A 57,671-nucleotide genomic window follows, 5' to 3' on the forward strand; every position below is an offset into this window, starting at 1 on the left:
AGGTGATGAATAAAATCACACCGGCTGATATTTCTGATCCCCAGGAAGTGATCGCACGTGCCAAAGCACTTACCGAGGAACTTGATACACCGATTGCACCAGGCTTTGAAGCGCTGGTGTTTAAGGCGTCGCGCGGTATCGAAGATATTTATGAACTGACTTATATCCGTAAGGATGGCAGCCGTTTTCCGGCTATCATGTCGATTACTGCACTACGCGATGATCAAGAGGCGATTATTGGTTATCTGCTGATCGGCACCGATAATACTGCACGTAAGCAGGCGGATGAGGTTATCAAAAAACTTACTTTAGCTACTGTAATGCAGGCTGAAGGGCTTGCCAAATCGAAAGCGCAATTTCTGGCTAATATGTCACATGAAATTCGCACGCCAATGAATGGAATCATTGGTTTCTCTGAACTGGCGTTGCTCAGAGAGATGCCTTTTGATATACGGGATTATCTAACCAAGATTAATACCTCTTCCATAGGGCTGCTGGGGATATTGAATGATATTCTGGATTTATCCAAACTGGATGCAGGAGGTATCAGTCTTAGTCTTGGCTTGTTTGCTGTTGATGATCTAAGGAACATGCTAAATACCTTGTTTATTGATAGTGCCGAAAAAAAAGGGCTGGCATTTACTATAGACATCGGGCCAGAGATGCCATGTAACCTAATTGGTGATGAGCTCCGTTTGCAACAGGTACTGGTTAATCTGCTGGGTAATGCGCTCAAGTTTACCTCGAGCGGTTCTGTCAGTCTTGGTATTACCCTGCTGGAAAGTGATTCCTTACAAGCCCGGATATTGTGTTGTGTTAAAGATACCGGTATCGGTATGTCCACCAAGGAACAGGGAAAATTATTCCAGCCTTTCAGTCAGGCCGATGACTCTATCACACGTAGGTTTGGGGGAACCGGCCTCGGACTGGCACTTAGCCATAATCTCGTAAAATTAATGGGTGGCAATCTTATAGTAGAAAGTATGCCCGAAGTGGGTAGCAGTTTTAGTTTTGAATTGGTTTTTGGCTTGTCGTCTGAGTCTTTCCGCGAAAAAATCAAGCAACCATCAGGAACCCTCAGTTCAGCATTGCAAGAGTTTGGCCAGCAACTTGTCGGCATCCGAATTCTGGTGGCAGAAGATAATCTTTTTAATCAGCAAATTATCCGGGAGTTTCTTGTCTTATCCGGCATTAGTGTTGAGATTGCCAATAACGGCAAAGAAGCGCTGACTTTTCTTGAGCAAGGCTCATTTGATGCGGTGTTGATGGATATTCACATGCCCATCATGGATGGATTTGCTGCAACCCAAGAGATACGTAACCAGCCATGCTTTGCAAATCTGCCGGTAATTGCACTTACGGCCGGTGTAACCGAAGAGGAACGTGGCCAATGCCTGGAAGCAGGTATGAATGATTTTATCAGTAAACCTATTAATCCATCGTTACTCTTATCAACGTTGGTACAATGGGTAAAACCTCCTTCCGTGACAATAATGGCTATTGATACTGTCAAATTACCGGTAAGAGAATGTGAAGATGATTTCTTGATATCAGATAGCATCGATAACGTCTTAAACATGCAGTCTTTATTGGTTGATACTGCTGATATTAATAATTTGTTGAAACCCATTCTGGACCGGGATATGTGCGTCTTAAAAGAGTTGGTTGGCGATGATCCAGAGACTATTTCCGAGTTTCTGAGTTATTTTACTGTTATTGCCATTGAGATAAGTGCAGAAATAATTGCGGCTATTAATAACCGACAGGTTATTGTAGCAGGTAGCGCCGCTCATAAACTAAAAGGTTCAGCATTCAGCGTTGGAGCAATCAGGTTGGGTGAGTTATGTGCTCAACTTGAGAGTGCAGGAAAATCCGGTAATGAGGCTATACTTAAGAGCTTATTACCTGGCTTTGAAAGAGAGTGGGAGTTATTGCAACAATCTCTGCTTGCCTGGCCCGATGAGCCAACGCAGGAATTAATATGAAATTATTATTTTAAAAACCTTATTCACCATAAAGGCACGAAGTACACTGAGAAAAAATTTGTTTTTATTCAGCGCATTAAAAACTTCGTGTACTTCGTAGTGAGTTTTTTATTTTTGTACCAAAAATGAATACTTTCATAGCTTCTTAGAGTGGTCTTATTCCGGTCTACGTCTAATGCTTGTTATTACTAACTCCACTGACATAATGAATAAAGTTCTAGTTGATACTTTAAGCAATGCTGAGGCCCAAGAGCTACTCAAAGGCATTATTATTCCACCTCAGCCTGTTATTTTAGCTGCTGTTATGCAGGAGCAAAGCAAAAATGACGGCGGTTGTCCGCGTGAGATAGCGCGATTGATCAAAACTGACGTAGGTCTTTCCGCAGCGGTATTAAAAACTATCAATTCAGCATATTACGGCTTGCGTAATGAAGTGGACAGCATTGAGCGGGCCATAATGCTGTTGGGTATTAAAAATATTGCTACTTTAGTGACGGCTTTTTCCTTGCGTAATATTGCGCCTGCCCTTGGTATGGAACATTATTGGAATCACAATACCCGTACGGCAATGGTATCAAATTATTTGGCCAAACGTCTTGACGGTATTGATAAGGATGAGGTCCATTTATATAGTTTATTCCACGACTCTGGCGAGATTCTGATGATGCAGCGATTTTCCGATTATCACGAAACATTGCAATTCGCCGCTGCACCTGATGAAAATTTAATCTTGATTGAAACGTCCCGCTACTTAACTGATCACATGCTGACAGGCTCACTGTTGGCAAGAGCATGGGGTCTTCCAAAGAGCATACGTAATGCCATAGGCAGGCATCATGATTTGGATATATTTTCGTCAAAACAATTATCTACGGCAGAATTAAATATGATTGCTATTACTCAACTGGCAGAATATATTATTGCGAACGGTGATACTTATTTCACAAGTTATGAGTGGACAACTTTTAAATCAGAATTACTCGCTTATCTTTATTTATCCAAAGATCAATTGGATGATTTGTTATGGGATGTGAACGATATTCTTTTAAAAAGTGAATAAAATAAACTGAATCGCATTATTAGTAGTTATTTTCAGTGCTTAATGTGATGCTCGTTAATGCTGTTCTGACTTTTTCCAGAAATGCAGTCCGTGTGAAAGGTTTAATAATGTAATTAGTAGCCCCTTTTTTTATGCATTCTATAATGGTTTCTCTATTATGATCGCTCGTTACCATGATGATGGGTACTCCGGAAAGATGTTTGTAGCTTTTTATCCGTTGTAATATCTCTATTCCGGAAAAGTCGGGCATATTAATATCTAATAAAATAAGATCCGGTCTATTCATTAGTAAGTAAGACAGGGCAGTTTCACCACGTAGTAATGAAATTATTTTATAGGGTTCATCCTTAAGGCAATTATTGATGATTTTGTGCTGGAGCAAATCATCATCAATAACCACTACATTGGTTTTTTTTATATCCATCAACATACTGTTCTTATGCCAGAATTTATACCCTGATGTTTTACAACAGGATTGATTATATTTTGTAGGCGATTGCCGGATTTTTTTAACATAGATGATAGTGTATGTTTAATGATTTCTGGTGTTGTCTATCGGGGATGTTTAATTAATAATTAGCATAAAATTTCTTAAGAAAAACTATTTATTTAATATTATAATTGAAAATAATGTTTTTTATTTAGGTATTTTACTGATTTTAATATAGAACATGAATAACTTATCAGAACTTATGTTAAAGTCAACTGAATCAGAATTGACTTATCTTGCTTTAGTCAAATAACTTCCGGCTTCGATGATTTGCCCAAAACTGATACCGGCATCATTGCCGGGCAGTTGCTTGGGCAAACAGACAGTAAAGCCTTCTGCCTGCAATAAAAGTGTGACATAGTCGGTTAATAAACGATTTTGAAAAACGCCACCGGTTAAACCCACGTTAATAAACTGATGTTCGGTTTGTATTTGCTTGGCCTGTTTAACTAATGCCATTGCCAGACTGGCATGAAAACAACTACTGCGTTTTGAGAGGGTTAAGTGTTGATTTTGTAGCATCGAGAGCAGCGGCGCCCAATCGCTTAACCATAAGCCGTCTCTATTGCAAGTCAGCGGCAAATCAATACCCGCAGATGCTATGCCGGAGCCTGCAGCTTCCAGCCACATCGGCGCATGGCCGTCAAAATCCGCCTGTTGCACAATGCCGGTTAGTGCCGCAGCGGCATCAAACAAGCGGCCAACTGAACTGGATAACGGGCAGTTAATTTGTTTTTGCCAGGTTTGTTTAAGTAAACCGGTTTCGACCGGGCATTCAGGCCATTCATCGCCTTGCTGCCAACATAAAGCCAATGCGCTACGCCAAGGTTCGCGTCCGGCTTTTTCACCGCCGGGTAAGCGATAAGGCTTAAATGAACTTACCCGTCGCCAGTCTCCCGGTTTACCCAATAAACCTTCGCCGCCCCAGATGGTGCCATCTTCGCCGAAGCCTGTGCCATCCCAGGTAAAGACCAGCATGGTTTCTGCAATTTGATGTTCAGCGGCTAAAGCGGCTGCATGGGCATGATGATGAAATACTTTATGCACGCTAAAGCCTGAACGTTCAGCCCAGCGACTTGCGCTGTAATCCGGGTGCGCATCGCAAACACATTGCTTGACGGTAAGGCCATAAAGTCGGGTAAGGTCAGCGATGGTTTGTTCAAATACCTGTTGGCTTCTTGGTGAGCCAAGATCGCCTATATGGGGAGAAATAACGACGCGCTGGTCCCAAGCCAGAGCAATGGTGTTTTTCATTTGACCGCCCACCGCCAATAAGGGACAGGCTAAAGAAAATGGCAAAGTAAACTCTAGCGGTGCCATTCCGCGACCTACTCTTATGGCGCGTGCAGAACCCCCGATAACTTTGTAAACGCTGTCATCCGCCGGCCTTAATATCGGTCGATTATGATGTAAAAAAGCATCGGCGATAAGTCCCAGGCGACTTTCAACTTGCTCAGCTTCGGTTAATACCGGTTCGCCGCTGATGTTGGCAGAGGTGGCAATTAAGGGCGCGCCATAGTCTTGCAGTAATAAATGATGCAGAGGACTATAAGGCAGCATGATGCCTAATTCATGCATTTCAGGCGCTACTGATTCTGCTAAATCGGCATTCAGGCATTTTTTTATCAGCACGATGGGGCGGCTTTGATCAGTCAGTTGCGTCAGTTCAGTTGCCGATGTCTTAGTATAGTGTCGAACCTGATCAAGGCCATCATCACCAGACCAGGGCAACATGACTGCCAGGGGTTTAAAACGGCGCTGTTTACGAAGGCGCAGTGTTAAGACAACCGCTTCCGAGGTTGCCGAGCACAGTAAATGATAACCACCGATACCTTTAACAGCAACAATTAAGCCCGCTTGCAGTGCTGCGACTGTAGCCTTAATGGCCGCTTCGTTATCATTAATATCAGCGCTGCCTGGACGATGAAAGGCAAGCGTCGGGCCGCAAGCAGGGCAGGCCAGTGGTTGGGCATGAAAGCGTCGATCAAGCGGGTTCTCATAGTCTTTGCGGCACTCTGAACAAAGCGGAAAATCAGCCATGCTGGTGTTGGGGCGATCATAGGGCAGTTGTTTAATTAAGGTGTAGCGTGGCCCACATTGGGTGCAATTAATAAAAGGATAACGATAACGGCGCTGGGTTTTATCGCGCATCTCTGCCAAACAATCATCACAAGTAAAATAATCCGGTGGAATATGCGCCTGACTGACATCGCCGGCGACACTGGGCAGTATGATAAAAGTGTCAAAGTCAACACCAGTGACTATTTGCGTAACAGGGTGGTCAGGTTTTGCTAACGGCGGGGCATTGCTTATTAATTGTTGCTCAAATAGCGCCAGATTTTTAAGGGAGCCTTGTACCCATATTTCAACTTGTCCGGCACGGTTACGTACCCAGCCCGATAAATTATGTTGATGTGCCAGCCGGCTGACAAAAGGCCTGAAACCAACGCCTTGGACGCGGCCCGTTATAGTGATTTTTCTGGCTTGAAGCTGGTCAATAGTCAATAGACAAATTTCCTGTTAAAACATTTCAGTTGGGGTGGATAAGCTTCGGGATGAATACAGGTAAAGCTTAAAAAATTTTCACCACGAAGACACGAGAAAGATTTTCACCACGAAGACACGAAGGACACGAAGTTATTTTTTGTTCTTCTTCGTGTCTTCGTGGTGAATAATTAATATGTTTCATTTTCTAATGGTTGAGTATCAACCGGGTACTTTCATGCCTTTCGTAGACAAATTGCTTTTAATACCGGATGCCCACCAGATACGACAAGCGCCTTCATCGGATACCATACAAGGGCCTACAGGACTGCGGGGGATGCAGGATTCGCCATATAAACGACATTCATTCGGCTTGATTTTACCTAAAACAACTTTTGCACAATCACAACCCGGCGGCATGGCACCGGCTTTTTTTCGGGCTTCGTCAGCATAAACAGGAAAACGGTATCGGGCATTATGTGCGGTAAACTTTGCGGTTAACTCAAGACCGGATTGTGGAATAATACCAATGCCTCGCCAAGGCGCATCAATAATATCAAGGGTTGAATTTAACAATTTTTTAGCGGTATTATTGCCATTCGGTGTGACTACCTGAGTGTAACAATTATCAAGAAATAGCTTGTGTTCGATTAACTGGCGCAATACCGAATAAATGGCGGCCAGCAGACTTTCGGTGGTAAATCCTGATATTGCGGTTGGAATATGATGTTGATCAACAACAAAGCGCCATTCTTCCGAGCCCATAATGGTGGCGACATGGCCTGGTGCAATCAGGGCGTCAAAAACTGGCGTATCAGAGTCCAGTAACATGGCTACGGCAGGCCACGTTAAACGACCGCTCATTAATAGTAATAAATTATCAGGAATGCCTTCAGCGAGCATCGCAGCGACCGGAGCGCAGGTGGTTTCAAAACCGGCGACAAAAAAGACGACCGTTTTTTCAGGATTGGCCCTGGCAATTTTAACGGCTTCGGTTGGCGAGGCAATGGGCCGGATATCCGCACCCGCAGCTTTGGCCTGCTCCAGGGTACGAATAGCCGCTTTGGGTACATTAACCGGAACACGTAACATATCGCCGAAGGCCAATAATACGACCTCTTCATTAACCGCGATTTGTATGGCTTGATAAATATCTTCTTCCGGACAAATACAAACTGGACAGCCCGGCCCCGGAATCAATTCAATATTAGCGGGCAGCGCAGTACGTAAACCCGCCATGGAAATAGATCGCTCATGGCCGCCACAAACATTCATGATCCGAACTTTAGCGGGCAAGGGCAGTTCGCGAATTTTTTCCAGCAATTGTTTTGCGCCAGTCAGCATAGTATTTATTCCAGGAGATGTTAAGTGTCGTCGATGAAAAGCATTAAAAGAATTCACCACGAAGAGCACGAAGAAAAACAAAAAATATAACGATGCCGGTCGAGGTTTGCAACCCCGACAGTAATGTTTAAAAACTATAATAGCTTGCAAACCTCCATCACACTCTAACCCAAGCTTTTTTCTTCGTGTTCTTCGTGTCTTCGTGGTGCAAAGATCTATATTCGTGCCTTTGTGGTGCAAAGATTTAAATAAGATGTTATTTATGCACCTTGGCTTTATTGCTGACCGGATAAAACTTGCTGTTACCGGGTTGGGCATGAAGCAATTGCCCGTCCTGCTGTATTTTAGGGCGCTGGGTTTGTTGCTTAAGTAATAGTGCTTTATAAGCGGTTATTTCTGACTGTAACCAGGTTATCCAGGCATCCAGACCGTTACCGTCTTTTGCGCTAAATTCTATGACGGGCGCATCGTTGGCAAGATTATGCAGGTTTTGTTCGGCATTAATGGCTGAAAAGTCATCCAGGTAAGGCAACAAATCAGTCTTGCTGATCAACATCAAGTCGGCTGCACGAAACATAACCGGATATTTTGCCGGTTTATCATCGCCTTCGGTCACTGACAGTAACACGACATTACGATGATGACCCAGATCAAAACTGGCAGGGCAGACCAGATTACCCACATTTTCAATAAATAATAGATCCAGACCATCCAGCGCCAAATGATGCAAGGCATTATGCACCAAATGCGCGTCCAGATGACAAGCCGTCCCTGTCATTATTTGATAAGCGGGCACACCTTGTGCCTGTATCCGTTTGGTATCATTTTCAGTTTCAAGATCACCTTCGATAACGGCGATTTTTAGCGAGTCGCGCAGGCGTTTTATCGTTGCTTCAAGTAATGCGGTTTTACCTGAACCCGGTGAAGACATTAAATTAATCACCAGTACTTTTTGAGCGTCAAAATGTGCACGATTGTGCTCGGCTTGATGATTGTTTTTTGACAACAAGTTTTGTAGTACCGAAACTGTCGTTACGCCATTTTTAGGTTTTTCTGCCATAACCAACGGGCGATTACCCGGTGTAATGTTACAACCACAGGTATTACACATAATTCACTCCAATTAATTAACTTGCCTTAGTCTGCATTTTCTAATTCAACACGTGCCAGAATTAACTCGTCACCACTTAGTAGTTTGGTATTATAACCGCCGCAATTTTGGCATAAAAGATTATTAATGGCGGCTTCAGATTCGACCCCACAATTGTTGCACAATACACGAATCGGCAGAGTTTCCGTTAGAAACTCCGCCTCTTCAGCTATTGTTCCGGCGCAACTAATGCTGAAAGCGCTTTCCAGTAGTAACGGTTCGATACCTGAAAGGGGGCCTATTCTGACAATGATTCGAACGACTTTTTCTGCGTGATGTGTCTTTGCAATTGTCATTACCTGATCCATCAAGTCCTCGCAAAGCGAAAGCTCATGCACCGGCATCTTCCTCAATCAGCATCTGATCAAGTAATTCCCATGTCGACTGAGCTTCTTCTGCGGAAATTTTCTGGATGGCATAACCAACATGAATCAGCAGATAATCTCCCTCTTGTAATGTTTCATCCTGCAACAAAAACAGACTGACATCGCGCTTTACGCCCTTGGCATCACAATGAGCATTAAAGCCGTCAATATGGGTAATTTGCATGGGAATCGCAAGGCACATGGCAGTTATTCCGTCTAAGTAAAAGTAATAAAGCGACTATGCTGCTGCCAGCAGTAAACTGCCAGCAACAATGAGTGAGCCGCCAGCGATGTGTTGCATAATTTTGTAATGGCGAGAGTTTAGCGCAAAGCCGATACCCAAGCCATGCAGTAAAGTGGTCGCCAAAACAAATCCGAATCCATAGAGAGCAGGTGAAGTAGCTTGTGGTAATTCCAGCCCATGCGCATAGCCATGAAACAATGCGAATAGCCCCACAAGGCTGGCACCTGCTATCGTTGGCAAGCGAATCGATCCGGCGATAAGCAGGCCCAAGACTAAAACCGAGCAGGCAATCGCCGGTTCCACCAAGGGTAGGGCGAAACCAAGCGGCCCTAAACCGGCAGCGGCTGCCAAAACGCTCACGAAGATGAGCGGGATGATCCAGACGGCCCTGCCACCGAGTTGCCCAGCCCAAATACCGACCGCGATCATGGCAAGTAAATGATCCAGGCCCATAAAGGGATGGGCCAAACCAGCGGTTAAACCTGCACTTTGGGCACCGAAGGTATGTGCCTCGGCAACCGGCAGAAGCAACGCACAGGCGCATAATCCCAACAAAGAGAGAGAAATTTTTATTTTCATGACTATTACCTTAAGGTAGTTGAAATATTGACCTTGATCAGCTCTTTGCCGTTCGGGTCGGTAACATGCACAGCGCAGCCAATGCAGGGATCGAAGCTGTGTATTGTACGCAAAATTTCCAGGGGCTGCGTCGGAATGGCCAAAATATGACCTTCCAGGGATTTTTCATAAGGACCCGGAATTCCCGCGCCGTCCACCCCGCCCGTACCGGCTCTCGGCCCGGCGTTCCATTGGCTGGCGACGATACATTGGTAGTTTTTGATTTTACCATTTTCGATCGACAACCAATGCCCCAGCGCTCCACGAGGCGCTTCGGTAAAGCCAACTCCGACTTGCAAAGGATTTCCGTTGTTCCACGTTGAGGTATCAGTCCATTTAAAGCCTTTTAAACTTGGATTTTGAGCAACAACATCCGCATCTGTTACAAACGTAGCCAACTTGCCCGCACTAATGTTGCTCAACAGTTTGATATGCCAGCGTGACATGGCATCCGTAATGACGCTGGTTTCGATGGTCCGGGCTGCGATTCTGCCGAGAGTCGAGTCAATATCATTAATCGAGAGTCCGAGCTTGCTTACCCATATGTTGTCTACCAAATCTTTTGCCCGCTTGTGAGCCTTTTCAGCCTCCGTTGTCGGGTTTGATTTTGCTTTGGCGTACATCATGACGATATGGGCCAGTGGACCTACCTCCATCGGCTTATCGTACCAACGTGGCGATTTTATCCACGAGTAACCGGTGCCTCTATTAAGCTTGTAATTAGCTCCCGGAGCGGGGCCGCCTCTGCCTGCATAATCTAAATTGGTTTGGCCTTCACTGGGATGAAGACCAACGCTGTTACCTACACCAAGATATTTATACCATGAATGGGTAACATACTCCTTAATCTCATCGCGGTGTTCCATATCCAAAGGTTTGATCGTCAGGTCGCCCTCCAGTACGCCTTGCGGTATCAGGAAATTATCCGGATCGCGGATACCATTTTCGGGAAACTCGCCGTAGCAGAGGAAATTCCAGCCGGTACCGCCGCGTGTCTCCCAACCGACATAGCCGTTTTGGGACTTATAGAAACCGGCAATCAGTATGGTATCAGGCACATAGACCTGATCTACAAAGGTTTTCATCTTGGCAATAAGTGTCGTCACCTTTGCCATATTAACTTTATTTAAGGACGTGCCACCCAAGTCTTCGCTAACTTTGTTGTTGTAATTACTACTGACAGCGCAAGGCACACCACCCACTACCAAGTTTGGATGCGGGTCTTTACCTCCGAAAATGGTGTGTAGTTTGACTACTTCACGAGCCCATCCCAGCGCATCCAGGTAATGGGCGACAGCAAGCAGGTTTCCCGCTGGTGGAAGTTTGTAATCCGGATGTCCCCAGTAGCCATTGGCAAACAAGCCAAGTTGCCCTCTATCAATAAGATTTTTCAGCTTGGCCTTTACCCCGTTAAAAGTGGTTGTCAGTGCCGCCAAAGTCTGATTTGCATAGTAGTCCGGATTATTTGACTTTGCCAAAGCCGCCGTTGCTGCAGCATCTGCACTCAGCGCTGAAACTACATCAACCCAATCCAGGGCATGCAGGTGATAAAAGTGCATAACATGATCATGGATATACTGCGCACCTATCATCAGATTGCGTATAAGTTCGGCGTTCTCGGGAACTTTAACACCGAGAGCATCTTCCACTGCCCTGACTGCGGTTAGTCCGTGAACCACCGTACAGACTCCACAGATACGCTGCGAGATATGAGCCGCATCACGTGGATCACGGCCTTGCATAATAACTTCAATGCCGCGCGCCATCGTACTGGAACTATAGGCTTTGGTGATGGTTTTTCCGTCAGCGCCAAGTTCCGCTTCGATGCGCAGGTGTCCTTCAATCCGGGTGACCGGATCAATTACAATAGTTGTAGCCATATAAATTCTCCCCAATGCCGTATCGCAAAGACACGGCAACAATAATAGTTAATCGTCGATGGTGTTTATATCCAGGGGTTTGTAAAAACCGATCCCCTGACCAGCAATAGCCTCTTTGTCCCAGAATCCTGGCTCAGAGCAGCCCAGACAGCCATGTCCCGCTTCCATTGGAAATCCGGTACCCTGATTCCATTTCAGCGTGGTGCAGGCATTGTGGGTAATAGGTCCTTTGCAACCCATATTAAGTAAACAATAGCCTTTGCGTGCGCCTGCGTCGTCAAAGCTTTCGACGAACTGGCCATGCTCAAAGAATTCTTTTCGGTAGCATTCCTCATGAACGGTCTCGCCATAGAACATCTTGGGGCGCAGGTTGGAGTCCAGTTCCGGGGCTTTTTTGTTGAGAATCCAGTAGACTAAAGTACCCGCAATCACCTCGGCAATCGGTGGACAACCCGACACGTTAATCACTTTTTTGGTGGCGTATATGCCGCCGAAGCTCGTTAACGCAGCTTTAATAGAGATTGCCCCAGTCGGACTTTTTCCATTTTGACCCTTGGCTGCAGGTAGTCCCCCAAAGCTCGCACAAGTCCCCACGGATACAACCACGGCTGCGTTGGTGGCGGCGGCCTTTAAGAGTTGCAGTCCGGTTTTACCGGACTGGATGAAGAACCCTGCTCCACCTTTATCATCCGGCATAGCGCCATCCACGACTAAAACATAATTTTTCTTGGCGATTGCATCTGTCCGTGACTTTTCGGCTTGGGTTCCGGATGGTGCCATCAATGTTTCGGAATAATCCAGTGAGAGAGCCGTCAACAGGATATTCTCAATAGAGTCTGTTTTGAACTGGGTGTTCGGGAAGACGTTGACCAATGATTCCAGACAGCCGGTGCATTCCTGGAAGGAAAGATAGACGACGGAAGTGAGAGGGCTTAATAAAGCGGCTTCAACCAGCTTTGGCATTAGCGAGATAGGTATTGCCATCATGGCCGATAATCCCATGCAATATTTCATGAAACTTCGGCGACTGACACCTGAGTTCGCTAGTCTGTCACCCAGAGTTTCAATATATGATATTTCATTTAAGGTTTCCAATTCCAGATGTTGGGATAGCCGCGAAGCAATACAGTTTCTTAATTCTTTCTTTGATAAGTTCGACATAACACACCTACTAACTTAGGATTAATGTTTGCGTAGGTAGTTGCCCGAGTTAAGTGGGTATTGTTACCGACGTTTTGCTTTAAGCGGCCGAATATAGCGGTTCGGAACCGCATAAATCTGTAGAAAAACTACTTTTTTATAGTTAATTCATGTAAAAGTTTGCTCAGATTGATCTGGCTAAACATGACATCATCTTTTGGACTTTTTAACAGCTCAGGTAAGAAATTGACTTCAACAAGTTCGGTTAGAATGCCATCATCCTGGTTGTAATGAACTATCCACCAAATACCGGAGTAGGCGGTTTCCTGTATCTCGGAATGGCCAAAACTTTGGATGCGGGCGCTAACTTCTCCTTGCCCCAGTTTTTCCTTCAGAAATTGATAGCCGTCTTCGCCCAATGCGGGTAATGCACGCAGATCAAGGATTCCATTTTGACCGGTGTCGAGTAATGTTTTCAGCATGGCTTGAATCTCATGCAAAAGAGTCATGGCTATGGTCAAACCACTTGATTGAGACGTGATAACAACGTTAATCGGAATATTGGCAAAAGTATTTACGTGCGCCATTTTTCGATGAGTTCCAGAACTATATTGCATACGTTGGGAATTGCTTTCTTGATAGTTGGAGTCAGTTCTGTACTCCAATCAATCACTCCAGGTTGAATGCCAATCAATGCACGCCTGACTGGTAATTGGTCAGACAGAAGAGCAATCGACATCAAGTCGACCAAGGTAACATCATGTACGCTCGAATTTTTTTGCCGGCCCAAGAAAAGATCCATTTCTTCGCCGAGAAAAATTCTAATTGAACCGGGTGTGTCGCTAAGTTGAGCGGCATCAATGACAATCAGGTTGGTAGCATCCTCAATGGCACCGATCAATGAAAAACCAAGTGTTCCACCATCCATGAATTCGACTTGCGGGAAATCAGGGTTATCAGCTTTTAGGTGCTGTACAACATGAACACCCACTCCATCGTCTTGCATCAGTGGATTGCCGATTCCGAGAACTAATGTTTTATTCAGCGCCATCCAATTAACCCCTAAATATTTAGGGTTACTTTAGCATGCAAATATTTAATTATCCTAATAAAAATATTCATATATTTTTATTAATATGAGTTTGTAAATATAAATATTCGTTCTGCTAATTTTTTTAATTTATTGATTGTTATAGATAAAAAATTATTCTATTTTGGTGGCAGACCTGTTTTTATGATTACAATCAGTTGAATATAATAGTGGTTTTTAAAAATCACAAATCCTGACTATAAATTTATCTGACTGTGCATTGTGTTGCGCTGCAACGGCAATGAGACCTTGCTTGGCAGGTCATCACACAAAGATAGCTTATGCACTGAGTTCATCCTCGGCGAATAATTGGTCAAGTAATTCCCATGTTGAGAACGCCTCTTCCGCACTTATTTTTTGAATGGCATAGCCGACATGAATTAACAGATAATCGCCGATCTTGATGATTTCATCCTGCAATAAAAACAGGCTGACGTCGCGTTCAATACCTTTGGCAACACAATGTGCATTAAAACCATCAATTTTAGTAATCTGCATGGGTACGGCAAGACACATTAATTTTTCTCCAAAATGAGGTTAGTCAGTAAACTACGCCAAGCCTGTTATAAAGGCCAGATATTTACACAAGTTGTAGCAAAAAGCCAAGCGGTTTAGTTTTTAATGGCTAAATGTTATTGGCCAGGCTGATTTATTTATTGCAAAATGGCACAAATAAAGATTTAATCAGTATTCTCAGTTCTTGATTTATTTTCAATAAACCAGCATTTGTGCTGTGTCGTTATTGAATTCACCGGTTAATGATGTCATAAAACGGGCTTAGGTAAGATATCTTGCCGACAGGCTTTTTGTTTAAGCCAGGATCTCATCAGTCATATGATCACGCCTTAGTCAATCCGGCAATGGAGCTGATTGTATCTGTTAGATGATATCCAGACAGATAATTATAGTTGTTCAGAAAAGTTTTTCTTTTCCCATTGCTCTCAAGCCAAGGATGTCAACTTACGCAGGGAGTTTAGGACAGGGTATATCCTGTATAAGCAGGAAATAACTTATCTGGTTCACTATGCCGCTCAGGAAATCGTTTAAGCGTTCATCATTGGCAAGTCGAATTTGGTCACTGAAAGATTCAAAAAAATAATCACCGATAACGGCTCGCTTCAATTTTAGTTTTATTGGGATCGGGAGCATCACATCATGGCAAAGCGGCGAGAAAAAAGGCAGTTTGTTAGGGTAGATCACCCGAGTAGCGAGGAAGCCCCCATTCGCTTTGAGTTGTTTAGTATTGAGCGACTTGAGCAGCATGCCGTCAGTTTGGCGCAGGCACAAAAAATCAGTAATAAGATAAAGGGTCAAAAATTAATCCCCAGGGTGCGAGATAATTGCCGGATTTTGCAAGATGCTTATAAAGCGGTCGCCAAGGCTGTCCATGAGCAACATGCCATTACGCCGGCAGCTGAATGGCTTTTGGATAATTTTCATGTACTTGAAGAGCAGGTCCATGATATTCAGATGGACTTGCCTGAAAGTTATTATCAAGCGCTACCCAAGTTAGCTGAAGGTGTACTGGCCGGTTATCCTCGTGTTTACGGTATTGCCTGGGCTTTGGTGGCTCACACTGATAGCCGTTTTGATGCTGACTTGTTGACGGTTTTTGTACGGGCTTATCAAAATGTCGATCCTCTTACTATCGGTGAACTATGGGCGATTTCGAGTACCTTACGGGTCTTGCTGGTAGAAAATCTTCGCCGCATTGCTGTCTGTATAATGCGCTCTCAATCCGGCCGTAAGTTGGCTGATGACTTTCTTGACCGGGTCGAACAAATTGCCGCTCAAACGGATAAGCCGGATTTGGTTTTCCCCAAAGGCATATTACCCTCGGAATCACAGCGTCAGGCTTATGCCGTGCAGATCTTGCAGCGTTTGCATGATCGGCATCCGGGAGCACTGCTTTCGCTTGATTTTTTGGATGATTGGCTCAAAGAACAAGGGCTTAATAGAGATGAAATCGTTGGCTATGATGAAATTGTGCATCGGGAGCATGCCGAGCAAGTCGCCAATAATTTGACAGTTCGCAATATTATTATGAGTATGCGGGCTATTTCCGCATTTGAATGGCCCCGGTTTGTTGAAGAAGTGAGTTTGATAGATAAATGTCTGCGCGTTCATCCGGGTTACCGTGCCATGGATTTTCAGACCCGCGATCGTTATCGCCATGCGATTGAGGATCTTGCCAAGCGTTCGCCGCATTCAGAAGTAAAGATAGCTCGTCTATTGATTGACAAGGTCCAGAGTATTGATGAACAACTGACTCCTGACCTTCGCAGGCAAGAGCCCGGGTATTACTTGATCGGTGGCGGTCGCTATACTTTTGAACACGAAATTAACTATCAGCCTTTAATTAAACAACGCTTATTGCGCGGTTATATCGCCCACGCCGGATGCGCTTATTTAAGCAGTCTGGTGTTGTTGACAGGATTACTGCTTTCACTGCCATTGACGGCCAGTGTTATGGTTGATCTAAGTTACTTTCAGTTGTGCCTGCTGGCAGTATTTGTTTTATTTCCGGCATCAGATATCGCTGTCGGTTTAGTCAATCGATTGATTATAGGTTCTTTGCCGCCGCGTTATTTACCACGTTTTGACTTAAACCGGCTGTCGCAATCTGATGCCGAGGATAGTATCTCACCAATGCCGGGTACCTTTGTTGTTATCCCCACTTTATTTTTTAACGAGCTGGAGGTAAAAGAGCAAATCAAGCAGATGGAGATTCGTTATTTGTCCAATCGGGAGAGCCGGTTATACTTTGCCCTGCTTTCTGATTGGACCGATGCCGATCAGGAAACCATGCCGGGGGATGACCAGCTACTCAGTATAGCGACTACCGGAGTAGCCGCTCTTAATGCCAAATATGGCGAACCACGGTTTTTTGTCTTTCACCGTAAACGTTTATGGAATCCGGGTGAAGGCAAGTGGATGGGATGGGAGCGCAAACGCGGAAAATTGCAGGAGTTCAACCATTTGTTGAGAGGAGCTACGGATACCTCTTTTTTGCCGATAGCCGGCAAAGCGGCTCAAATCGTTATTCCTCCGGGTATTTGTTATGTTATTACCCTGGATACCGATACCAAGTTACCCATGGGCGTTGTCTCTCAATTGGTGGGTGTCGCTGCCCATCCGTTAAATCAGCCGATATTTGATCCAAAGACCCGGTGTGTCATCGATGGCTACGCTATTTTTCAACCACGCGTTACCCCGACGCTACCACTGCGCCAGGAATATTCACTGTTTCACCGTATTTTTGCCGGCTCTTGCGGTACCGATACCTATTCCAGTTCAGTATCTGAACTTTATCAAGACTTGTTTGCCCTTGGTACTTATACTGGTAAGGGTTTGTATCACGTCGATGCTTTTGAAGCCGCTTTGGCGGGACGTGTACCGGATAATACCTTACTGAGTCATGATTTGTTCGAGAGTGTCTTTGCGCGCTGTGCATTAATAAACGATATCGAGTTTTTTGAGGAATTTCCTTCTCAAACAGAAGTTGCTGCATCACGTGAGCATCGTTGGACTCGCGGCGATTGGCAGTTATTACCCTGGATTTTTGGCGCTCGCGGCAAAGGGTTACCGATGATCGGGCGCTGGAAAATGCTCGATAATTTACGCAGGTCCCTTTCGGCACCAGGTACCTTATTTACGCTGTTCGCAACCTGGACTATCCCACATGCACCGCAGGCTGTCTTGATTGGGTTTGTGCTGACGGCATTGGCTTTGCCTGCGCTACTGACACTCATGAGTGGAAACAGGACTCAACATCGAGGTGTCTCGCCGGATATTTATATCCGGGTAATGGCGAAGAATATACTCTGGGCAATCGGCAACAGCTTGGTGACGTTGACGTTATTGGTGCAACATGCGTGGCTGATGATGGATGCCATTGTCCGTACGCTGGTACGGCTGTTTATTACTCATCGTCATTTGCTTAGCTGGGTGACCGCACAGCAGGCAAAAGTCGCCGTAGTGAACTCGCCACATAATCTCATTGCTGCGCTGGTTAATTCATCGGTTGTTGTCATGGCAATCAGTGGCATGATATTAATTTTTAATTCAGCAGCTATCAAGGTTGCCAGCCCTTTTTTACTGTTATGGTGGTTGGCACCGGTCATTGCCTGGCTATTGAGCCTGCCACCCGGACTTGATAAAGCTGAAGCTTTACAGTTAAAAGACAGCGAGCGACTGCGTTTGATCGGTAGACGTATTTGGTATTTTTTTACCAGCTTTGTCACAACCCAGGAGCATTATCTACCGCCGGATAATTTTCAGGAAGACCCCCAGCCTGTTATCGCCCACCGTAGTTCGCCTACCAATTTTGGTCTTTATCTGTTGTCTGTCGTGACGGCCCGCGATTTTGGCTGGCTTGGCTTGATGGACACGGTCGATCGACTGGATAACACGATAAAGACTCTGGCTGAGCTGCCGCGCTTACAGGGGCATTTTTTTAACTGGTACGATACCCTTGATTTACACGTACTGGAACCCCGCTATGTCTCAACTGTTGACAGTGGTAATCTGGCCGGACATTTACTGACTTTGGCTGAAGCTTGCCGGGAAATGCAGCATCGACCACCGGTATTTTTTGATGCCTTGACAGGTCTTATTGATACCCATCAGTTGCTGATGGATACGCTGGCTAAAATAACGGATGACCGGCGTACATTGACGGTTACCTTAAAAGAGCTGCGCCAAAAAGTCCTTGTGATCGGCGAACTTTTGGCAAGTCGGCCGGTTGATGGAAATGGCTGGAGTGATTTGTGGCGGCAGTTAACATTTTGCAGCGATACCTTACAGGATATGGCTCGCGCTTTTATTGCCGAACGCGGTGATAGCAGCGATAGCGAGTTGTTGATATGGGCTACCTTGCTACGCGATGATATTTACTCCCATGTCCGCGATATCGATAGTCTGGTTCCCTGGATTCATTTTACCGGTCATTTAAATAGTAGTGAAGAAGCGCCACTTATGCCTTCACAAACGGCAATATTTTGGCAGCAATTAACTCTGAATACGCCGCTTGTTGAGCTTCCCGGCAGTTATGCGCAGGGCTTGGCAGAGCTTGAAGCTTTGTCAGCAAGTGTTCCTGCGTCCACACAACCGGAAACCAGGATAGCCATAATACGGGAGGCCAAAGAGCAAGCAACAATACTTGTGGAGCGCCTGCAGAGTCTTGTTAAGCAGGTGGATACCTTGTTTTATGAAATGAATTTTGGTTTTCTTTATGATGAAAAATGTCATTTGTTCTCGCTAGGCTACCGTGTTCAGGAAGGTAGTCTTGATTCCAGTTATTACGACCTCTTTGCCTCTGAAGCTCGTCTGGCCAGTTTTGTCGCGATTGCCAAACGCGAGGTGCCGGGTACGCATTGGTTTCACTTGGGGAGACGCTTGATACGCGCGGCTCATGGCACGGTATTACTATCGTGGTCAGGATCAATGTTTGAATATTTGATGCCTTCTCTGGTCACCTATACGCCACGATACAGCTTGCTTGATCAGACTTGCCGTCTGGTTGTGCAACGGCAGATTAATTATGGTAAAGAGCGTGGCGTGCCATGGGGGGTATCGGAATCCGCTTTTAATAGCCGCGACCTTTTTTTTACTTATCAATATTCTGCTTTTGGCGTACCAGGACTGGGGATGAAACGCGGGCTTGGTGACGAGTTGGTCATTACCCCTTACGCTACTGCGCTTGCCGCCATGTATTTTCCTCATGCGGCCGTGGAAAACTTTGAGTATCTGGAAAGCGAGGGGGCTTTGGGTCAGTTTGGTTTCTATGAAGCACTTGATTTTACGCCAATCAGGCTTGCTGAAAAGGAGCGTGTGGCAATCGTGCGCTGTTATATGGCACACCATCAGGGTATGTCTCTGGTAGCGATTGCCAATGCAGTACACGACGGGATAATGCGCCATCGCTTTCATAGCGTGCCGTTGATTCAGTCGGTTCAACTATTATTGCAGGAGCGCATTCCGAATTGTCTGTATACCAACAGCATCCCGGTTCTTAATGATTTTTCTGAAGTAAAAGAATCGTTACAGCCGCCTGTTCGGCGCTTGCCATCACCGACCTCTTCGGTGCCTTCGGCACATTTGCTATCCAATTGCTACTATGCCGTGATGATCACGGCAGCGGGTTCGGGTTACAGTGCTTGGCGGAATTTGTCGATCACACGCTGGCGCGAAGATGTGACACGGGATACCTGGGGTAGTTATATCTATCTGCGTGATGTGGCGAGCGGGCAGGTCTGGTCTGCCGGGTATCAGCCGACGGTAAAGGCGCCCGATTACTATGACGTCGTTTTTGCTGAAGACCGTGCCCGTATTACCCGTACGGATGGCAATATCGTTAGCATTTTGGAAATTGTTGTGTCCCCTGAAGATAATGCGGAAATCCGTCGCCTGAGTTTGATTAATAATGGCTTACAGGTCCGGGAAATTGATATCACCTCCTACGCTGAGGTGGTACTTGCGCCTTTTGCTGCTGATATGGCACATCCTGCTTTTTCCAATCTGTTTGTACAGACCGAATTTTTACCCAAGCCCTGCACATTGATTGCGCAACGCCGGCCGCGTTTGGCCTCTGAACCGACCCTTTGGGCTGCTCATGTGCTGGCGGACGGCCAAACCGGCAACATGCGGCAATACGAAACCGAGCGTGTGCGTTTTGTCGGTCGTGGACAATCGCTACGGGAACCGGTTGCCGTGATGGATGGCCGTCCTCTGAGCAATACGGTCGGTGCTGTTCTTGATCCTATCTTTAGTTTACGTACCCGGGTTAGTATTGCACCCGGTACAACCGAGCACATTACATTTACCACGTTAGTCGCCGATTCGCATAAAATCATTGAAGATCTGGCGGATAAATATCATAACGTAGCTATGTTTGAGAGAGTGTCTTCTCTGGCATGGACTCATGCCCATGTGCAATTACACCATCTGCGTATCAAGCCGGATGAAGCTCAGTTATTCCAGGATTTGGCCAACCGGTTACTTTATGCCGATCCCTGGCTGAGACCATCCAGCAAGTTGCTGCAGATGAATGCCCTTAATGTTACCGGGTTATGGCGGCATGGCATATCGGGAGATCGGCCAATGGTGTTGCTGCGTGTAACGGAACCTGAAGATAATGCCATCGTTGAACAATTACTGCGTGCGCACGAGTACTGGCGTATGAAAGGTCTTGGTGTCGATCTTGTTATTATGAATGAAGATAAACTGTCTTATGCCAAGGCTTTACAGGACAGGCTGGAGGCCATGATCAAGGAAAGTCAGGCATTTTCAGCCGGGCAGCCCCATGAAAATCAGGGGGCAGTTTTTCTCATGCAGATCGATCAGGTTTCGGCAGAAGATCGACAGTTATTCCAAACCGTTGCTCGTACCGTACTGATCAGTAATCGGGGGACTTTGGCTGAGCAGCTACTGCGGCATCCAAGGCCACCGGCAGCGTGGGCTGCGCAAAAAGCCCCGGGTACAGCCACTGTTTATTGGCCAAGACTGTTGCCACCACCTCTTGAATTCTTTAACGGTCTTGGCGGCTTTGCCGATGACGGGCGCGAATATGTGATTGTGCTCGACAAGGGGCAGTGGACACCGGCACCCTGGATTAATGTGATTGCCAATGCCGGGTTTGGTTTTATGGTCTCGGAGTCGGGTAGTGGTTGTACCTGGAGTGGTAATAGCCGTGAAAACCAGTTGACGCCTTGGTCAAATGATCCGGTCAGCGATCCTTCCGGGGAAATAATCTATTTGCGTGATGACGAAACTAATGAGTTGTGGACGCCTACCGCACTACCCATTAGGGTCGACAATGCGAGTTATGTTATTCATCACGGGCAGGGCTATAGCCGTTTTGAGCATGCTTCTCATGGGCTTCATAGTGAACTTCTGCAATTTGTCAGTCCTGACGATCCGATCAAAATATCAGTGTTGACCTTAAAAAATGTTTCCGGACGCTCTCGTCGTCTGACGGTAGCCGCTTATATAGAATGGGTATTGGGCACTTCGCGTACGATCACTGCCCCACATATTATCACCGAACTGGATGCCAATACCGGTGCCTTGTTTGCTTATAACCCATGGGCTATGGAATTTGGTGAGCGTATTGCCTTTGCCGACCTTGCAGGCAAACAAACTGCGTATACAGGTAATCGGGCAGAGTTTATCGGCCGTAACGGCAGTTTGGATGCTCCGGCAGGTATGCAAGGTCTTAAAGCACTGAAAAATCGCGTTGGTGCAGGATTAGACCCGTGTGCCGCCTTGTCGACGGTTATCAACCTGGCACCTGGCGAAAATGTTGAGATCATTTTACTGCTTGGGCAAGGCAATAACCGCGCCCACGCCAGAGAATTGATTGAGCGTTATCGGGTAACTCCGGTAGCAACAACGTATACTCAAGTAACCCGGTCGTGGCAACAAATGCTCACTAAAGTTCAGGTGCAAACACCGAGTCGGGAACTCGATATTATGCTAAACCGCTGGCTGTTGTATCAAACCCTGAGTTGTCGATTATGGGCGAGGGCCGCTTTTTACCAAGCGGGTGGGGCCTTTGGCTTTCGCGATCAGCTACAGGACAGCATGGCTTTGGTCGTCTCACGGCCTGATTTGGTTCGCGCGCATCTTCTGTGTGCCGCAGCACGTCAGTTTGTTGAAGGTGATGTGCAGCATTGGTGGCATCTACCTACCGGTCGTGGTGTGCGTACCCGTTTTTCTGACGACCGTGTCTGGCTGCCTTATGTCGTAGCCCACTATATCAAGGTGACTGGCGATGTGGGGGTGCTTGATGAAGACATACCGTTTCTGGAAGGACCGGTGCTGGAGGCAGAACAAGATGACGCTTATTACGAGCCGACCCGTTCCATACAACAAGTGACTCTTTTTGAGCATTGTGCGCGAGCGCTGGACTTAAGTCTGGAAACCGGCGCGCACGGTCTGCCGTTGATGGGTAGCGGTGACTGGAATGACGGCATGAATAGGGTGGGTAATCAGGGTAAAGGTGAGAGTGTTTGGATGGCCTGGTTTTTGATTACCACACTGTCTGAATTGACAGGCATTGCAGAAATACGGGGAGACCATGAGCGGGTCATTCGCTGGCGCGAGCATATTGGGCAACTGAAGATTGCCGTCGAAGCGCAAGGCTGGGATGGGGCATGGTATCGCCGTGCCTATTTTGACGATGGTACCCCGCTGGGTTCTGCCCTTAATACCGAGTGCCGCATTGATTCAATAGCCCAGAGCTGGGCTGTTATTTCCGGTGCCGCAGAAACCGATCGGGCACAGCAGGCAATGAATTCAGTACGGGAAAATCTGCTTCGCTACGGTGATTTGGTTTTATTATTGACGCCACCTTTTGATAAAACCGGGCACGATCCGGGCTATATCAAAAGTTATCCGCCCGGTATACGCGAGAATGGCGGCCAGTATACGCATGCCGCAATTTGGTCAGTTATCGCTTACGCCATACTCGGTGACGGTGATCAAGCGATGGAGTTACTGAGCATGTTAAATCCGCTAAATCATACAACTACCCGTACCGGTGTTTATACTTATAAGGTCGAGCCGTATGTGCTGGCGGCTGATATCTACGCCGAACCAAGCCATGTACGACGTGGTGGCTGGACTTGGTATACGGGAGCTTCCGGGTGGTTTTACCGTGCCGGAACAGAATGGCTGCTGGGTTTGCAGATTCGCGGCGATAAAATGATTTTTGATCCTTGTATTCCCCAGGCATGGCGCAGTTACCGCATTTTTTATCAGCACCAAAATACCCGCTATGAAATTACGATTGAAAACCCGAATGGAGTAGAGCAGGGGATCGCCAGGATAAAATTGGATAATGAATATCTGTTAAAAGCTAACAGTATTACCTTACAGAATGATGGGTACCTGCATCAGGTGTTGGTGATACTTGGTTAATGGCAATTGATAATTTACAGACAACTTTGGGTATCGCTAATAATAGTTACGATTATTTAACCTAGTGTGTTGTACCATAACGGTTGAATAAACATAAAGTGCTTGAATAGCTGTTTTTTTAAATCCAAAGAAACAGAATTATATAAATATAGCGAATAAGCGGAGAGCTAAATGACTGTTAGTGTTGATGATTTTAAAAAGGCTTTGCAACTTTGGGCAAGTGGCGTCACGGTTGTGACTACCCATTCCGAAAAATTCGGCAATCAAGGTATGACAGTAACCGCATTTTCAAGTGTTTCAGTTAACCCACCGCAAGTATTGGTTTGTATTAATAACGCAGCGGATACGGGTGAAGGTATCCAGGAAAGCCAAAGTTTTGCCGTTAATATTTTAGGTTCAGATCAACAAGACCTTTCTAACCAATTTGCTGGCGGTGCCAATCAACAACAGCGCTTCGAAAACACTGATTGGATAGCCGGTATTACCGGCTCACCTTTGCTAAACCATAGTTTGATATCCCTGGATTGCAAAGTTGTTGATAAGGTGCTTGCCGGCACTCACTGGATAATTATTGGTGAAGTCCACGAGTGTATTTTTCGTACGGGAGAACCTCTTTTATATTATTCCGGTGCTTATCGGCAACTTGCTCATGATTAACTTTGCCGCCACTTTGTAGCTGCGACTAAAAAGACCACCAAAGCGATTATAAAACGACCAAGAAGAGAGAAAGCTGTCCGAAGTTTTATTTTTCAGCATATTCTTGGCGGTTTTTATTCGAATAAAGCCGGATTAAAACTGCTTTGAACCGGAGGTGAATTAGGTTCAACTGTTTTCTTGATTTCAGGATTTATTGTGCCGTATTCTTGTGGGACAGAACGAATATGGATATCCCGTTGCGGAAATGGAATTTCTATTTTATTTTCGCGCAAGCCTTTTTCAAGAAGAATATGTAACTCATGTGTCGCAGGTAACCGGTTTGCCAGCTCACTGACAAAAAATCGAATCGAAAAATTTAAGGAACTATCGCCAAAACTATCTATCAATACTGCCGGTGCCGGGTCTTTGAGAATAAGCGGCATTGATTGTACGGCATCAACCATCACTTTATGCGCCAGTTCAATGTCAGAACCGTAGGCAATGCCAATGGGAACCACGATACGGGTTACGGTGTCGCTTAATGTCCAATTATTCAACTGACTGGTGATAAAGGTTTTATTGGGAATAATCAGTTCTTTTGCATCAAAGTCGATTAGTGTGGTGGCACGCATTTTAATACGACAGACTTTACCGGTAACATTACCAATCGTTACCGTATCACCGACGCGTATTGGGCGCTCAAACAGCAGGATAATCCCTGATACCAGATTGGCAAAAATTTCCTGTAAACCAAAGCCCAGTCCGACACTGAGAGCGGCGACCAGCCATTGTACCTGAGACCAACTACCGCCAAGCTCATTAGCTATACTAACAAAACTTATAGTAATCAATACATAGGTTGCCAACTGGTTAACCGCATAACGCCCTCCTGTTTCTATAGCCAAGCGTCTAAATACCAATAATTCCATAACCCCGGGGAAATTTCGGACCGAAACTACCGCTAAAAAAAAGTATAATCCCGACCACATCAGATTGATTAAGGTTATCGGTTGATAACTTTGCTGATTATCAATTGTTACCACATGCTGCCAGAGTACAATACGTTCCAGAAAGGAAAATGCGGGTAAGATATTTTTCCAGATTATCCAAATACCGATAATCAAACTTAAGGTTATAAATACGTTAAGTAGTTTTATGGTTTGGGCATTGATTTTAGGAATGTCGATAAGTTGTTCATCAATAGGCAAAACAGGATCTTCTACCCCTGCTACAGGTTGTTTTTCGTTAAGTTCTGCCGCCTTGCGTTTTTGCATGACATTTTTTATGGCTAACTGCCGATTAATCACTGTTAACCAACGAATGACCATTTCATTAATAAGGACCATCACAAAAATCAGGCGCAGAGATAAAACCAATTGATCTTGTAGTTCCAGTGCGCTTAAATAATAGCCTGTAACAGCAAAACCAATAATGATTAGCGGTGTAAAAATAGCTGTTGGATACCAGATATAACGGAATTTGGTTAACCAACCATCAGGATTATTTTTGATGATGCCTTGTAATAAGCCATGAGCAGGATTGAGTAATCGACCCAAAAAAATCGTCAGTGCCAGCATATTAATGATAAATGCCAGACGCCCGAGGTTATCGCTATATATGGGTTCTTTCGAGGCAGCTGTAGTGTTGATAATAAATATCGCCAACACAACGAAAAAGCGTACCCAGCCAATTTGTTTACGCAATAAACTGGTGTTAGTTTTTTTCCAGCGAAAATGTTTACGTGCGATACCGTCATCGGCAAACAGGCGATAAAAAAATTGCAGAAAAAGTAGCGGTATTGCCGCACTTTTTAAGCCTTCGCCAATTGCCCGGGTAAAATCAATAATATGAATGTTATTGGTTAAGCACCAGCCTAAATAATAACTAAGCAGCGGTACCGGTAATACCACGATTAGCGTATACGCTAATGCTTGTAAGGTATAATTAAAAGTATCGGTATAAATTTTTTCAATTTTAACCGAGATAATCAGTAGCTGTTTTTTTGCCCAATTTTTGCCCAAGTATAGCAATACTAAACCCAGTATGCCGATGACCATAAAAAATGGCTGTTGTGTCGCTACCTTAAGTACATCTTTAGTCAATGCAAGCCAATTTAGCGGTGATAACAGCCATTTTGTTGAATTAAACAGCCCTACGGCATAATCAGTGTCAATGGCATTGGAGCTTTTTACCCACAATAAATTTTCATCCAGATAAGCGGCAAACTTGGTGGCCTGTTTAACCATTTGTTGTCTGGCAAAATCAAAGTCACCTAATGTGCGTAGATACGTGATGTAATCACTAGCCAATTTATTAAGCAATTCTTTCTGGTTGTTCAGTAATACCCGCAATTCAGCTTGTATCATCATGCGTTCCGCTACAGGAAGGTTATGATCAACCTGATTCTCCATGATCTCCTGCAAATCTGCATCAATATCTGCGAGTTGTTTTAGCTTATATTCATCCTTATATTGTTCAAGGCTGGTTGCTGCTGTTTCATCCTGAATACTTTCTGACTGTATGGTGGCTTGATCTTGGGTCGTTAAATTACGTCTTTGTTCACGCAAGATTTTGCCGAGTACCGGACTTAAACCAGCCAAGCTGATTTTTTTTTCCGCACTCTTAAAGTCATTATCAATTTCATTAGCTTGTGCATCCAATCTGGTTTTTTGCTCGGTATAGCTATCGATTTTTGCGGTAATTGCCTGCAAGTCTCGTGTGTATTGAATGTTCTCCCGACTTATCGCTTGAATAAGGGGGTGCTTTCCAGACAGTTCTTTTTCTGCTTGGCTGAGTGCATCCTGCATCTCTTTAACTTCCTGTTGTCTCCGGTCAGTTAACACATTTTCTATGGCCGAAATGGCAGGGAGTAGGGCATTTTTTTGAATATCCAATAATCGAAAATCCGTATTAAGTAATTCGACTCTGATCGGATTACTGATGGCCTCACTATCCAACATTTTTAGTTCTGCTGCACGTGAAGCAAGCTGTGTTTTTAAATAGATCTGTTCTGCTTCGCTTTCAAGTTTTGAACCGGTTTTATTGGACGAACCTGCCAACTTACTTTGTATGGCTTCAAAATCCTGTTTTGCTGTTACCATCTCTTCGCGAATAAGTTGGGGGCGGGTCTGTTGCAAAGCCAACTCATTTTCCAATTTGCCTATTTGTTCGTCTAAAGCACTTATTTTTGCTTTTTCAATGATTAATCGTTGATCGAGTTCTTCAGTAGGTATTCGGGTAAAATCTTCGAGTTTTTGTTTGGATACTTGTAGCAGGGTCTGTTCAATTTCTTTTTGCAGCTGTTTGGTTTTTTGTGGTGCTTGTTTTATCGCTTGATTAAATTCAACGATTCGCGCCTTAAAGTTCTCGCTGTTACTTAGATTATCCAGTGCAGATTGATAGGTAGACAGTACTTTGGCTTTAAGCGCCTCATCAAGTCCTTGCCTGTTATTGATAGCCTCAATATTGGCTTGTAACGTCCCTTTAGTAATTTCAAGTGCTGTGCCATTTTGCTCTCTGGCTGGGGCAACTTTTTTAGCCCATGTCTCGGTTGAGCCAAAAAAGCCAAGCAACAATAAAAAAAGTAATACAGAAATCTTGCAATAAAAGGCAGAAAAATCAATAAATTTCATAGGGTTAGATTGTGTGCGCGAATAAATTAACAGAGGGTTATGTAGAGCGGGACAGCACTCTATAATAAACGGCTCAACTTTATCGGAGATGAACAGTTTTTGTCGTTATGGTGTTGGTAGGGTATTTTAAGGTAGTCGCCGCAGACTTGAGCCGGGCAGTTTTTCCATGTTGTTTTTAAGCTGTTTAATAATGAGTAGGTATAACATGAAAAATCCGGTTTTTATCGACTTAAATTATATCATGCGTAACAATAAAAACCGCTCTGAAGGTCAAGGATTATAATCGATACCATATACTTTTCATATTTACTAATGGACAACGGTGCGAATTGAAGGGTAAGCTTCAGATTTTAAAATACTTGATGAGCTGGAAGTCGCCATGAAACTTACGCCTGCATTATTACCGCAACTGATCGAAGTTATAGCTGATGTGATCGAAAAAAATGCTGAAGAAGTAACCGCTTTAGATCAAGCGATTGGTGACGGCGATCATGTCATTAATTTACAGCGTGGCATTAATGCACTGATGCTTCAACGCCAAGAATTAAGTCAATTGGACTGGGTGGCTGCTTTCCAGAAAATCGGTATGACATTAATGTCAGCTGTGGGTGGTGCATCCGGTTCATTATATGGCACTTTATTTATTGCTTTAAGCAAAGCGGCGCGTGAACAATCTTTGGATCAGCAAGGCTTTGCCGATATTTTTAGCCATGGCGTAGAGGCGGTTAAGCAACGCGGTAAGGCAGTTGCCGGCGAAAAAACCATGCTTGATGTTTTTATTCCCGTAGCGGATTACTTGCGAACAGCAGCGGAAAATTCGGTAATGTTACCTGACGTGTTAACCAAGGTATCGCAGGTCGCCATCAAGGGAATGGAGTCGACCCGCGATATGCTTGCGACCAAAGGCCGGGCCTCTTTTTTGGAGGAGCGTAGTCGTGGTCATATTGATGCTGGCGCTAAAACCGGTCAACTAATGATTTGTGCAATCGTTGACGTTTTAACCAAACAGTTAGCATCCCCAGCGTAAAGCTGCGGTATGAACGGGAGCATCCCACAGGCGTAAAAGTTCTTCATCAAGTACGCTCAACGTTATGGAACAACCGGCCATGTCAATGGATGTTGTGTAGTTGCCAACCAAGGAGCGGGCTATTTTGATACCGCGTTTTTCCCAAAATTGGGCGGCCAGATCATACATCAGATACAGTTCCATCAGCGGCGTAGCACCGAATCCGTTCACATGCAGTAATACCGACTGTTTTTTTTTTGGTTTTAATTCCTCATCAATCATACCGGCCAAGTGCTCGACAATTTCTGTAGCACTGGTTAACTTCAGGGTTTCTCGTCCACGTTCGCCATGAATTCCTACGCCCATTTCCATTTCAGTATCACTGATGTTAAAGGTAGGTTTTCCCAGTGCGGGTACAGTACAGCTACTTAATGCCACGCCTATTGAGGCAGTGACATTGTTGATTTTATTACCCAATGCCTGACAGGTTGCCAAGTCAGCGCCGTTTTCTGCGGCCGCGCCGACCATTTTTTCGATAATTAATGTGCCCGCTACCCCGCGTCGTCCGATACTATGTGTTTTCGGTAAAGCAACATCATCGCTCACCAGAATGGTTGCATTAGGGCAATCCAGCATCTCGGCGGCAATTTCAAAATTCATCACGTCGCCGGCATAATTTTTGACAATAAATAACACACCGCCGCCATTTTCGACTGCTTGTGCAGCAGCCAACATTTGATCGGGGGTGGGGGAAGTAAATATCTGGCCGGGACAAGCGGCATCCAACATACCCTGGCCGACAAAACCGGTATGCAGGGGTTCATGTCCCGAGCCACCGCCAGAAATTAAAGCAACCTTGCCGGATCTGGTTGAATTTATGCGGCTGATGAAATGCGGTTGGGTATTGAGTTGGATAATATCGGCATGCGCTTTGGAAAAACCGAGCAAGCTTTCGTCACGTAACGTATCGATTGAATTGATGAATTTTTTCATGGCGGCGACTCCTGATATTTGTTTTTTTATTATGTTATAGCACGGGTAATAGATATTTCACCACGAAGGCATCAATAACAAGAAGAAAAATATGAAATGCTTTTATCTTGAAAGACTTTATACAGGTGTTTAGGGTAAACCGTTTCGGTCAACAGGGATTTTATAGAGCTCTGAATTAAGTAGGGCGTGCCATGCGCGCTTTATTTTTCAAGGCGCGCATGGCACGCCCTACAGAAAATAATGTCGTTTAATCAACGAAGGTCTTTATAACTTTGATACGCTTTGGTCGTTATAATACAGCTTGATCTCGCAACGCCTTCGTTATGGCGCTAATATCGGGCATAACCCAGGTTGGCTGATAATCAGCTGTTTTTAAATCGTCTTCAGTGGATATTCCTGTTAACACCATGATGCTGCGGATGCCGGTACGAACTGCACCAAGAATGTCAGTCTCCAGACGATCACCGATGGCTACCGTTTTATCGGGTTCGACGCCCAATAAGGCGAGAGCCTGTTGATAAATAATGGGTTCCGGTTTGCCGATAATGGTCGGTGTTACGCCAGTGGAAACCTCAAGCGCTGCCAGAATTGCCCCATTACCGTGGGTGATGCCGTGTTCTGTGGGTAGCGTGGTATCGGCATTGGTGCCAATGAATTTTGCACCGGCGCGAATATTCAGTGTGGCTGTTGCCAGTTTGTCCCAAGTCAGGGTTTCATCTTTGCCACAGACGACAATATCAGCGCCTTTTTTGACAGCATCACTGTCATTATTGACTTCATAGAGTCCGGTTAGCGTAAAACCATGATCAATAAGCGGTTGCGTAGCGCCGTCCACGCCGATAACAAACACGCGTGTTTCAGCCGGATTAACCTGCTTGCTCAGGTATAGCGCTGTGGCAGTCCCCGAAGTTAAAATTTGTTGTTGAGTAACGGTTACGCCCATTTGTGCCAGCTTGGTTACATATTGGTCTGGCGTTAAACTGGCATTATTAGTCGCCAGGATGAAGCGAATTTGCAGATCATCCAGAGTTTGAAAAAACTCGTTTAACCCTGGTATCGGCTGTGTACCGTGCCATAAAACACCATCCATATCAATGATGAGTGCGCGAATATTGGTAAAAGGTTGCATGATGGTTATTTCTCAAAAATAGGATTTTTTTTGCGGCGTGTTCCAGTGATGGTTGCAGACTGGAAAGCCTATAAGCCCAAAACCAGGTAGATGACAATATATAATAAATTCTTTAAGATAAAAAGTCCTCACCCGAATCTTCAAGGGTGAGGGCTTTGTTACGATACGCTTAAAATGCATGGTTTGCCGACAAGTTCATAGACATCAATTTAACCCAAGGAATCAAGACGGGCACGAAATTTTTACATTAATTTCATTTGTTGCCTGAAACTAATGAGAAGTTAGCTTGATCCGAGTGTAATTGATTGATGGTTTATATTTTAATGGCTACCCACTTTAGACAGGACAAACAAAAAGGCTTCACCTTAAATTATTCCGTTTTAAATGGGTAGCCTATTTTAATTAAGCTCTGTGTCAGATTAAGTCATACGCTTGCTTATCATCAAAAAGCGACTGTACAACGTGGAAGCCAAGCTTTCTATAACTTTCGAATTGCGCCTCGTCAAACCACTGGTCGGCTGTGGATTGCTGGGGAAAGCTCTTTTCCATGTCTGCATAATTCTTTACATCCGAAGGCAATCCTGTCTCGGTAAGGGATGGTTTCAGTAAAATGAGTGTTCCTCTTCTGTCTTTGCAATAGCTTCCGTAATCGATAGTACCTCTCGCATAATGTTTTTTGCTGTAACGGCTATCTGGTTGCTTATGACGTAAATCATCCAGATATTCAAATTCGATTTCTACCCCGAAGTCCGTTCGGCATTTGCGTATTGCACCGGCTAAATCTTCAAAATTGTAGTCTTTATCGACTCCGGCATCACAGACCACAATATGATTACATTTGCGACGCACCAGTTCGTACAAACCCAGGTTTTCAAAATGACCTCCGTCGCTGAGATTAACAAATTCGGAGTTTAGGCTGGAATAACCGAACAGTTCACATAATAAATACCAGAATCCAAACGGTGGATCTGACTCTGTCCAGGCGTTGCTTTCTTTTCCAGGATTACCGCACCATCGCCCCAGTCTCACGTTGAACATCGTCAGTAAGAAGGCGACTGGGGGAGACGAGTGATAACCCATACTTGGGCTGACAGCTGCGCCGGAAACAGCGACCGCAGATCCAAGGCGAAAACCATCATCGTCTGGTTCATAGTGTCCATACTCCTTACTTTCACGATAAAAGCCTGATTCTTTATTGGTTTTGTCTTGATACCCGCAATATTGAGGAGTAAATACAAACGAGGTGGCTTTTCGATCTTGAACGGCTAACTCTTGACCATCAGTGAAATTAATAGCAGCGTTAATGATGTGGTAAGGGCGTTGTTTGGCCAATGCAGAAAGAGCAATATCGTCTTTTTCGTCGAAACCTGTAAAGGGGTGAGGCTTGCGTTGGGGTCTGGATGCGCCAAGATAAGCGCGAGTCAAGCGGTTACGGTAAAAATTATGTAGCGAAAATAAATTGATTTTGACGCGCCATGCCAATACTGCCACCACAGAAAAAATAATTGCAAAACCAACAATTAATGATTTCCCTGTCACTTGATCCATACATTCCAATCCACTTCTAACCAGCTCGGCAAAAGTTGCGGCCTGCTTGTCAATACAGTTGATTGAGTAAGCCCATTGCAAACCGTATGAAACTGCAATTAACAGACCGATGACAAAAATGTAGGGGGCTATTTGAGCGACAAGTTCCAAACTTGGATTATTGCCTTTTTCACCGCTGGTCGCACTGCTTTTCCCCGCTAAAACCCCTGCAATAGTGCTGGCAAGCCAACCCGTAGTAAGTGTGGCGGATAAATAAATATCCAAGCAGTCTAAAGCAGGCGGACCAAATACCACTATTGCAAAAATACCCAACCAGGCGGCCATAGCTGTAATCAGTGGAGCAGCGAGCCTGTTCCACCACTCATGCTGGGAAACGGAAAACTCTCGTCCCATCAAGCCAATATGAAAGACTACCATTAAAGAAAATATCAACACGACTACAGGCGGACCAAAAACAACGACCAGCCAATGAACAATTACCGAATCCTGTGGGGCAAGGAGATGAATTACCGCAAGAAAAAAACCGCCACCAATACAGCCTGCAATAAAAGTGAAGGCTGCCCATTCCAAAAGCTTTTTCCAGTCAATATTGATAGAATTTTTTGTCCATTCGCTTGATTTGCCGGCTTCTTTAGACCGTTTATTCAGGTATTGAGTCTTAAAATAGCTAAATAAATAGCCTAATGCCCAGAATAAGAGGTAAATAGCGCCGGTACCTAAAAATATAATCAGGCGCCTTTCTTCTGTCAGTTCTTTGGCGAGATTGGCCATAATGAGTGCTGTAAGCCAGCCACTGACAATGACAGGTAACACGATGAAAATAAAAATACCCAAGCTGGTTAACCTACTTTTTATGAAACCAGTAAATATAGTTGACGCCGTTTTTTTTGAGGGAGGTATCGTCTCTTCCGATTCGCTTGTGAGACCTGCCAGGTTAAATGATATTATCATGACGGCTACGAATAAAAGTAACGCATCAATACCAAAAACACACCAAAAATAGTCGTTTTGTAGTAATAAATCGCCTGATTTTTGTATAAATTTCGGGATCATCAAAACCAGTGCCAAGGTAAGTATCAGCATGCTCTGATTCAGAATAAGGTTACGAGTATAGTTGGCGACAGCAGACAGGGTGTCCATACTGAAAAGGCTGGCGTGCGGAGTCAGATAATTACTATAGTTTCTTAGAAACTTGACTGGCTTAGACTGTAGGGAGTTAGCGTCAATGCTGTCTATTAAATCGTCCTGAATTGATGTTGTTTTGTCACTTTTAATAAAATCCTGGACATCCTCTTGTTGAGATTTATGATAAATCCATGCCGATAACCAACTTCCTATATAGCCACCACCTGAAACCGTTGACAAGTAGTCAAATTTATCAAATACCTTATTTTTGGCCAGTCCCTGAATGACTCCCAGATTAAAAGTTGCACTGCGGATACCGCCTCCTGAGAGAGCCAGGCCGATCAGTGGATCGTCCTTTCCTTTTTTCAGTACATTTAACTCATCCTCATAAATTTTTTTAAAAGAAGCGGCAGTATTGTTTTTATTTTGTGGACAACTCATTTTAATCTCCTCACAGGAATGTAAAGAACATTGAAATTTTATTAATCACTCTTTCAGTGAGCAATAGGGTATGGATAATTTATTGGGTGATAAGCTTATGTTGTACTACTAATATTAAGTTTTTAGACTTGATGCTCTAACGCTAACCTTACGCTTTTTTTGTCCTGATACGCAAGGTATTTTAAATGACCTAGCGATATTAAGGCTCTTGAATCCTATGGCTTTATAGATGGGGTTTTGTCGTAATAATTGTAGCTAAAACGGCTTTTTAGAGAACTATTTATTTTTTGGGAACAGATATAATTAGGCGATGATGTTAATCTTTTTTTTGGGTTGTTTGCGGAACCAGTCCTACTAATAGTTCGCGCGCTCTGTTATCCGCACCGGAAGGAAGTATTTTGGATTTACTACCGATCCATGCCGTAATATCTTTCCAAGCAGTGGGGGCTTGTAAATCGCGCAATAACATGTGATAGCCTTGTTGATAAAATGCTACGGTTTTTTCTGTCGCATTCGTCGCGAGAAATTTATGCAAAAATTGGTAGGTCGGTTGCTTGGGAATAATTTCGTCTTTCTCACCATAAAGCATCAAGGTATTTCCGTGCAGCAGCGTGGCACTATTAAATGCCTCATCCATCAAATCGGTCAATCCGTAGACGGTTTCTACCCGGGTTGCTTTGATAACCCAAGGGTCACGGCCCAAAGCCCTGAGCATTTCAATATTATCCGAGGGCATAACTTGCACGCCTTTACCGGTCAGCGTTAGCCATGGCAAGCTATGTGCCAGTGTCCAAAGCAAGCTGGTTTGATACCAGGGCATGGTTGACCTTGCCCACAATGCCGGAGCGACAAGAATAATGCCATCGACAACCGGCATGCCGGGCTGGCTCATGGCATTGATGATAATGGCACCGCCCATGCTTTCACCGAGCAGATAAACGGGACGATTGGGGTAACGTTGTTTTATCAGTTGCACCATTGTCAGTAAATCGTCAGTATAGGCTTGAGTTCCTGCCCACAAACCACGTTTTGGGGCGGCACCAAAGCCACGTTGATCGTAAGCAAAACTGGCTATACCGTGTTGGCTGAAATATTCCCCCGGCCGTTGAAAAAACAAACTGTAATCATTAAAGCCGTGCAATGCTATTAGTATGGCCTGCGGATCAGTTTTTGGCAGCCAATGGCGAAAGGGTAAATTGGCACCGTCTTCAGTCAGGAAATTATTTTCACTGAGGCTGGCGGTAGTATTTTTTGCCCCAGGTGGATAAGTCATTGGCATACAGCCCGACAAGGCTGTAAGTAACAGGGTCGAAATTATTAGCTGCAGCATTTTCATAAGATTGATGGCTATATTCAGATTTTTTTTAGCTGTTTTCAACGCGAAAGCAGCAACAGTTTGTTAAGACCATTAAGAAGCTGGTCCGTTACTGTTGGTCATTTAATCAGGCTTGAAGCCATTACTATTATGCGTAACCCAGCGCTCATCTGCAGTTATCAATAGTTCTTTTTTCCAAAATGGTGCCTTTGATTTTAAGGCTTCCATAATATATCGACTGGCATCAAAGGCATCGCCTCTGTGGGATGACCATACAGCAACCAAAACGATGGCATCAGTTGGCAAAATATCGCCCACCCGATGAATGACCAGGCTATCAAGCAGTTGCCATTGCTGCTGTGCTTCAAGAATAATTTTTTCCAGCTGTTTTTCAGTCATGCCGGGATAGTATTCCAGAGTCATACCTTTAACCGTGACACCTTCATTAAAGTCACGCATGGTACCTATAAAAATACTGGTTGCACCAATAGCGCCGATATTGTCTATTTTATCCGCTTGATAAGTTTGAATTTCTTGAAAGGGATCAAATGCTTGGGTAGTAATTTTTATGGTCATTTTTAACCTCCGGTAACTGGTGGAAAAAAAGCCACCTCATCGCCATCTTTAACGAGGTAATCCAAGTCAACATAGTCCATATTTACTGCTGCCAGGATGTTGTCGGGTAATGATTTCTCAGGGTTGGCACAATTCCAGACTTCATGAACAGTTAGTAAGCTTAAAACGGTTAGTTGGTCTTCAGGGCGACCCACGCTTTCTTTTAAGCTGGCAAAGTAACGTACTTTAATTGACATAATGATTCACGGGGCTAAAGAAACAATAGATAATAAAACACTTTTTTTCATTATCTATTTTACACACATGACTTACACACCGCATTTTAATCAGGCTGGCGAAGCGCATATGGTCGATGTCGGCGGAAAAGCAATTACTCAACGTACCGCTATTACTGAAGGTTATATTGAAATGCTTTCGGCAACGCTGCAGATAATTCTTCGCGGTGAACATAAAAAAGGCGATGTGCTGGCTATAGCCAGAATTGCCGGTATTATGGCCAGTAAAAAAACGGCAGATTTAATTCCGCTTTGCCATCCTCTATCCATCACGCATGTAGAAGTAAATTTGACGGTTGAAGCTGAAAAAAACCGTATTCGCTGCCAAACCACAGTAAAAACCAGCGGTCAGACCGGCGTAGAAATTGAAGCCTTGTGTGCTACTCAAATTGCTTTGCTCACTATTTATGATATGTGCAAAGGCGTCGACCGTGGCATGGTCATCCAGTCCGTACAGTTGCTACAGAAAGATGGTGGTAAGTCAGGAAGCTGGGAGCGCAATTAATCGGTTGTTATCCGGATTCAGGTCGTGAAAACACTATAGAAAGCCAATGAATAGCGGTATTTGATACACTACACTTTACAAAACAACCACAGAGACACCTATGCCAATTACCTTAAAAGAGCTTGCCGATTTTTGTGATGCCCGGATTGTAGGGGGCGATTTATCTACAGCTATTTATTCTGCAGCCGATATTACGGCGGCACAAGAGGGGCAGGTTACCCAGTTAACCAGTAGTCGGTATGTTCAGCATATCAAAAACTCAACTGCTTCAGCCTGTTTTATTGCTGAAGGATTTGCCGTTGATAACATACCTGAATCTTTGGCATTGCTGATTTGCGCTGATCCGGAGATCAGTTTTATCAAGGCAGTCGAGTTATTGCATCCAGCAAGGGTTTATGCTAAGAATATTTCACCTCAGGCAGTGCTTGAACATAATGTAACATTGGGGACTGATGTTTGTATCGGACCTTTTGCCGTGATTGGTGAAAATGCCGTCATAGGCGATGGCAGTACAATACTGGCAGGCGTTTATGTGGGTAATAATGTAACCATGGGGAAAAATTGCAAGATTTATCCCTATGCCGTTATCTACGATGATGTTGTGGTAGGGAATAATGTCATTATTCATTCAGGTTCTATTATTGGCGCTGACGGCTTTGGTTATAAATTTAGAAATAATGTCCACGTTAAGGTGCCTCAAGTAGGTAATGTGGTTATTGATGATAATGTTGAGATAGGTGCCAATACCTGTATTGATAGAGGTGCACTGGGAAGTACGCTAATAGGATCAGGGACTAAAATAGATAATTTGGTGCAAATTGGCCACAATAACAAGGTTGGGAAAAACGTCATTATGTGTGGCCTGACCGGTATTTCCGGCTCCTGTAATATTGAAGATTATGCCATTCTGGCGGGTAGTTCAGGGGTAGCAGATCATGTCACCATTGGTCAAGGCGCTGTGGTAATGGCGCGTTCCGGCGTAGCAGGTGATGTAAAGGCCGGCACTCAGGTTTTTGGTAGTCCGGCAAAAGACAAAAAAACCGCTTATAAAGAGCAGATTGCACTCAGTAAACTGCCTGAACTACTAAAAAGAATAAAGCTAATGGAAGCAAAAATTCAGGCACTTGAACAAGCAGCGGATTAGTGTTCAAGACGGCCGGTTATTTTGCTTGCTGTCTTAAAAAAATAACGTTCGTTACAACAACACATGACGAATAACCCAGTATTATAGTAAACTATATCAACACAAAAAACGGTTTAGCACGATGACAGCAAAAGACAACGTACACTTGCACGAAATCAATAAATTTGGCTCAATGGCCGAGCGCTGGTGGGATATGCAAGGAGAGTTTAAAACCCTCCATGATATCAACCCGTTACGACTGCAATTTATTCAGCGTTATGCTGATGTTGCCGGTAAACGCATTGTCGATGTGGGTTGCGGTGGCGGTATTTTAACTGAAGGTTTGGCCAAACTCGGTGTTGATGCCTTGGGTATTGATCTCAGTGAAGAATTGATTGATATTGCTGATTTGCATGGTCTGGAGTCGGGCGTCAATGCACATTATCAAAAAATAAGCGCTGAAGCCTTGGCATTGCAACAGCCTGAAAGCTTTGATCATGTTACTTGTATGGAAATGCTCGAACATGTGCCTGATCCCGGTTCAATCATTACTGCTTGTGCTACTTTGGTGAAACCTGGCGGTATGGTATTTTTTTCCACGCTCAACCGTAAACCTAAAGCCTATTTATTAGCGATACTTGCAGCGGAGCATGTTCTGCAGATGTTGCCTAAAGGTACGCATGATTATAAAACTTTTATCAAACCCTCTGAGCTAAGTCAGTCGGCACGTGCTGCAGGTCTTGAGTTACAAGGCATGGTCGGGATTGAATACAATCCGTTTAATAAACAGTTTAACCTCGGAAAAGACATTGATGTTAATTACATCGCTACTTTTAAACGTACGGAATAAAGGTTCTGATGTCGACTGATTTCAAATTATCCTGTGTGTTATTTGACCTTGACGGTACTTTGGTCGATACCGCGCCCGATCTGGTTTTATGTTTGAATAAAGCCTTAAGCCAGCATGGCTTTATGACGGTTACTGCGGCGGCAGTCAAGCCGTGTATTTCATTTGGTGCTGTTGCGATGATTAATAATAGTTTGCATAAATCCATAACAGAAGCGCTCCGGGCCGATATTTTGGAAACCATGCTTGATTTTTATCAAAATAATATTGCCGAACACACGGTTTTTTTTAACGGCATGTTAGACACGCTTGATGCTATTGAAGCGCACGGGCTGAAATGGGGCGTAGTGACCAATAAGCGCGAACGATTTACCAATCCGCTGATGGCCGCTTTAAAGCTTACAGATAGGGCTGCTTGCATCATCAGCGGAGATACGACGGGAAACCCTAAGCCTCATGTCGAACCTATGTTGGCTGCCTGCAAAAAAGCCGGTGTTAATCCGCAGGAATGTGTTTATATCGGTGATGCACCTCATGATATTACGGCGGGAAAAAATGCCCAAATGAAAACACTGGCTGCTCTTTATGGTTACATTAATCCTGGCGATATGCCGGAAACATGGGGTGCTGATGCCCTGATTGAATCTCCTGAACAACTGGCAATCTGGATACGCGCTGCACTATGACACTAAAACATCACGTTATTTTAATTACTGGCGCTGGCGGTGGTCTTGGCAGTACAGCGGCTTTGGCATTGGCAAAAAACGGCGCTCACGTTATTTTACTGGATAAAAATATTGCCAAATTGGAAGCGGTTTACGATGCAATTTTGGCGGCAAATGCGCCCGAACCGGTTATTTATCCGTTTGATCTTGCTGGTGCCAATGAAAACGAGTACCAGGAATTGGCCAATAAAATTAATGAAGAATACGGTTCCTTGCAAGGACTGCTACATTCAGCAGTAGAATTCAGCTCTTTTACGCCGCTCTGCCAATTTGGTACCAAGGAGTGGGGGCATACTTTAAACGTGAATTTAAATGCCGCTTTTATATTAACCCGTATGTTGTTGCCCGTACTGGAAAAAAGTCAACACGCCTCTATTGTCTTCACGTCTGATTCTTCTGCCAGAAAAGCGCACGCTTACTCAGGTGCTTATGGCGTGTCCAAAATAGCCATGGAGGGTTTGGCTAAAATACTGGCTGAAGAGCTGGAAGCTGCCAACAAAATTCGGGTAAATATCTTGGTACCCGGCGCTGTTGATTCACCCTTAAGAAAACGGGCCTATCCGGCAGAAGATAAAGCCAAATTACCTACTATGGAATCATTAATCCCCGCTTACCTTTACTTATTTGGCTCTCAAAGTATTGGTGTAACCGGCCAGACGATTGAGGCCCCAACCTTTCACTTATAATTTATTATTATGGCAGAACGAGAAAGCTTTGTTTTAACCAGGGACGTTAATATTGTTACCATCCCTGACGGTACGCCTGATATTTTAAAACAAGGCGAGCAAGTGACTATCCACCAGTCTCTTGGTAATAACTACACGGTTGTTACCGACCGTGGTCATATGGTGCGTATTGCCGGTGTCGATGCCGATGCTTTGGGTAAAGAGCATCTTGAATTACATACATTGGTATCAGAAACCAGTCCTGAAGCTGTTGAAAAAAATTGCTGGGAAGTGATGAAAACGGTTTATGACCCGGAAATTCCGGTAAATATTGTTGATCTCGGCCTGGTTTATTACTGTAACGTAAAGCCTGTGGATGATGATAAAAACGCCGTCCATATTATGATGACCTTAACGGCTCCTGGTTGTGGTATGGGGCCGGTTATACAGGGCGATGTAGAAAAATGTATTCGTGCGTTGCCGGGTGTTGCCAGTGTTGATGTAGAAGTTGTTCTTGATCCGCCCTGGTCCAGGGAAATGATGTCGGAAGTGGCACAGTTGCAGTTGGGATTGTACTAAAATTAATCCGGGGGTGGTGCGCTAGGAGGCTGTCCGAGAATAGGAGTCGTAGCGAGGGAAAGCCATTTTGAGTCAGATTTTTTGGTCATTTGAGGCGAATAGTTGTTCTATTTAACAAAAATGAGCGGAAAATCTGGCCGAAATGGCTTTTCCGCAGTAGGTTTTCTATTCCCGGACAGCTTCCTAGACATCAACTTAAGACATTTCACCACGAAGACACGAAGATTTTGGTTTGGTTTTTCTTAGTGAACTTCGTGTCTTCGTGGTGAATTAATATCTTTAAGTTGGTTATTTATTCCAAAGCGAGATGTTATGACAACACTCTATTATAGCCACCCGGATTTTCTTTTTCATGAAACTGGTAAAGGTCACCCTGAATGTCCTGATCGACTTAGAAACATAACCAGTGCCTTGGAGGCTCCGGAGTTTTCAGATTTAATCAGAATGCTGGCACCACTGGGTACCGAACAGCAAATCAGGCTGATTCATCCATTGTTTCATATTGAGGGTATTCTGGCAGCAATACCCAAACAAGGCGAATATTATCTGGATCATGACACGGTATTGTCGTCTGGATCAAAAGAGGCCGCTTTTCGTGCGGTAGGTGCTGTTTGTGATGCCATTGATAACGTTCTGACGGGCAAGGCAAACAATGCTTTTTGTGCGGTGCGCCCGCCCGGCCATCATGCCGAACCGGACTTGGCGATGGGTTTTTGCTTGTTTAATAATGTCGCGATTGCCGCTGAATATGCGCGCCGTCATTATCATCTGGAGCGTATTGCAATTGTCGATTTTGATGTCCATCATGGCAATGGCACACAAGCGGCTTTTTATAATCAACCCAATGTTCTCTATGCATCCAGTCATGAGATGCCCAATTATCCCGGGACAGGTTATCCAACAGAAATTGGTGTTGGTAACATTGTTAATGTCCCTCTCACCGCAGGTGATAGCGGTATCGAATTCAGAAAAAAATACACCAGTATTATTTTACCGGCATTAAGAAATTTCAAACCCGAATTATTGCTTGTTTCAGCCGGCTTTGATGCTCATAAAGATGATCCGTTATCATCAATTAAACTAATAGAAGATGATTTTCGTTGGCTTACCCAAGAATTGATGCATATTGCTGACCGCTATTGTCATGGCAGAATTATTTCCACATTGGAAGGTGGTTATAACCTTGAAGCACTAGCGACGAGTGTTGCTGTTCATGTTGAAACCTTAATGGGTAATTAGCCTTTTAAGTAAGTCGGTATCGGCTAATTAGTCTCCAAAGTTTTATCATCAATGCGTGGCCATGCAGTTAAAACCGCTTTAACGACAGTTGCCAAGGGAATAGCAAAAAACACTCCCCAAAAGCCCCATACGCCTCCAAAAAACAAAATAGCGACGATAATCGCGATAGCATGCAAGTTAACAGCTTCAGAAAATAATACCGGTACTAACACAACGCCATCTAAAGCCTGGATAATCGAGTATGCAATAACTATGTACATAAAATCATCACCACTTAAGCCCCACTCAAAATAAGCGACACCAAGTATCGGAAAAGTCACCAACGTTGCGCCAATATAAGGAATAATTACCTGTAAGCCCATTAATACAGCCAGTAGCATGGCATAATTCAGATCCATTGTTGCGAAAGTTGCGTAACTGACAAACCAGAGAATAAATATTTCGACAAACTTGCCGCGCACATAATTACCAATCTGAATATCAACTTCTTTCCATACCCGTACAGTCAGATTTCTGTTCTTTGGCATAAATTGCAAAAACCAGGTAATTAATGTCTTTTTATCTTTCAAAAAGAAAAAAACCATCATGGGTACCAAAAACAAATAAATCATTGCGCTAACTATGCCGACGACTGAGGCGGCTGAAAGCGACAACAAGCCATTTTGAACATAAGTTAATAATTCTCGCTGAATTGCAAACAACATTAGTTGAAATTTGCTTTCTGAAATCAATTTTGGATACATTTCAGGTAAACGCATAACCCCCGTTTTGGCACTGTTAATAATTTCCGGAATATTTTGAATAAGTTCGACAGCTTGTTGAGAAACGATAGGCATCAAATAAAACAATAAAAAACCCAAGCAAGCCATAAAACCTGAAAAAATTAGATATACTGCAGGTAAACGTGACATTCCTAAATCTTCTGACTTGCCCACCAGTCCTTCCAGTAAATAGGCCAGCACAATAGATGCAAAAACAGGCATTAATATACTGGATAAGGAATAAATGAGTGCAAAACTGACAATCAATATAATTACCAGTGAAACAGCTTGGGAATTGGGTAAAAAACGTTTAAAAGATTCGGAAATAAAACGTAAATTTACATAGGAGGAGTGAGTGGTCATTAGTAACAGAATAATTTGTTTTTATTACCGGCATTCTACAGGCAATAAAGCTTTTCCAGTTATGATGTTTTTCAATTGACATATTCATCGAGTAAAATAAACCCAACATGAAAAAAGGAGAAAAGCTTGCAGATTGATATATTTAATGGCGACGCTGATGGTATCTGTGCTCTTGTGCAGTTGCGTTTGGCGCAACCGGCTCAATCCAGGTTGGTTACCGGTGTAAAAAGGGATATTCAATTATTAAAAGATCTGATCGTTCAAAAAAATGATTCTGTTACCGTATTGGATATTTCTTTAAAAAAAAATCACATCGCCCTGGATAGAATTCTCCGGCAAGGTGCTACCGTATTTTATGTCGATCACCACGAGTCAGGTGACATTCCGCAACACCCCAATCTCAAAACGATTATCAATACCGCAGCAAATACCTGTACCAGTTTACTGGTTGATCAATATCTTGGCGGAAAATACCGGGCATGGGCGGTAACTGCAGCTTTTGGCGATAACCTGATTGACAGCGCAGAACAGGCTGCCCAAAGCTTGTCATTATCTGACTACCAACTTCAGCAACTTAAAAATTTGGGCATTTATATTAACTATAACGGTTATGGTAACTGTATTAGTGATTTACATTTTGCACCGGATGCGCTTTATCGTGAATTAGTTCCTTATTCATCACCTTTTGACTTTATCGTTGATAATCAAATTATTTATGAACAATTATTGACGGGATATAAAGATGATATGAGTCATGCGCGGAATATTAAGCCTGAATATCAAACTGCTACTGTTAGCGTCTATATTTTGCCGGATGCCTTTTGGGCCAGACGAATTAGCGGTGTATTCGGTAATCAACTGGCCAATGAAAGTCCAACACGTGCTCATGCCGTCTTAAGTTATAATTCACAAGGTGGCTATCAGGTTAGTGTCAGGGCACCAATAGCCAATAAAGTGGGAGCTGATGAGTTATGTTCATCCTTTGCCACAGGTGGAGGTCGTAAAGGCGCAGCAGGCGTTAATCATCTGCCTCTTGCTGAGTTGCCAATATTTATTGCAGCCTTTGCAAAAAAATATACTTAAGGTCTGGTTAATTAATATTTAGGTACATTATCAAATCCAATGACAAAAAAAAGCACAAATACTTTATGGCATCATGCGACCATAACACGCGCCGACAGGGAAGCACTGCATAAACATAAAAGTGTTATCATCTGGTTTACCGGATTATCCGGGTCTGGTAAATCTACGTTGGCTCATGCAGTAGAAGAATATTTACATAAAGTCGGTATTTCAACTATTGTGCTTGATGGTGATAACGTTCGACATGGATTGTGCGGCGATTTGGACTTCAGTGATAGTGATCGGATTGAAAATATCAGGCGTGTTAGTGAGTTGGCAAAGTTAATGATAGAAGCGGGTGTTATTACCTTAGCGGCTTTTATTTCACCCTTTAAAGCAGATCGTGATGACGCCAGAAAACGAGTTCCGCACGGTGATTTTTTGGAAATATATTGCCAATGCCCCATCGAAACTTGCGAACAAAGAGATGTAAAAGGTCTGTATAAAAAAGCCAGGGCTGGAAAAATCCCTTTTTTTACGGGTATTGGTTCCCCATACGAAACACCAGGAATGCCTGAGCTGGTTGTAAATACTCATGAATTAACTTTGGAGGAAAGTGTTAAAAAAGTGTTAAACCTGCTTATGCAGCGAGGCGTTATTAAAGATATTGTCTGGCTAAAGCCAAACAGTCAGTTAAGAGAATTTTAAATACGTCCAATTGATTTCATCTATTTTGCTACATCTACTTTTTTTAAGGAAAACAACATTATGATTCCCGTTATCTTATCGGGTGGCTCAGGAACAAGACTTTGGCCACTTTCTCGCGGACACTATCCCAAACAATTTCTACCACTGGTTTCAAGTCATACGATGGTTCAGGAAACCCTGCTCAGGTTGGATGGAATTGACGGATTGAAAGCACCGCTTGCGGTATGTAATGAAGATCATCGATTTATGATGGCGGAACAATTATGGGAGATAGGTGCAAAACCAGCCGCTATTATTCTTGAGCCAATAGGCAGAAATACAGCTCCTGCAGTGGCTATGGCAGCATTATCAGCTTCATCTGAAGATGATATATTATTGATTTTGCCTGCCGATCATGTTATTTCCAATCTGGTTGCTTTTCATGCCGCAGTCGTTGAGGCAAAAGCTTTGGCAGAGCAGGGTTTTTTGGTGACTTTTGGCATAGTACCTACCGAACCTGAAACCGGATATGGTTATATCAAGGCAGATACCATGCAGCATGGAGCCGCTTTTGGTGTGGCTGCTTTTGTTGAAAAACCGGATGTAGAGACAGCAAAAGGCTATCTCCAAAGTGGTGGCTATTATTGGAATAGCGGCATGTTTGCATTTAGGGCGGGAAGTTTTCTCAGTGAGTTGGAGAAATTTAATCCAAAGATGTTGGCAATATGCCGTCAAGCCCTTAATGCTGCAAAAGTTGATTTGGATTTTGTCCGTTTGGATAGAGAGCTATTTGCTACCTGTCCTGATGATTCTATTGATTATGCTGTCATGGAAAAAACGGATAAGGCCGTTGTTATTCCCTTGGATGCAGGCTGGAACGATGTAGGATCGTGGTCCGCTTTATGGGACGTGACCGAAAAGGACGCTTTTGGTAATGCCATTAGCGGGGACGTATTGACAGTTGATACCCACAATTCATTTATCCATGCACAAAGTAAACTGGTTGCGGTTATTGGTGCTCATGATCTGGTCATTGTCGAAACCGATGATGCAGTGATGATTTCGCCCAAAGACAGGGTTCAGGAAGTTAAACAAATTGTTGCCCAGTTAAAAGAACGTGGCCGTAGCGAAGCGGATATTCACCGTAAAGCCTACCGTCCCTGGGGACATTATGATTTGGTTGATACGGGTGAGCGCCATCAGACCAAAAGGATTGTGGTTAAGCCTGGTGGTAAATTATCCGTACAGAAACATCATCATCGTGCCGAGCATTGGGTTGTTGTTAAAGGGACTGCATTGGTTACCAAGGGCGAGGAAAAGTTGTTAATTACTGAAAACGAATCTATTTATATTCCTTTGGGTATTGTGCATTGTCTTGAAAATCCTGGTGTTATTCCTTTGGAAATCGTTGAGGTGCAATCGGGTAGTTATCTGGGGGAAGATGATATCGTGCGCTTTGTGGACCAATACGGACGTGTTTAATCTCTCGTAAAGTAAAAAATGGTGTAATGGCGACGAAGATTGTGAGCGTATTAGATACTGGTTTTTTATAGGCCAGTATCTTTGCCGGTCTTGTGTTTTAATAATTTGAATAAAAAGGAAATAATTAATGAGTAAGAAAATCACCAAGGCAGTCTTTCCCGTGGCCGGTTTAGGAACACGTTTTTTACCGGCAACCAAGGGTATCCCTAAAGAAATGTTGCCGATTGTTGATAAGCCGTTAATTCAATACGCTGTGGAAGAAGCCGTTGCCGCAGGTATTGACACCATGGTTTTTATTACCGGGCGTAGTAAAAATGCAATAACTGATCATTTTGATAAGGCCTATGAACTGGAAAAAGAGCTGGAGTCAAAAAATAAAACTGAAATATTAAAGTTAATTCAGGATATTGTACCGCCACATGTGTCATGTATTTTTATCAGGCAATCCGAGGCATTAGGTCTGGGTCATGCGGTTTATTGCGCCAGACCGGTTATTGGTGACGAACCTTTTGCGGTGATATTGGCGGATGATTTGATCGAAGATGCCGGTCGAGGTTGTATGGCGCAGATGGTTAAATTGTACGAACAAAAGCATACTTCCATTCTGGGCGTAGAACGGGTTGATCCATCAGAAACAGGTAGTTATGGTATTGTTAAAACTGCCGAGTTTTCAGAAAAATCAGCACCAATAGAAATAATTGTTGAGAAACCAAAGCCGGAAGATGCACCTTCAAACTTAGCGGTAGTAGGTCGGTATATTTTGACGCCAGCAATTTTTGATAAAATCAAAAAAACCGGTAGGGGTGCTGGTGGCGAAATTCAGTTAACCGATGCCATCGCTGATTTATTGAATGATGAGCCTGTGTTGGCTTACGAGTTCGAAGGTACACGTTATGATTGTGGCTCCAAGCTGGGGTTTTTAATAGCGAATGTAGAGCTGGCATTATTGAACAAAGAATTAAAAGATGGCTTTTTAGCTTATCTTAAAGAGTTAATCAAAAAGATTTAAAGTCAATAACGAGCAGTATTACGGCACGTTATAAAGATCACTGCCGGAAACACGAAGGTTTATTTCCTTCGTGTTTCTTGTGGCGATTAAAAAAATAAAAGTATTTTTTTATCTCAAAAATCGAGTTGCGTTATTTTTCAATTTCTTTAATTACTGGCAGTTTTGCGCGATTCTGTAGCCAGATAACCCCGGATAAATCAATGATTCCCGCCCAAAGACGATCTAAAGTCCCATATTTTGATTGGCCGCTTGTTCTTGATCTGTGATTGACCGGCTCAGAAATTACCTGTCCACCGGATCGTAAAATCAAGGCGGGTAAAAATCGATGCATGTGATCGAAATAAGGTAAACCCAGAAAACGATCCCTTGAAAATACTTTTAAGCCGCAACCCGTATCCGGCGTATTATCCCCCAGTAAGCGAGCCCGCACTCCGTTAGCCAGTTTAGATGAAAAAAGCCGCCAGGCAGAGTCATGACGTTTATTTCGCCATCCGGCTACCATCCATAAATTACCGGTTGTTTCTCTTTCTAATGTTAAAACTTCATATAATCTAGGAATGTCGGCAGGATCGTTCTGGCCATCGCCATCCAGAGTAGCAATCCAGGGGTGGTTTGCCGCTTTAACACCGGTATGAATAGCGGTGCTTTGTCCGCAACTTTGCTCATGTCTAATTACTTTCAGTGCCTTGAAATCTTGAAGCGCCTGCTTTAGAACGGCGGCTGTTTGGTCGTTACTCCCGTCATCAACATAAATAATTTCATAGGCTTTAGCCTGACTCATTGCACTAACTATCTCTTCAATTAAAGGGACAATATTGTCGGCTTCATTATGAACGGGAACAACAACAGAAATTTTCACAGACCATCCTAACTAAATAGTTTATTTACAGTGTATGAGCAGGGCAAAAATGAGCTTATCATTTTTTTGCCAATCAATAATCAATCACTTTCGATCGACTATGATATAAAAAATGCCTCAAATGTCCTAAAAATTTCGCTATAATTAAATGTAAAGCATTGATTATTAAGCTTACCGATACCTATAAAAGTGTTAATTAGCTGGATTAAAACCATTTGTTTTATAAGGCGTTTACAGGAATTATGATGCTGACTATGCTTGCAATCTGGAGCATTATACTTTAACTTAGTGCCACATCCGTAAAGGCTAGGGGTGCTTTTCTATTTCCACGCATTGCGAAGAAACGAGAGGCTGAGATAAACCCTTTGAACCTGACCCCGGTTAATACCGGCGTAGGAAAGCCCCAACTTCCCTGCGCCTTGTTTTATTGTTATTGGAGTAAAGCTATGAGCGCTGTTTTAAAAGATGTTACTGAGACTACTGTCGGTAGTGTAAAAATTGATTCCTATCCCGCATCAGAAAAAATCTATGTACAAGGCAGTCGCCCTGACATACAAGTCCCCATGCGCAAGATTACCTTATCTGACACGCCGGTTCACTTTGGTGCTGTAGAAAAAAATGGCCCGCTTTATGTTTACGATACTTCCGGTGTTTATACTGACCCCAATGTCGAGGTTGATTTAAAAAAAGGCTTGGGTTCAATTCGTTCCGCATGGATTGAAGAAAGAAATGATACTGAAGAATTGACGGGTCCCAGTTCTGATTTTGGCCGTCAGCGTCTGGAAGATCCGGCGACTGCTGATCTGCGTTTTGAACATATCCGTAAACCACGTCGTGCCAAGGCAGGTGCCAATGTATCGCAAATGCATTACGCTCGCTTGGGTATCATTACTCCAGAAATGGAATTTATCGCGATTCGTGAAAACCAGAAAATGGAAGAAATGCGCGATTTGTGGAAAGGTCAACATCCCGGAGATTCTTTTGGTGCCTCTATACCTGAAGCCATTACAGCTGAATTTGTCCGCGACGAAGTAGCCAGAGGCCGGGCGATTATTCCAGCCAACATCAATCATCCTGAATTGGAACCTATGATCATAGGTCGTAATTTTCTGGTAAAAATTAATGGTAATTTAGGCAACTCGGCAGTCACGTCCTCTATCGATGAAGAAGTCGAAAAAATGCTCTGGGGTATACGTTGGGGCGGCGATACCATCATGGATTTATCGACCGGTAAAAATATTCATGAAACCCGTGAATGGATTTTACGTAATTCACCGGTGCCTATCGGTACTGTGCCAATTTATCAAGCGTTGGAAAAAGTGAATGGTAAAGCTGAGGACCTGACGTGGGAAATCTTCCGTGATACTTTGATTGAGCAGGCAGAGCAGGGCGTAGATTACTTTACTATCCATGCCGGAGTCCGCTTGCATCATGTGCCCTTAACAGCAAAACGCATGACGGGTATTGTTTCGCGCGGCGGCTCCATTATGGCTAAATGGTGTCTGGCACATCACACAGAAAGTTTTCTGTATACGCATTTTGAAGAAATATGCGAAATTATGAAGGCTTATGACGTCTCTTTTTCGTTGGGTGACGGTTTACGTCCGGGTTCAATCTATGATGCTAATGATGAAGCGCAATTTGGTGAACTGGAAACGTTGGGCGAATTAACAAAAATCGCCTGGAAACATGATGTGCAAACCATGATTGAAGGCCCGGGTCATGTGCCTTTGCACATGATTAAAGTCAATATGGAAAAGCAACTGGAAGAATGTGGAGAAGCCCCTTTTTATACCTTGGGCCCGCTGACTACCGATATAGCACCCGGTTATGATCATATTACGTCAGCTATAGGTGCTGCAAATATTGGTTGGTATGGTTGTGCCATGCTTTGTTATGTTACCCAAAAAGAGCATTTGGGTTTACCGAATAAGCAGGATGTCCGTGAAGGCATCGTAACTTACAAAATTGCCGCTCATGCGGCTGATTTGGCAAAAGGTCATCCTGGCGCACAAGCGCGGGACAATGCGATGTCTAAAGCCCGTTTTGAGTTTCGCTGGGAAGATCAGTTTAATATTGGACTTGATCCTGAAAAAGCCCGTGAATTTCATGATGAAACCTTACCTAAAGATTCAGCAAAAGTTGCCCATTTTTGTTCCATGTGCGGCCCGCATTTTTGCTCAATGAAAATCAGCCAGGATGTGCGTGATTATGCCAAAGAAAAGGGCATTAAAGATGAGCAAGAGGCGTTAATTAAAGGGATGGATGAAAAATCCAAACAGTTTCTTGATGAAGGTGCTGATATTTATCATAAGGTTTAGCAAAAAATGGAGTAATGGAGCAATCCCGTTACTTCTTTAAATATTAGTTCCATAGCAGTTTACCCGGTATAACAAGCAGATTCGGTATGCATAAAAAACATGCCGAACTCTGGTTTGAATTGGTTGTGTTGGACCTCAATTTATTACTTTCGATATCCATTTTTTTGTTCGCATTATTTGAGGAAGACAACCACGTTTAATTTGCTATCGTTCTTGGTAGCGACATTTATCAGGCCATTTTATGGAAGACAAAAAAAATATTGTAATTAAGGTTAAATATCCCGGTACTGGTAAAAAAGCCGAGGATGATCTTTCCACATCAAAAATAATAACCGAATGGAATATTAAACGTATATTATTGGCTTTGCTCGGTGTCATTTTATTGATAATGGCATTGTGGTTTTTTTTTAAGCCAGTTGCTGAAAATACCGATTTAAAACCCCAGGCTGTATTGTCTGAAGAAGTTATTAAGATACCTGTTAAGCCGAGCATAGATGGTAATAAAAGCATAACCATAACCAGATCTTTACTGACTTTTAAGATTAATAATAACGAACCGGAAGGTGAAATAACATTACCTTTGACGCTGAGTAAAACAAAATCAACGTCGATTTATTATTTTGTTGAATTATCAGGAATGAAAGATCGTACGGTTTATCACGAATGGTTACTGGATGGTACGCTTATCACCAGAAAAAAAGTAAATATATCAAATGATAACTGGCGAACATCAAGTCGACAGTTATTTATTTATAATGTAAAGACTCATTGGATTGCAAGGCTGGTTGATGAATCCGGTCAGATATTAAATCAGATAGATTTTAATATTATTTATGAATAAGTGCAGTCAGCAATTCTCATTATGACGTTAATCACCTAAAATGGCAGACCGATTCTTATTGAGACCTGTGATATGAGTGCCCCCTTTGGATTAAATGCCTTGACCTTTAGTGATGTAGTCAAACAATTACATACCACTTTTGAAACTTTTTCTGATCCGCGAACCGGCAAAAATACGAACTATACGATGACTGATGCTGGACTGAGTGCATTTTCAGTATTTTTCATGCAAAGCCCGTCATTTTTAGATTTTCAGCGAACCATGCAGGATACACAAGGGAAAAACAATGCACAAACACTGTTCGGTGTTTTTAAGATCCCAACAGACAACCACATTCGGAGCCTGCTTGATGCGGTAGAGCCTGCGACAGTGTATCCGCTGTTTGATTTTGTATTTGACGGTTTGCAACGGGCGGGGGTAATCGATACTTTTCGCTCAACAGACAATCGATTACTGCTGGCATTGGATGGAACCGACTATTTTTCGTCACAAAATCTCCACGGTCCCTGCTGTTCAAGTAAAACACACCGTAACGGTAAAGTCAGCTATTCGCACAAAGTAATAACGCCCGTGCTGGTTAAGTCTGGTAGTGACAAGGTTATTTCACTGGCGCCAGAATTTGTTCGCCCGCAGGACGGTCATGAAAAACAGGATTGCGAGATCAACGCCTCTCTGCGCTGGCTAGAAAGTCGGGGTAGTCAGTACGCTGCGCTGGGCACTACCGTGCTCGGCGATGATTTGTATTGTCACGAGCCATTTTGTCGGGCGTTGCTGGTCAAAGGACTTGAATTCACCCTGGTCTGTAAACCCGACTCTCATAAGACGCTGTACGAATGGGTTGATGATTTGGGGCGTAACGGTATTGTTAAAACCTTGGTGCAGACTCGCTGGACCGGCAAACGCCATGAAACAGACACTTATCGTTATGTCAGCAGCGTGCCCTTGCGTGATGCCGATGATGCATTAATGGTGAACTGGTGCGAGATCACCACCCGCACGGCAGACGGTAAGGTACGGTATCGAAATGCGTTCGCAACCTCCTTGAGGATTGATGACGCTAACGTTGTCGAAATAGTTGCCTCCGGACGCGCCAGGTGGAAGATTGAAAATGAAAACAATAATACCCTGAAGACCAAGGGCTATCGCTTCGAGCATAACTTTGGTCACGGCCAACAATTCTTGTCTTCCTTACTGGCGACTCTGATTTTACTCGCCTACTTGTTGCATACCCTGCTGGATTTAATGGACGACAAGTTTTGCCTGCTTCGTCAAAAACTACCTTCACGCAAACGTTTGTTCGATGATATGAAGGCACTGACTACCTACTTTTGTTTCGATAACTGGGAGCACCTGCTCGATTTCATGCTGGAAGGCTGGTCGTATAAGCCGGGAAGCCCAATCAATCGGCCCCCGAAGCCTGAAATCGGATAGGTTTTCGTCATAATGAGAATTGCTGGTGCAGTGTTGCATCTAAAGCATTATAAAAAAATTGATAGTATACTGATTTATAATATATATAACCTTTAAAAATATATACTGATTATGGTAAAGTTATTTAAAAATTTTTATTATTAAGGGAATAACAATGACCGATTATCAAAGTCTTTCAGAAAGTGAATTACAGGCTGTTATTGATAACGCAGAGAAAGCATTAAAAATTATACAAGCAAAATAAGCGTAAAGACGTTATAGCGCAGATCAAACAATTAGCTGCATCTATTGATGTTGCTGTGGATATACACGAAACTGATAAAAAACCAGCGCGTAAAGGTAGTAAAGTGGCGGTTAAATATCGTCATCCCAATGATCCGGAAAAAACATGGACAGGTCGCGGGGTAATGCCGACATGGTTGCAAACCGTTATAAATGAAGGTCGCGATCGCTCTGAATTTGAAATTTAGAGCTTGCCAAATACTTAGAGGTAGACGAATCCGTCTTACAAATTAATAAGACGGATTACAGTTATTCTTAATCGATAAAACGTTTGCTTAAATCGTTATAAGCATCAATTCTACGGTCACGTAAATAGGGCCATATTTGTCTGACCCGTTCAGTATGAGATCTGTCAATCTTGGCCGTTAACAGTTTTGTTTCTGAATCATTAGCCTGGGTTTTTATTTCTCCTTGCGGGCCGGCAATAAAACTATTGCCCCAGAATTTTATTCCTGTTGCTGAATCAGGTGCTTGTTCAAAGCCTACCCGGTTGCAGGCGATAACAGGGATGCCGTTGGCAACTGCATGAGAGCGCTGAATAGTAACCCAGGCATCCATTTGGCGTTGCTGTTCTTCTTTTGAATCCTGCTGATCCCAGCCTATCGCTGTAGGGTATATTAAAATTTCTGCGCCAGCTAAAGCCATTAATCTGGCCGCTTCCGGAAACCATTGATCCCAGCAAATTAACACGCCTAATTTACCGATAGAGGTCTCTATTGGTTTAAAACCCAGATCACCGGGGGTGAAGTAATATTTTTCATAAAACCCCGGGTCATCGGGTATATGCATTTTTCTATATTTACCAGCTATACTGCCATCCTTATCAAAAACAACGGCAGTATTATGGTAAAGCCCGGGTGCTCTTTTTTCAAAAATGGTTGAGACGATGACAATTTTTAATTTTTTGGCTACGGCCGACAGAATTTCAGTGGCAGGACCAGGGATTTCTTGAGCAAGATCAAAATTATTATAATCTTCATTTTGACAAAAATAGGGCCCTAAATGTAGTTCTGGTAATACCACCAGATCTGCATTGGCTGCTGCGGCTTCATGTATTTTTGCAATGGAAAAATCCAGGTTTGTTTGTCTGTCTTCATTACAAGGTTGTTGAACAGCGCTAACGATTAATATTGATTTCATAATTGAATGGGGTAGTGGGTTTTACTGTAGCAATTATAAACTATTATAATTTTACGAATAAACATATCAAAAGTGAGTGTTGGAATATTCTGTTTTTACCGGTAAATTAGCCGAATTTATTTTTAGCGATTGTTGCCGTAATAGACTTAATACAAAGCTTACTAATATCATTAAGGCAGTTTTCTAATATATCCATTTCCAGGTGAGTGATTATGAGTAATCAAGAATTACAAAATAAAGAGTTGACGACAGAAGAAAGTGCGAAAAAAAGACGTCGTTTATTAAGGGATCAGAAAAGCATTTAGATGTGCATAAGAAAAAAAAGATCATTACGTATTAATTAAGTTCCCAATAAATAAACTGCCACAGATTCATAGCGTAAATCTGTACATAATCTGTGAATTTGTGGCATATTTTGCCAGTTAGCCTCCGAGTCAATAATGGCTCAATGCCAAGGTATTTATTCGCGAGAAGATGTTTCGAGCAGTATAGCCAATGCCGGTTTTTGTCGTCTCACCGGTGTCGTGGTTTCCTTTTTAGGGAATGGTACGTTACCGGTGGCCGCATTTTATACCGCAACCCAATAGGTTACCAAGAACAGCAAAGCATATCGGTCTACTTTCCCCATTTTTATCAGTTCACGCCTTATTTAAATCTTGTGATGGTTTTTTATGGCACTGGATTATTTATTTACGCTGACAAAACCTCTAAAAAATTTAATATTATTGATGTGTATTTTACTTATCCCGATAGCTACGACGTTGCTGGGGAAACGGCTTAAAATTCGCGTCATGCTCACCTTGCGTGGCACGTAAATACTTTTATTAAAAATGCCTGGCTAAAAATAAGGCTGTTGATGGTGTTAAAAAGTGTCATATGCATTTTTTCAGTATCTAACTCTCTTAAGCAACATATGGTTTCTTTAAGTGCCAAAGCTGATAGAATTCCTGTAATTGGTAACGGCATTGATTTATCCACCTTTTACCCATTAACTAAATCTGCTGCCAGAACAGAGTTAAAATTATAAATTTTGGTGGAAGAATTTCAGAGGATAGTCTTGGAGAAATACGTTTAATGTCATTTGTAATTCAGTGGATGGATGCGTGTTGTGGACCTGAGGAAGTTATTAAAATTTCTACTCCGGCAGGTCAACTGATTTTATACCGGCAGCAAGGAATTATTAGTAAAGCAGACTGGGCGTCTGATGATGATCTTTATTCCCAAGATCCTGACCTGCAGGAACAATTTAACCAATATTGGTTAAATATCGATAAACACATTAATATTAAATTGTTAAAACAAGGTAGTGCCTATCGTCATAAAGTCTGGACTGCATTGGGTAATATTCCTTTTGGAGAAACCATGACTTATTCTGCATTAGCCAAAAAAATAGATTCGTCTGCGCGAGCTGTTGGTAATGCCTGCAGGGATAATCCTTACCCAGTCATTATTCCTTGTCATCGTATTGTGTCCGTTTCCGGTATGGGGGGCTATTGTGGGCAAACACAAGGCGATTTTATGGCAATCAAAAATAAATTACTCACTTATGAGGCAACCCATAAATAATGACTGCTATTGTCTTGATAGACCAGTTTCTTGATGCCGTTTGGGTAGAACAGGGTTTGAGCGAAAATACCCTTTCTGCCTATGGTAGCGATTTGAGGATTTTTGCCAAATGGTTGGCAGATAAATCCCTGTTGGATGTTGATACCAGTGATTTATCAAAATTTTTGGCAAGTCGTTATAAAGCCGGTATAGGCAATCGATCTTCTGCACGTATTTTATCCAGTCTGCGTCGCTTTTATGGTTATTACATCCGCGAAAACCGGTTAACCATTGATCCTACGGCATTAATAGAAGCGCCTCATATCGGTCGTGCTTTACCGGTGTCGCTTTCCGAGCATGATGTCGAATTATTACTGAATGCTCCGGAAGTAACCAATGCGCTTGGTTTTAGAGATAAAGCCATGCTGGAAATGCTTTATGCAACGGGGCTTAGGGTATCAGAGCTGGTTGGTTTAAAATTTGCACAAATCAGTTTCAGGCAAGGTGTAGTCAGAATAATTGGCAAAGGTAATAAAGAGCGTTTGGTACCCGTTGGTGAAGAAGCCATGAGTTGGATGGAAGGTTATATGAGTCAGGCCAGAAAAACTACGCTAGGTGAGCGGCAATGCGACTATTTGTTTGTCACTAACCGGGCTGGGGGCATGACAAGACAGGCTTTTTGGCATATTATCAAACGTCATGCCAAAAAAGCCGGTATTAACAAAGAGCTGTCGCCACATACCTTAAGGCATGCTTTTGCGACACATTTGTTAAATCACGGTGCGGACTTGCGCGTTGTGCAGTTATTATTGGGGCATGCTGATTTATCAACGACCCAAATCTATACCCATATTGCCCGCGAACGCTTAAAAGAATTACATTCAAAATATCATCCCAGAGGATAATTAACATGGCTCAAAATATTCACCCGACCGCTTATATAGCGCCTGATGTTGTATTGGGAGACGGTGTTACCGTTGGCCCTTTTGCTGTTATTGAAAGTGGCGTTGAGATGGGTGAAAACTGCGAGATTGGTGCTCATGCGGTAGTTCATAGTCGGGTAAAAATGGGTTCCGGCAATATTTTACACCCACATGCGGTGTTGGGCGGCTTGCCGCAAGACACCAGTTTTAAGGCCGAGACGGTTTCCTGGTTAATTATTGGCGATAATAATAATTTCAGGGAAGGCTTTACTGCGCACAGGTCTTCTAAAGAGAATGGTACAACGCGTATTGGTTCGGGTTGTTATTTTATGAATAACAGTCATGTTGCCCACGATTGCAGTATCGGTAGTAACACGATATTTGCCAATAATGTGGCGATAGGTGGTCACGTCGAAGTGGGTAATAATGTTTTTATGGGTGGCGCTGTGGTCGTGCACCAGTTTTGCCGGATCGGTTCTTTCGCAATAGTGCAGGGTACAACAGGACTTAACATGGATGTCATGCCGTTTATGTTGATTGGTGGGCGACCGGCCCGTCACTACAAATTAAATAGCGTAGGCTTAAGGCGGGCGGGCATTACCGGAGATCGTTATAAAGTACTTTCAGCGGCATTTCGCTTGTTAAAAAACAAGCAAAGCCTGGATGAGTTAGAAGAAACTGAAGAGTTAAGGCAATTAAAAGACTGGTTAGCCGTTAAATCCAAGCGGGGTACGCATGGCTTTATTGAGGTATCGAGCTAATTTGGATCATACAGTCTTTCAGAAATTAAATTTCCATTACATTAAATTTTGAACCCGTACGGATACCATCCATT

Annotated in this window: 46 protein-coding genes and 1 riboswitch; of the genes, 24 read left to right on the forward strand and 22 right to left on the reverse strand. The window is 43.5% G+C overall.

Annotation, left to right across the window (positions count from 1 at the left end; genetic code table 11):
* On the forward strand, positions 1–1,985 hold a 1,985-nt coding region (locus N7974_RS07885), incomplete at its 5' end, for a response regulator (RefSeq protein WP_262965086.1).
* A 205-nt stretch (positions 1,986–2,190) separates the two neighbouring features.
* Positions 2,191–3,045: an HDOD domain-containing protein gene (locus N7974_RS07890; protein WP_262965087.1), complete on the forward strand. Its 855-nt coding sequence runs from the start codon at positions 2,191–2,193 to the stop codon at positions 3,043–3,045.
* A 19-nt stretch (positions 3,046–3,064) separates the two neighbouring features.
* Here N7974_RS07890 and N7974_RS07895 read toward each other — a convergent pair whose 3' ends face one another.
* The 12 genes from N7974_RS07895 to N7974_RS07950 form a co-directional block, all read right to left on the reverse strand.
* A complete protein-coding gene (locus N7974_RS07895) occupies positions 3,065–3,475 on the reverse strand; it encodes a response regulator (protein WP_262965088.1) in 411 nt (136 codons plus the stop codon).
* A gap of 291 nt (positions 3,476–3,766) precedes the next feature.
* Complete coding sequence (hypF, locus tag N7974_RS07900) at positions 3,767–6,040, reverse strand: carbamoyltransferase HypF (protein ID WP_262965089.1); 2,274 nt, start codon at positions 6,038–6,040, stop codon at positions 3,767–3,769.
* A 201-nt stretch (positions 6,041–6,241) separates the two neighbouring features.
* A complete protein-coding gene (gene hypD, locus N7974_RS07905; protein ID WP_262965090.1) occupies positions 6,242–7,363 on the reverse strand; it encodes a hydrogenase formation protein HypD in 1,122 nt (373 codons plus the stop codon).
* Between the two features lie 256 nt (positions 7,364–7,619).
* A complete protein-coding gene (gene hypB, locus N7974_RS07910; RefSeq protein WP_262965091.1) occupies positions 7,620–8,474 on the reverse strand; it encodes a hydrogenase nickel incorporation protein HypB in 855 nt (284 codons plus the stop codon).
* Between the two features lie 26 nt (positions 8,475–8,500).
* A complete protein-coding gene (locus N7974_RS07915; RefSeq protein WP_262965092.1) occupies positions 8,501–8,809 on the reverse strand; it encodes a hydrogenase maturation nickel metallochaperone HypA/HybF in 309 nt (102 codons plus the stop codon).
* Positions 8,810–8,843: 34 nt separating this feature from the next.
* Entirely contained in the window at positions 8,844–9,080 is a 237-nt protein-coding gene (locus N7974_RS07920; protein ID WP_243218274.1) for a HypC/HybG/HupF family hydrogenase formation chaperone, read from the reverse strand.
* A gap of 36 nt (positions 9,081–9,116) precedes the next feature.
* Positions 9,117–9,701: a HupE/UreJ family protein gene (locus N7974_RS07925; RefSeq protein WP_262965093.1), complete on the reverse strand. Its 585-nt coding sequence runs from the start codon at positions 9,699–9,701 to the stop codon at positions 9,117–9,119.
* A 5-nt stretch (positions 9,702–9,706) separates the two neighbouring features.
* Positions 9,707–11,620 (reverse strand): nickel-dependent hydrogenase large subunit, encoded by a 1,914-nt coding sequence (locus N7974_RS07930; RefSeq protein WP_262965094.1) that lies wholly within the window; start codon positions 11,618–11,620, stop codon positions 9,707–9,709.
* 48 nt (positions 11,621–11,668) lie between these two features.
* The gene (locus N7974_RS07935; protein ID WP_262965095.1) at positions 11,669–12,781 is read right to left on the reverse strand and encodes a hydrogenase small subunit; all 1,113 of its coding nucleotides are present in this window, start codon (positions 12,779–12,781) and stop codon (positions 11,669–11,671) included.
* A 128-nt stretch (positions 12,782–12,909) separates the two neighbouring features.
* Positions 12,910–13,347, reverse strand: a complete 438-nt coding sequence (locus N7974_RS07940) for a hydrogenase expression/formation protein (RefSeq protein WP_262965096.1) — start codon at positions 13,345–13,347, stop codon at positions 12,910–12,912.
* The gene (locus N7974_RS07945; protein WP_262965097.1) at positions 13,335–13,811 is read right to left on the reverse strand and encodes a HyaD/HybD family hydrogenase maturation endopeptidase; all 477 of its coding nucleotides are present in this window, start codon (positions 13,809–13,811) and stop codon (positions 13,335–13,337) included. Before N7974_RS07945 ends, N7974_RS07940 begins: the two co-directional genes overlap by 13 nt.
* A 318-nt stretch (positions 13,812–14,129) precedes the next feature.
* Positions 14,130–14,366 carry a HypC/HybG/HupF family hydrogenase formation chaperone gene (locus N7974_RS07950; protein WP_262965098.1) on the reverse strand — a complete coding sequence of 79 codons (237 nt, stop codon included), beginning with the start codon at positions 14,364–14,366 and terminating at the stop codon, positions 14,130–14,132.
* Positions 14,367–15,005: 639 nt separating this feature from the next.
* Here N7974_RS07950 and N7974_RS07955 point away from each other — a divergent pair.
* The gene (locus N7974_RS07955; RefSeq protein WP_262965099.1) at positions 15,006–23,771 is read left to right on the forward strand and encodes a GH36-type glycosyl hydrolase domain-containing protein; all 8,766 of its coding nucleotides are present in this window, start codon (positions 15,006–15,008) and stop codon (positions 23,769–23,771) included.
* Between the two features lie 171 nt (positions 23,772–23,942).
* The gene (locus tag N7974_RS07960) at positions 23,943–24,428 is read left to right on the forward strand and encodes a flavin reductase family protein (RefSeq protein WP_262965100.1); all 486 of its coding nucleotides are present in this window, start codon (positions 23,943–23,945) and stop codon (positions 24,426–24,428) included.
* Positions 24,429–24,541: 113 nt separating this feature from the next.
* Here the strand turns inward: N7974_RS07960 and N7974_RS07965 are convergent, their stop codons facing one another.
* Entirely contained in the window at positions 24,542–28,039 is a 3,498-nt protein-coding gene (locus N7974_RS07965) for a mechanosensitive ion channel domain-containing protein (RefSeq protein ID WP_262965101.1), read from the reverse strand.
* A 379-nt stretch (positions 28,040–28,418) separates the two neighbouring features.
* Between N7974_RS07965 and dhaL the strand changes: the two genes are divergently transcribed.
* On the forward strand, positions 28,419–29,066 hold the full coding sequence (gene dhaL, locus N7974_RS07970) for a dihydroxyacetone kinase subunit DhaL (protein WP_262965102.1): 648 nt from the start codon (positions 28,419–28,421) through the stop codon (positions 29,064–29,066).
* Here dhaL and dhaK read toward each other — a convergent pair.
* The 6 genes from dhaK to N7974_RS08000 form a co-directional block, all read right to left on the reverse strand.
* The gene (gene dhaK / locus N7974_RS07975; protein WP_262965103.1) at positions 29,049–30,038 is read right to left on the reverse strand and encodes a dihydroxyacetone kinase subunit DhaK; all 990 of its coding nucleotides are present in this window, start codon (positions 30,036–30,038) and stop codon (positions 29,049–29,051) included. The two genes, dhaL and dhaK, sit on opposite strands and share 18 nt — an antisense overlap.
* A gap of 289 nt (positions 30,039–30,327) precedes the next feature.
* On the reverse strand, positions 30,328–31,167 hold the full coding sequence (locus N7974_RS07980) for an HAD-IIA family hydrolase (RefSeq protein WP_262965104.1): 840 nt from the start codon (positions 31,165–31,167) through the stop codon (positions 30,328–30,330).
* 414 nt (positions 31,168–31,581) lie between these two features.
* The gene (locus tag N7974_RS07985) at positions 31,582–34,281 is read right to left on the reverse strand and encodes a patatin-like phospholipase family protein (RefSeq protein ID WP_262965105.1); all 2,700 of its coding nucleotides are present in this window, start codon (positions 34,279–34,281) and stop codon (positions 31,582–31,584) included.
* A 316-nt stretch (positions 34,282–34,597) separates the two neighbouring features.
* Positions 34,598–35,560: an alpha/beta hydrolase gene (locus N7974_RS07990; RefSeq protein WP_262965169.1), complete on the reverse strand. Its 963-nt coding sequence runs from the start codon at positions 35,558–35,560 to the stop codon at positions 34,598–34,600.
* 159 nt (positions 35,561–35,719) lie between these two features.
* Complete coding sequence (locus tag N7974_RS07995) at positions 35,720–36,172, reverse strand: molybdenum cofactor biosynthesis protein MoaE (RefSeq protein ID WP_243218261.1); 453 nt, start codon at positions 36,170–36,172, stop codon at positions 35,720–35,722.
* A gap of 2 nt (positions 36,173–36,174) precedes the next feature.
* Positions 36,175–36,408: a MoaD/ThiS family protein gene (locus tag N7974_RS08000; RefSeq protein ID WP_243218260.1), complete on the reverse strand. Its 234-nt coding sequence runs from the start codon at positions 36,406–36,408 to the stop codon at positions 36,175–36,177.
* 67 nt (positions 36,409–36,475) lie between these two features.
* Between N7974_RS08000 and moaC the strand changes: the two genes are divergently transcribed.
* From moaC to N7974_RS08035, 7 genes are all read left to right on the forward strand, one after another.
* A complete protein-coding gene (gene moaC / locus N7974_RS08005) occupies positions 36,476–36,952 on the forward strand; it encodes a cyclic pyranopterin monophosphate synthase MoaC (RefSeq protein WP_262965106.1) in 477 nt (158 codons plus the stop codon).
* A 100-nt stretch (positions 36,953–37,052) separates the two neighbouring features.
* On the forward strand, positions 37,053–38,096 hold the full coding sequence (gene lpxD, locus N7974_RS08010; protein ID WP_262965107.1) for a UDP-3-O-(3-hydroxymyristoyl)glucosamine N-acyltransferase: 1,044 nt from the start codon (positions 37,053–37,055) through the stop codon (positions 38,094–38,096).
* A gap of 121 nt (positions 38,097–38,217) precedes the next feature.
* The gene (gene ubiG / locus N7974_RS08015; protein ID WP_262965108.1) at positions 38,218–38,925 is read left to right on the forward strand and encodes a bifunctional 2-polyprenyl-6-hydroxyphenol methylase/3-demethylubiquinol 3-O-methyltransferase UbiG; all 708 of its coding nucleotides are present in this window, start codon (positions 38,218–38,220) and stop codon (positions 38,923–38,925) included.
* Between the two features lie 8 nt (positions 38,926–38,933).
* Positions 38,934–39,608: an HAD family hydrolase gene (locus N7974_RS08020; RefSeq protein WP_243218256.1), complete on the forward strand. Its 675-nt coding sequence runs from the start codon at positions 38,934–38,936 to the stop codon at positions 39,606–39,608.
* On the forward strand, positions 39,605–40,333 hold the full coding sequence (locus N7974_RS08025) for an SDR family NAD(P)-dependent oxidoreductase (RefSeq protein WP_262965109.1): 729 nt from the start codon (positions 39,605–39,607) through the stop codon (positions 40,331–40,333). The genes N7974_RS08020 and N7974_RS08025 overlap by 4 nt, the downstream gene beginning before the upstream one ends.
* A 9-nt stretch (positions 40,334–40,342) precedes the next feature.
* Positions 40,343–40,891 carry a putative Fe-S cluster assembly protein SufT gene (gene sufT / locus N7974_RS08030; RefSeq protein ID WP_243218254.1) on the forward strand — a complete coding sequence of 183 codons (549 nt, stop codon included), beginning with the start codon at positions 40,343–40,345 and terminating at the stop codon, positions 40,889–40,891.
* Between the two features lie 312 nt (positions 40,892–41,203).
* Positions 41,204–42,130, forward strand: a complete 927-nt coding sequence (locus tag N7974_RS08035; protein WP_262965110.1) for a histone deacetylase family protein — start codon at positions 41,204–41,206, stop codon at positions 42,128–42,130.
* 23 nt (positions 42,131–42,153) lie between these two features.
* On the opposite strand, the gene N7974_RS08040 is transcribed toward N7974_RS08035, so the two are convergent.
* Positions 42,154–43,254 carry an AI-2E family transporter gene (locus N7974_RS08040; protein ID WP_243218252.1) on the reverse strand — a complete coding sequence of 367 codons (1,101 nt, stop codon included), beginning with the start codon at positions 43,252–43,254 and terminating at the stop codon, positions 42,154–42,156.
* Positions 43,255–43,380: 126 nt separating this feature from the next.
* On the opposite strand from N7974_RS08040, the gene N7974_RS08045 reads away from it, so the two are divergent.
* The 4 genes from N7974_RS08045 (at position 43,381) to galU (ending at position 47,494) form a co-directional block, all read left to right on the forward strand.
* Complete coding sequence (locus N7974_RS08045) at positions 43,381–44,337, forward strand: DHH family phosphoesterase (RefSeq protein ID WP_262965111.1); 957 nt, start codon at positions 43,381–43,383, stop codon at positions 44,335–44,337.
* Between the two features lie 39 nt (positions 44,338–44,376).
* Positions 44,377–45,024, forward strand: a complete 648-nt coding sequence (gene cysC, locus N7974_RS08050) for an adenylyl-sulfate kinase (RefSeq protein ID WP_262965112.1) — start codon at positions 44,377–44,379, stop codon at positions 45,022–45,024.
* Between the two features lie 60 nt (positions 45,025–45,084).
* Positions 45,085–46,485, forward strand: a complete 1,401-nt coding sequence (locus tag N7974_RS08055; protein ID WP_262965113.1) for a mannose-1-phosphate guanylyltransferase/mannose-6-phosphate isomerase — start codon at positions 45,085–45,087, stop codon at positions 46,483–46,485.
* 127 nt (positions 46,486–46,612) lie between these two features.
* Positions 46,613–47,494, forward strand: coding sequence for a UTP--glucose-1-phosphate uridylyltransferase GalU (gene galU / locus N7974_RS08060; RefSeq protein ID WP_262965114.1), 882 nt, complete (start codon positions 46,613–46,615; stop codon positions 47,492–47,494).
* 130 nt (positions 47,495–47,624) lie between these two features.
* Here the strand turns inward: galU and N7974_RS08065 are convergent, their stop codons facing one another.
* A complete protein-coding gene (locus tag N7974_RS08065; RefSeq protein ID WP_262965115.1) occupies positions 47,625–48,353 on the reverse strand; it encodes a glycosyltransferase family 2 protein in 729 nt (242 codons plus the stop codon).
* A 298-nt stretch (positions 48,354–48,651) separates the two neighbouring features.
* Positions 48,652–48,769, forward strand: a riboswitch (TPP riboswitch).
* Between the two features lie 30 nt (positions 48,770–48,799).
* Here N7974_RS08065 and thiC point away from each other — a divergent pair.
* The 4 genes from thiC to N7974_RS20660 all read left to right on the forward strand — a co-directional run bounded on the left by thiC (position 48,800) and on the right by N7974_RS20660 (position 53,416).
* Positions 48,800–50,674, forward strand: a complete 1,875-nt coding sequence (gene thiC, locus N7974_RS08070) for a phosphomethylpyrimidine synthase ThiC (protein WP_262965116.1) — start codon at positions 48,800–48,802, stop codon at positions 50,672–50,674.
* 241 nt (positions 50,675–50,915) lie between these two features.
* Positions 50,916–51,515 (forward strand): DUF2914 domain-containing protein, encoded by a 600-nt coding sequence (locus N7974_RS08075; RefSeq protein ID WP_262965117.1) that lies wholly within the window; start codon positions 50,916–50,918, stop codon positions 51,513–51,515.
* Between the two features lie 72 nt (positions 51,516–51,587).
* The gene (locus N7974_RS08080) at positions 51,588–52,946 is read left to right on the forward strand and encodes an ISNCY family transposase (protein WP_262965118.1); all 1,359 of its coding nucleotides are present in this window, start codon (positions 51,588–51,590) and stop codon (positions 52,944–52,946) included.
* 299 nt (positions 52,947–53,245) lie between these two features.
* Positions 53,246–53,416, forward strand: coding sequence for an H-NS histone family protein (locus tag N7974_RS20660; protein ID WP_394813078.1), 171 nt, complete (start codon positions 53,246–53,248; stop codon positions 53,414–53,416).
* Positions 53,417–53,483: 67 nt separating this feature from the next.
* On the opposite strand, the gene N7974_RS08090 is transcribed toward N7974_RS20660, so the two are convergent.
* The gene (locus tag N7974_RS08090; RefSeq protein WP_262965119.1) at positions 53,484–54,368 is read right to left on the reverse strand and encodes a carbon-nitrogen hydrolase; all 885 of its coding nucleotides are present in this window, start codon (positions 54,366–54,368) and stop codon (positions 53,484–53,486) included.
* Positions 54,369–54,808: 440 nt separating this feature from the next.
* Here N7974_RS08090 and N7974_RS08095 point away from each other — a divergent pair, with 440 nt between their 5' ends.
* The 4 genes from N7974_RS08095 (at position 54,809) to lpxA (ending at position 57,597) form a co-directional block, all read left to right on the forward strand.
* Complete coding sequence (locus tag N7974_RS08095) at positions 54,809–54,955, forward strand: hypothetical protein (RefSeq protein ID WP_262965120.1); 147 nt, start codon at positions 54,809–54,811, stop codon at positions 54,953–54,955.
* Positions 54,956–55,442: 487 nt separating this feature from the next.
* Entirely contained in the window at positions 55,443–55,934 is a 492-nt protein-coding gene (locus tag N7974_RS08100) for a methylated-DNA--[protein]-cysteine S-methyltransferase (protein ID WP_262965121.1), read from the forward strand.
* Positions 55,934–56,818: a site-specific tyrosine recombinase XerD gene (gene xerD, locus N7974_RS08105; RefSeq protein WP_262965122.1), complete on the forward strand. Its 885-nt coding sequence runs from the start codon at positions 55,934–55,936 to the stop codon at positions 56,816–56,818. The genes N7974_RS08100 and xerD overlap by 1 nt, the downstream gene beginning before the upstream one ends.
* Before the next feature lie 5 nt (positions 56,819–56,823).
* Entirely contained in the window at positions 56,824–57,597 is a 774-nt protein-coding gene (gene lpxA / locus N7974_RS08110; RefSeq protein ID WP_262965123.1) for an acyl-ACP--UDP-N-acetylglucosamine O-acyltransferase, read from the forward strand.
* Positions 57,598–57,671: the final 74 nt, after the last annotated feature.

The sequence above is a fragment of the Methylobacter psychrophilus genome, assembly GCF_025583945.1.
In the GTDB taxonomy this organism is placed as follows: Bacteria; Pseudomonadota; Gammaproteobacteria; order Methylococcales; family Methylomonadaceae; genus Methylobacter_C; species Methylobacter_C psychrophilus.

Coding starts and splice junctions, on each gene's coding strand:
- N7974_RS07890 (WP_262965087.1), top strand. CDS start 2,191: ATGAATAAAGTTCTAGTTGATACTTTAAGCAATGCTGAGGCCCAAGAG.
- N7974_RS07895 (WP_262965088.1), bottom strand. CDS start 3,475: ATGTTGATGGATATAAAAAAAACCAATGTAGTGGTTATTGATGATGAT.
- hypD (WP_262965090.1), bottom strand. CDS start 7,363: ATGCTGACTGGCGCAAAACAATTGCTGGAAAAAATTCGCGAACTGCCC.
- hypB (WP_262965091.1), bottom strand. CDS start 8,474: ATGTGTAATACCTGTGGTTGTAACATTACACCGGGTAATCGCCCGTTG.
- N7974_RS07915 (WP_262965092.1), bottom strand. CDS start 8,809: ATGACAATTGCAAAGACACATCACGCAGAAAAAGTCGTTCGAATCATT.
- N7974_RS07920 (WP_243218274.1), bottom strand. CDS start 9,080: ATGTGCCTTGCGATTCCCATGCAAATTACCCATATTGACGGCTTTAAT.
- N7974_RS07925 (WP_262965093.1), bottom strand. CDS start 9,701: ATGAAAATAAAAATTTCTCTCTCTTTGTTGGGATTATGCGCCTGTGCG.
- N7974_RS07930 (WP_262965094.1), bottom strand. CDS start 11,620: ATGGCTACAACTATTGTAATTGATCCGGTCACCCGGATTGAAGGACAC.
- N7974_RS07935 (WP_262965095.1), bottom strand. CDS start 12,781: ATGTCGAACTTATCAAAGAAAGAATTAAGAAACTGTATTGCTTCGCGG.
- N7974_RS07940 (WP_262965096.1), bottom strand. CDS start 13,347: ATGGCGCACGTAAATACTTTTGCCAATATTCCGATTAACGTTGTTATC.
- N7974_RS07945 (WP_262965097.1), bottom strand. CDS start 13,811: ATGGCGCTGAATAAAACATTAGTTCTCGGAATCGGCAATCCACTGATG.
- N7974_RS07950 (WP_262965098.1), bottom strand. CDS start 14,366: ATGTGTCTTGCCGTACCCATGCAGATTACTAAAATTGATGGTTTTAAT.
- N7974_RS07955 (WP_262965099.1), top strand. CDS start 15,006: ATGGCAAAGCGGCGAGAAAAAAGGCAGTTTGTTAGGGTAGATCACCCG.
- N7974_RS07960 (WP_262965100.1), top strand. CDS start 23,943: ATGACTGTTAGTGTTGATGATTTTAAAAAGGCTTTGCAACTTTGGGCA.
- N7974_RS07965 (WP_262965101.1), bottom strand. CDS start 28,039: ATGAAATTTATTGATTTTTCTGCCTTTTATTGCAAGATTTCTGTATTA.
- dhaL (WP_262965102.1), top strand. CDS start 28,419: ATGAAACTTACGCCTGCATTATTACCGCAACTGATCGAAGTTATAGCT.
- dhaK (WP_262965103.1), bottom strand. CDS start 30,038: ATGAAAAAATTCATCAATTCAATCGATACGTTACGTGACGAAAGCTTG.
- N7974_RS07980 (WP_262965104.1), bottom strand. CDS start 31,167: ATGCAACCTTTTACCAATATTCGCGCACTCATCATTGATATGGATGGT.
- N7974_RS07985 (WP_262965105.1), bottom strand. CDS start 34,281: ATGAGTTGTCCACAAAATAAAAACAATACTGCCGCTTCTTTTAAAAAA.
- N7974_RS07990 (WP_262965169.1), bottom strand. CDS start 35,560: ATGCCAATGACTTATCCACCTGGGGCAAAAAATACTACCGCCAGCCTC.
- N7974_RS07995 (WP_243218261.1), bottom strand. CDS start 36,172: ATGACCATAAAAATTACTACCCAAGCATTTGATCCCTTTCAAGAAATT.
- N7974_RS08000 (WP_243218260.1), bottom strand. CDS start 36,408: ATGTCAATTAAAGTACGTTACTTTGCCAGCTTAAAAGAAAGCGTGGGT.
- moaC (WP_262965106.1), top strand. CDS start 36,476: ATGACTTACACACCGCATTTTAATCAGGCTGGCGAAGCGCATATGGTC.
- lpxD (WP_262965107.1), top strand. CDS start 37,053: ATGCCAATTACCTTAAAAGAGCTTGCCGATTTTTGTGATGCCCGGATT.
- ubiG (WP_262965108.1), top strand. CDS start 38,218: ATGACAGCAAAAGACAACGTACACTTGCACGAAATCAATAAATTTGGC.
- N7974_RS08020 (WP_243218256.1), top strand. CDS start 38,934: ATGTCGACTGATTTCAAATTATCCTGTGTGTTATTTGACCTTGACGGT.
- N7974_RS08025 (WP_262965109.1), top strand. CDS start 39,605: ATGACACTAAAACATCACGTTATTTTAATTACTGGCGCTGGCGGTGGT.
- sufT (WP_243218254.1), top strand. CDS start 40,343: ATGGCAGAACGAGAAAGCTTTGTTTTAACCAGGGACGTTAATATTGTT.
- N7974_RS08035 (WP_262965110.1), top strand. CDS start 41,204: ATGACAACACTCTATTATAGCCACCCGGATTTTCTTTTTCATGAAACT.
- N7974_RS08040 (WP_243218252.1), bottom strand. CDS start 43,254: ATGACCACTCACTCCTCCTATGTAAATTTACGTTTTATTTCCGAATCT.
- cysC (WP_262965112.1), top strand. CDS start 44,377: ATGACAAAAAAAAGCACAAATACTTTATGGCATCATGCGACCATAACA.
- N7974_RS08055 (WP_262965113.1), top strand. CDS start 45,085: ATGATTCCCGTTATCTTATCGGGTGGCTCAGGAACAAGACTTTGGCCA.
- galU (WP_262965114.1), top strand. CDS start 46,613: ATGAGTAAGAAAATCACCAAGGCAGTCTTTCCCGTGGCCGGTTTAGGA.
- thiC (WP_262965116.1), top strand. CDS start 48,800: ATGAGCGCTGTTTTAAAAGATGTTACTGAGACTACTGTCGGTAGTGTA.
- N7974_RS08075 (WP_262965117.1), top strand. CDS start 50,916: ATGGAAGACAAAAAAAATATTGTAATTAAGGTTAAATATCCCGGTACT.
- N7974_RS08080 (WP_262965118.1), top strand. CDS start 51,588: ATGAGTGCCCCCTTTGGATTAAATGCCTTGACCTTTAGTGATGTAGTC.
- N7974_RS08090 (WP_262965119.1), bottom strand. CDS start 54,368: ATGAAATCAATATTAATCGTTAGCGCTGTTCAACAACCTTGTAATGAA.
- N7974_RS08095 (WP_262965120.1), top strand. CDS start 54,809: ATGGCTCAATGCCAAGGTATTTATTCGCGAGAAGATGTTTCGAGCAGT.
- N7974_RS08100 (WP_262965121.1), top strand. CDS start 55,443: ATGTCATTTGTAATTCAGTGGATGGATGCGTGTTGTGGACCTGAGGAA.
- xerD (WP_262965122.1), top strand. CDS start 55,934: ATGACTGCTATTGTCTTGATAGACCAGTTTCTTGATGCCGTTTGGGTA.
- lpxA (WP_262965123.1), top strand. CDS start 56,824: ATGGCTCAAAATATTCACCCGACCGCTTATATAGCGCCTGATGTTGTA.